General features: G+C 68.7%; 37 protein-coding genes. 18 read left to right on the top strand and 19 right to left on the bottom strand.

The features are described 5' to 3' along the window. Positions 1 to 90: 90 nt before the first annotated feature. The 4 genes from QHF85_RS42930 to QHF85_RS42915 form a co-directional block, all read right to left on the bottom strand. Entirely contained in the window at positions 91 to 882 is a 792-nt protein-coding gene (locus tag QHF85_RS42930) for a hypothetical protein (RefSeq protein ID WP_281333270.1), read from the bottom strand. 455 nt (positions 883 to 1,337) lie between these two features. Next, a complete protein-coding gene (locus QHF85_RS42925) occupies positions 1,338 to 2,510 on the bottom strand; it encodes an ArsA-related P-loop ATPase (protein WP_281333269.1) in 1,173 nt (390 codons plus the stop codon). 155 nt (positions 2,511 to 2,665) lie between these two features. Further along, entirely contained in the window at positions 2,666 to 3,589 is a 924-nt protein-coding gene (locus tag QHF85_RS42920) for a hypothetical protein (RefSeq protein WP_281333268.1), read from the bottom strand. Between the two features lie 197 nt (positions 3,590 to 3,786). Then, on the bottom strand, positions 3,787 to 4,194 hold the full coding sequence (locus tag QHF85_RS42915) for a hypothetical protein (RefSeq protein ID WP_281333267.1): 408 nt from the start codon (positions 4,192 to 4,194) through the stop codon (positions 3,787 to 3,789). 134 nt (positions 4,195 to 4,328) lie between these two features. Between QHF85_RS42915 and QHF85_RS42910 the strand changes: the two genes are divergently transcribed. From QHF85_RS42910 to QHF85_RS42900, 3 genes are all read left to right on the top strand, one after another. Beyond that, positions 4,329 to 4,718, top strand: a complete 390-nt coding sequence (locus QHF85_RS42910) for a hypothetical protein (protein ID WP_281333266.1) — start codon at positions 4,329 to 4,331, stop codon at positions 4,716 to 4,718. 96 nt (positions 4,719 to 4,814) lie between these two features. Further along, the gene (locus QHF85_RS42905; protein ID WP_281333265.1) at positions 4,815 to 5,543 is read left to right on the top strand and encodes a CpsB/CapC family capsule biosynthesis tyrosine phosphatase; all 729 of its coding nucleotides are present in this window, start codon (positions 4,815 to 4,817) and stop codon (positions 5,541 to 5,543) included. Between the two features lie 15 nt (positions 5,544 to 5,558). Next, positions 5,559 to 6,860, top strand: a complete 1,302-nt coding sequence (locus QHF85_RS42900; RefSeq protein WP_281333264.1) for a nucleotide sugar dehydrogenase — start codon at positions 5,559 to 5,561, stop codon at positions 6,858 to 6,860. 787 nt (positions 6,861 to 7,647) lie between these two features. Here the strand turns inward: QHF85_RS42900 and QHF85_RS42895 are convergent. Continuing rightward, positions 7,648 to 8,100, bottom strand: coding sequence for a hypothetical protein (locus QHF85_RS42895; RefSeq protein ID WP_281333263.1), 453 nt, complete (start codon positions 8,098 to 8,100; stop codon positions 7,648 to 7,650). 116 nt (positions 8,101 to 8,216) lie between these two features. On the opposite strand from QHF85_RS42895, the gene QHF85_RS42890 reads away from it, so the two are divergent. Further along, positions 8,217 to 9,377, top strand: coding sequence for a hypothetical protein (locus QHF85_RS42890; protein WP_281333262.1), 1,161 nt, complete (start codon positions 8,217 to 8,219; stop codon positions 9,375 to 9,377). 62 nt (positions 9,378 to 9,439) lie between these two features. After that, a complete protein-coding gene (locus QHF85_RS42885; RefSeq protein ID WP_281333261.1) occupies positions 9,440 to 9,808 on the top strand; it encodes a VOC family protein in 369 nt (122 codons plus the stop codon). Here QHF85_RS42885 and QHF85_RS42880 read toward each other — a convergent pair. From QHF85_RS42880 to QHF85_RS42855, 6 genes are all read right to left on the bottom strand, one after another. Then, positions 9,805 to 10,824, bottom strand: coding sequence for a metallophosphoesterase (locus tag QHF85_RS42880; protein ID WP_281333260.1), 1,020 nt, complete (start codon positions 10,822 to 10,824; stop codon positions 9,805 to 9,807). The genes QHF85_RS42885 and QHF85_RS42880 overlap by 4 nt on opposite strands. A 22-nt stretch (positions 10,825 to 10,846) precedes the next feature. After that, positions 10,847 to 12,289, bottom strand: coding sequence for a serine/threonine-protein kinase (locus tag QHF85_RS42875; protein WP_281333259.1), 1,443 nt, complete (start codon positions 12,287 to 12,289; stop codon positions 10,847 to 10,849). 10 nt (positions 12,290 to 12,299) lie between these two features. After that, positions 12,300 to 13,013 (bottom strand): cellulose binding domain-containing protein, encoded by a 714-nt coding sequence (locus QHF85_RS42870; RefSeq protein ID WP_281333258.1) that lies wholly within the window; start codon positions 13,011 to 13,013, stop codon positions 12,300 to 12,302. Positions 13,014 to 13,021: 8 nt separating this feature from the next. Beyond that, on the bottom strand, positions 13,022 to 14,083 hold the full coding sequence (locus tag QHF85_RS42865; protein ID WP_281333257.1) for a hypothetical protein: 1,062 nt from the start codon (positions 14,081 to 14,083) through the stop codon (positions 13,022 to 13,024). A 1,029-nt stretch (positions 14,084 to 15,112) separates the two neighbouring features. Further along, positions 15,113 to 16,570 carry a hypothetical protein gene (locus QHF85_RS42860; protein WP_281333256.1) on the bottom strand — a complete coding sequence of 486 codons (1,458 nt, stop codon included), beginning with the start codon at positions 16,568 to 16,570 and terminating at the stop codon, positions 15,113 to 15,115. 337 nt (positions 16,571 to 16,907) lie between these two features. Next, on the bottom strand, positions 16,908 to 17,624 hold the full coding sequence (locus tag QHF85_RS42855) for an SMI1/KNR4 family protein (protein WP_281333255.1): 717 nt from the start codon (positions 17,622 to 17,624) through the stop codon (positions 16,908 to 16,910). 134 nt (positions 17,625 to 17,758) lie between these two features. Here QHF85_RS42855 and QHF85_RS42850 point away from each other — a divergent pair, with 134 nt between their 5' ends. Genes QHF85_RS42850 through QHF85_RS42840 form a run of 3 tightly spaced genes read left to right on the top strand, consistent with a single transcriptional unit; the run spans position 17,759 to position 20,066 of the window. Then, a complete protein-coding gene (locus QHF85_RS42850) occupies positions 17,759 to 18,853 on the top strand; it encodes a lysylphosphatidylglycerol synthase transmembrane domain-containing protein (protein WP_281333254.1) in 1,095 nt (364 codons plus the stop codon). A gap of 9 nt (positions 18,854 to 18,862) precedes the next feature. Continuing rightward, on the top strand, positions 18,863 to 19,327 hold the full coding sequence (locus QHF85_RS42845) for a hypothetical protein (protein WP_281333253.1): 465 nt from the start codon (positions 18,863 to 18,865) through the stop codon (positions 19,325 to 19,327). Positions 19,328 to 19,334: 7 nt separating this feature from the next. Continuing rightward, positions 19,335 to 20,066, top strand: coding sequence for a glutathione S-transferase family protein (locus tag QHF85_RS42840; protein ID WP_281333252.1), 732 nt, complete (start codon positions 19,335 to 19,337; stop codon positions 20,064 to 20,066). A gap of 343 nt (positions 20,067 to 20,409) precedes the next feature. Here the strand turns inward: QHF85_RS42840 and QHF85_RS42835 are convergent, their stop codons facing one another. The 4 genes from QHF85_RS42835 to QHF85_RS42820 all read right to left on the bottom strand — a co-directional run bounded on the left by QHF85_RS42835 (position 20,410) and on the right by QHF85_RS42820 (position 27,734). Then, positions 20,410 to 21,840 (bottom strand): FAD-dependent oxidoreductase, encoded by a 1,431-nt coding sequence (locus QHF85_RS42835; protein ID WP_281333251.1) that lies wholly within the window; start codon positions 21,838 to 21,840, stop codon positions 20,410 to 20,412. Next, complete coding sequence (locus QHF85_RS42830; protein WP_281333250.1) at positions 21,837 to 25,679, bottom strand: serine/threonine-protein kinase; 3,843 nt, start codon at positions 25,677 to 25,679, stop codon at positions 21,837 to 21,839. The genes QHF85_RS42835 and QHF85_RS42830 overlap by 4 nt, the downstream gene beginning before the upstream one ends. A 70-nt stretch (positions 25,680 to 25,749) precedes the next feature. Then, a complete protein-coding gene (locus QHF85_RS42825; RefSeq protein ID WP_281333249.1) occupies positions 25,750 to 26,577 on the bottom strand; it encodes a hypothetical protein in 828 nt (275 codons plus the stop codon). Next, positions 26,574 to 27,734 carry an endonuclease/exonuclease/phosphatase family protein gene (locus tag QHF85_RS42820; RefSeq protein WP_281333248.1) on the bottom strand — a complete coding sequence of 387 codons (1,161 nt, stop codon included), beginning with the start codon at positions 27,732 to 27,734 and terminating at the stop codon, positions 26,574 to 26,576. The genes QHF85_RS42825 and QHF85_RS42820 overlap by 4 nt, the downstream gene beginning before the upstream one ends. A gap of 223 nt (positions 27,735 to 27,957) precedes the next feature. Here QHF85_RS42820 and QHF85_RS42815 point away from each other — a divergent pair, with 223 nt between their 5' ends. Then, entirely contained in the window at positions 27,958 to 28,848 is an 891-nt protein-coding gene (locus tag QHF85_RS42815; RefSeq protein WP_281333247.1) for a hypothetical protein, read from the top strand. A 9-nt stretch (positions 28,849 to 28,857) separates the two neighbouring features. Next, positions 28,858 to 30,102, top strand: a complete 1,245-nt coding sequence (locus QHF85_RS42810; RefSeq protein WP_281333246.1) for a hypothetical protein — start codon at positions 28,858 to 28,860, stop codon at positions 30,100 to 30,102. A gap of 9 nt (positions 30,103 to 30,111) precedes the next feature. Here the strand turns inward: QHF85_RS42810 and QHF85_RS42805 are convergent, their stop codons facing one another. Next, positions 30,112 to 31,869 carry a hypothetical protein gene (locus QHF85_RS42805; RefSeq protein WP_281333245.1) on the bottom strand — a complete coding sequence of 586 codons (1,758 nt, stop codon included), beginning with the start codon at positions 31,867 to 31,869 and terminating at the stop codon, positions 30,112 to 30,114. A gap of 113 nt (positions 31,870 to 31,982) precedes the next feature. Here QHF85_RS42805 and QHF85_RS42800 point away from each other — a divergent pair, with 113 nt between their 5' ends. Together QHF85_RS42800 and QHF85_RS42795 are read left to right on the top strand one after the other, a co-directional pair. Beyond that, positions 31,983 to 32,465 carry a hypothetical protein gene (locus QHF85_RS42800; protein WP_281333244.1) on the top strand — a complete coding sequence of 161 codons (483 nt, stop codon included), beginning with the start codon at positions 31,983 to 31,985 and terminating at the stop codon, positions 32,463 to 32,465. Positions 32,466 to 32,527: 62 nt separating this feature from the next. Continuing rightward, positions 32,528 to 33,784 carry a cyclic nucleotide-binding domain-containing protein gene (locus tag QHF85_RS42795; protein WP_281333243.1) on the top strand — a complete coding sequence of 419 codons (1,257 nt, stop codon included), beginning with the start codon at positions 32,528 to 32,530 and terminating at the stop codon, positions 33,782 to 33,784. 329 nt (positions 33,785 to 34,113) lie between these two features. On the opposite strand, the gene boxB is transcribed toward QHF85_RS42795, so the two are convergent. Both boxB and boxC read right to left on the bottom strand, forming a co-directional pair. Continuing rightward, positions 34,114 to 35,553, bottom strand: coding sequence for a benzoyl-CoA 2,3-epoxidase subunit BoxB (boxB, locus tag QHF85_RS42790; protein WP_281333242.1), 1,440 nt, complete (start codon positions 35,551 to 35,553; stop codon positions 34,114 to 34,116). After that, the gene (gene boxC / locus QHF85_RS42785; RefSeq protein WP_281333271.1) at positions 35,550 to 37,298 is read right to left on the bottom strand and encodes a 2,3-epoxybenzoyl-CoA dihydrolase; all 1,749 of its coding nucleotides are present in this window, start codon (positions 37,296 to 37,298) and stop codon (positions 35,550 to 35,552) included. Before boxC ends, boxB begins: the two co-directional genes overlap by 4 nt. A 70-nt stretch (positions 37,299 to 37,368) precedes the next feature. On the opposite strand from boxC, the gene QHF85_RS42780 reads away from it, so the two are divergent. Next, complete coding sequence (locus QHF85_RS42780; RefSeq protein ID WP_281333241.1) at positions 37,369 to 38,214, top strand: shikimate kinase; 846 nt, start codon at positions 37,369 to 37,371, stop codon at positions 38,212 to 38,214. Positions 38,215 to 38,218: 4 nt separating this feature from the next. Further along, positions 38,219 to 39,667, top strand: coding sequence for a glycogen synthase GlgA (gene glgA / locus QHF85_RS42775; RefSeq protein WP_281333240.1), 1,449 nt, complete (start codon positions 38,219 to 38,221; stop codon positions 39,665 to 39,667). Positions 39,668 to 39,720: 53 nt separating this feature from the next. On the opposite strand, the gene QHF85_RS42770 is transcribed toward glgA, so the two are convergent. After that, positions 39,721 to 40,941, bottom strand: coding sequence for a DUF3829 domain-containing protein (locus tag QHF85_RS42770; protein ID WP_281333239.1), 1,221 nt, complete (start codon positions 40,939 to 40,941; stop codon positions 39,721 to 39,723). Between the two features lie 158 nt (positions 40,942 to 41,099). Here QHF85_RS42770 and QHF85_RS42765 point away from each other — a divergent pair, with 158 nt between their 5' ends. Genes QHF85_RS42765 through recN form a run of 4 tightly spaced genes read left to right on the top strand, consistent with a single transcriptional unit; the run spans position 41,100 to position 45,560 of the window. Beyond that, positions 41,100 to 41,462, top strand: coding sequence for a DUF1232 domain-containing protein (locus tag QHF85_RS42765; protein WP_281333238.1), 363 nt, complete (start codon positions 41,100 to 41,102; stop codon positions 41,460 to 41,462). A 12-nt stretch (positions 41,463 to 41,474) separates the two neighbouring features. Next, the gene (locus QHF85_RS42760) at positions 41,475 to 42,308 is read left to right on the top strand and encodes a hypothetical protein (RefSeq protein WP_281333237.1); all 834 of its coding nucleotides are present in this window, start codon (positions 41,475 to 41,477) and stop codon (positions 42,306 to 42,308) included. After that, positions 42,305 to 43,753 carry a hypothetical protein gene (locus QHF85_RS42755; protein ID WP_281333236.1) on the top strand — a complete coding sequence of 483 codons (1,449 nt, stop codon included), beginning with the start codon at positions 42,305 to 42,307 and terminating at the stop codon, positions 43,751 to 43,753. Before QHF85_RS42760 ends, QHF85_RS42755 begins: the two co-directional genes overlap by 4 nt. A gap of 55 nt (positions 43,754 to 43,808) precedes the next feature. Next, complete coding sequence (gene recN / locus QHF85_RS42750) at positions 43,809 to 45,560, top strand: DNA repair protein RecN (RefSeq protein ID WP_281333235.1); 1,752 nt, start codon at positions 43,809 to 43,811, stop codon at positions 45,558 to 45,560. The last annotated feature ends 130 nt before the right edge of the window (positions 45,561 to 45,690 follow it).

Here is a 45,690-nt window from a genome sequence, read left to right as displayed (position 1 = left end):
CATCGACCACGAGTCCAGCGCTTGCGCTGGTCCGGGTCCAGGGGCGGATAGCCCCGGTGGGGCCTGGGGCAAAGCCCCAGCGAAACGCCATCAGGGGATCCACGACTCCGTCATGCATTCGCCTGCGACGCACTGTTCGTAGGCTTCGAGCAGCTTTCGGCCTTCGAGTGCGTCGGGCGTGTCGTCGCAGGCGGTGCAGGCTGCGATCGTCCCGCAGAACTTCACGCAATCGCGGTACGCTGAGCATCGCGTGTCGGCATCGCACGCCTTTTGGTAGCCCGTGCAGTCGCCGTTGTTCATGAAGGTGCGGCAGAGATCGTAGTCCTGCGGGTAGAACGTGCATGGCGGCGAGCACTTCACGTCCTGCGCGCAGTTCACGACGGCGATGTGCTGATCCTTCCCGGAGGGGAAGCGGTCCTGGCAGTACACGAAGCATGCGCCTTCGTCTGGTGATCCCGAGGCGCTGAGGTTTGCGCACAAGGTCTCGATGCATGCCTCGATGTTGCGACAATCGGGCCCGCATGCCTTCTCGACCTGGCCGCAGGTGCCCTCCAGACACTCGTCGCACTGGCTCCAGGGGCCTGCGTCGGCGCTCGGCCCTGGGCCCGGGCCGAAGCCATCTGGCTGGGTGCCGCCGTCGCCGCCTGATCCGCCGGGCTCCACGCAGACGTTGGCAATGCAGCGCAGCGGCACTGCGCAATCGTCGGTCTTGGTGCAGCTATCGCCGGGGAAGCCGGGACGCGGCTGGAGCGTCTCGTCCTCCTTGCATCCGGCCGCGCCGGAGAGCCACGCGACCACGAGCGGCGCGCCGAACAAGGAAAGAAACGCCCACCGTGTGCGCGCACGGGAAAACTCTCCGGCTGCCTTGCCGCCTCGCTTCATGCTTCGACCATGCCACGAGGACGCGCCGGGCGGAATGCCTCACGCCTACCCCTCTCAGGGAGGCGCCGCGCCGGGGCGCTGCCCCGGTCCCCGCGGGGGCTATTCGCCCCTCGACCCGAACCAGGGCCAGCCCTGGACCTCTGGGCATCGACTGCGCGAAGCGCAGTCGATGCGGGGAACGTTTTTCAAGCTGTCCGCCCCCTCTCTGCAGGGCCAGCCCTGGACCTTTTGGGGAAGAACTGCGCGATGCGCAGTTCTTCCCGCAGGCCGGTGGTACCGCTGAACCATCAGCGCTGCCGTCTCGGTTGGCAGGGTCGCCCGTGGTCTTGCCACGGGCTCGTTCGATGAACTGCGCATCGCGCAGTTCATCGACCCCGAGTCCAGCGCTTGCGCTGGTCCGGGTGCAGGGGTGGACAACCCCTGCTGGGGCCTGGGGCGAAGCCCCAGCGAAGCCTTCAGGGCGCGAGGACCTCGGCGATCCGCGAGAGCCGCTCCAGATCGTGGATGTCGTACGGGAACGCTGGCACGTGCGCGAGCAGGCTCCCGACCGAGGCCTCGTCCTCCAGCGCTGCTTCGAGCCCTACGAGGTGCAGCGCGTCGAGCTTGCCCATGCGGCTCTCGTCCTCTGCCGCGCGCCGGAGCCGCGTCGGTGCGTCTGGGCCGAGTGAGAGCCCGCTCCGCGAGAGCGCTGCCTCCACCTCTGCTGCGTCGGGCACGCGCCCGTAGGTCGGGTGCACGCGGTTCACCACGAATGCGTCGCGCCGCATGTCCTGCTCGCGCAGTCGCTCCGCGAAGAACATCACCTCGCGCACGGCCAGCGGGTCTGGCGTCGTCACGAGCACGTATGCCACGTCGGGCCCGCGCAGCGCCGTGCTCACGGCGTCTGCGCGCTTCTTCCAGCCGCCGAAGACCGAGTTGATCTCCGCGATGAACGCCGCCATCTGCTCCAGGAACCCGCTGCCCGACACCTTGCCGATGCCGCGCACGATGGCGGCTGCGCCCTTGGCGAGCACGTTCAGCGAGAACTTCCCCGAGCTCTGCACGGCTTGCACGAGCCACCGCGTCGCGGCGCTGTCGATCGCGCCCACGAGCCGCTCCGGCGCGTCGAGGAAATCGAGCGCGTTTGGCGTCGGCGGCGTGTCGAGCAGGATGAGGTCGTAGCTCGGATCGCCCTTCGTCGCGTAGAGCTTCTCCATCGCCATGTACTCCTGGGTCCCGGCGAGCGACGTGGAGATGTACTTGTAGAGAACGTTGTTCAGGATGCGATCGCGCTGCTCGACGGAGGGCGCGAGCTGCTGGACGAGCGAGTCGAAGGTGCTCTTCGTGTCCAGCATCATCACGGTCATCGAGCCTTTGACCGGCACGCCGGCCTGCGCGAAGAGCGCCGGATCGATGGTCTGCGCCTCGGTCTTCATCTCCTCGATGCCGAGGCTCTGCGACAGGCGCCGGGCCGGGTCGATCGTCAAGCAGAGGACGCGTTTGCCTCGGCGGGCTGCTGCGAGGCCGAGCGCCGCCGTGGTCGTCGTCTTGCCGACCCCGCCGCAGCCGACGACGAGGAGCACCCGCCGGGAATCGAGGAGCTTGCCGAGCCCGCCGGGCGTGGACGAACGAGGTTCCGAGGCTGCCACGGCGGGCCCTTTAGCACGATGGCGGCGCAAGCGGGAGCGGAAGCGGGTGCGGAGGCGGGTGCGGAGGCGCAGGCGCAGGCGCAGGCGCTTCCGCGTGCGCACCCGGGCGCCGGGCTCAGCATGTCAAGGGAGCTTTCGCCCGCGTTCGCTCCCGCTCATGCCCCGGCGCCAGGGGATAACGTGACCGCCAAAAGACGCTCTCCCGCGGCCCAAACGACCTCGTCGCCCCGGAGCACGAGCTTCGTCCACGGCCTTGAACGATGGTACCACCGGGCCAGCTTGCGCTGCCCTCCATCTGGGCCCAGGCGAATGAGCTCCCCCACGTCTTCTCTGCCGACGACAACCAAGAGATCGTCGCCCACCGGGAGGGCGCACACGCTCTCGGCCCCGACCTCCACCGCGCGCCGCGCGCCCGTCACCGGGTCGAGCACGCGGATTCGTTGCCCGGCGATCCACGCCATCACCTTGCCGTCGGTGACCAACCCAGAAGCGTCCGCCGCGTCCCCTTCCTCCAGCATGGCGATGACCTCGGCGCGCCCCATGGCGGGATCCCAGCGGTGGAGGTCCGTCCGGAAACTCTTCGGCCCTCGCCTTTCGCGCTGACTCCAGAACAGCGCCCCACGGCAGGCGATCAAATCCCCTACGCCATGGTGCTCGTGAATGGGTTCCTCCCTTCCTTCCAGCCGTACCCGGACGGGATGCCCGTCCTTCCATCGAGGTGGCGACGGGAAGTCGAGCCACGCAGCGCGCGCCTCCAGCACCACGGGCGATCTCGGTTCATCCTGCCCGCGCGCGACGACCTCGGCATCTCCGCCCTCGATGGGCACCCGCCAGACCTCTTCATCGCTCAACGCCACGATCACGGCATGCGCACCGTCTGCCGCGAGTTGGGCGTGCCGCACGTCCAGGGCTTGCAACATCACCCCGTGCGTCTTCCCGGGGTCGAGGCGCCGTAATCGTTCGCCGTCACAAGCCACGAGGAACTCCCCGCAGGCGACGACCGAGCCGAACCCCGGAGCGGACGCCGACTCTCCGATCCGACGTGCCTTGTTCACGAGCTCCCACGTTTGCTCGTCCAACGTGCGCCTCCTGACCGCGACGTCTGTCGCCACCGACATTCTTACCCGTTTCCGGGTGGGGTCGGACGCCTGGTGGGGTTGCCTGTGCTTGCTTGCATCGACCGCATCGCGGTCGATGCACCCGAGGTCCAGGGCTGGCCCTGGTCCGGGTCCAGGGGTGGACAACTCCTGGTCGGGCCCGGGGTGAAACCCCGGCGCTACGCTGCCCGTAAAATCCGCCGGCAACCTGCCGCTGCGCGGGCGACGAACGCCGATCGGTCGTCGCCACCGCCGCGAACGGCGAGCAGTGCTTCGGCTGCGCCGAGCGGGAGCGAGCTCACGAGGACCTCGCGCGACAGATCGGCGATGCGTGTGCCGACGGCTGCGGTCGTGGGCAGACCGGGCTCGGCGAGCAGGGGCGCGTAGGCGGCGAGCTCCTCGCATACGGGCCATGAGCCGGCGCCTGCGACGAGGCAGCCTCGATCGTCGACGAGCACGAGGGCCTCGAGCTTCCCCTCGCTGCGCGCGACCGAGAGCTGGTAGTGCAGCGCTGTGATCGGATCGTCGCTCCGTCGCCTGCGGCGCTCGGCCCCGAGCGACGACGGCGGGGCATCGATGGGATCCATCCTCAAGAGACAACCTCCTTGCCCGGAAATGGTCGCCCGTCTGCGCGGGTGGGGTCCACTTTCCGGCGAGATCCCGTTCCTGTATGCTCCGCTCCCGGCGTGATCGTCACGCGTTCGAACGGAGGCGGTTTTCCATGGGACTCATCGAGAAGCGGCTCATCAAGGAAGCGAAGGAGTCCTGGCTTCCGGAGGAGCAAAAAAACATCCAGGATGCCGCCGGCGCGCCCGTCGTCGTGGATGTCGACTGGCCGACCTTCGAGACCGACGAGGCCGCGCTGAAGACCGTCCAGCACCTCGGCGTCCGCCTGCTCGCCAACGCCTTCCGCGTCATCTGCGTCGACGACCTCGGCAAGGAGGCTGTCCGCGAGGGCGTGCAGCGCGTCGTCGTCACGAACCTGAAAGAGGGCGCTGCCACCGTCGGCCTGAAGGACGGCGTCGTCACCCTCGCGTGTGTGTTCGGCAAGGGCTCCGACGGGTGCCTCCGGGATCTCGAGATCGCGAAGATCATCACACGCGCCCTGTAAAAACCCGACCTCCCCGCCTGCTGTCCGCGGGCGGCGTGGCATCCGTCATCGTGGACGCGCACCTCGTTCAAAAACTGCTAGGTTCGCGCGGCGCGGATGACGGGGTACATCGACCTTCACTGCCACTGGGTGGCTGGCATCGACGACGGCGTGAAGACCGTCGCCGACAGCCGCGCGCTGCTCATGGGCCTCGCGGGGGCGGGGTTCGGCAAGGTCGTCGCCACGCCGCACATGCGCCCCGGCATGTTCGACAACACGAAGAGCGACCTCGCGCGCGCCTACGAGGCCACGCGCCGCGCCCTCGCGGACGCGCCTGGTTTGCCTGAGCTCGCGCTCTCCTCGGAGCACTTCTTCGACGACGTCGTCTACGAGCGCCTCATGCGCGGCGAGGCGCTCCCCTACCCCGGCGAGCGCGCCGTCCTCGTCGAGCTCTCTCCGCGTGGCTTCCCTGCGCGCCTCGCGTCCCGCTTCGCCGACCTCCGCCGCAAGAAGAAGCTCCGGCCTGTCCTCGCGCACCCCGAGCGATACGAGCCCGTCTGGGACGATCGGACCGTGCTCGAGCCGCTGCTCGACGGCGGCGTCGTCCTCCTGCTCGACGTCGCTGCGCTCGTCGGCAAGTACGGACGTGCGACGCGCAAGTGCGCGGAGGCGCTCCTTTCAGAGGGGTACTACTACGCGGCGTGTAGTGACGCCCATGGCCCGCGGGACGTCGAGGACGTGGCGGCGGGCATCGAACACCTCCACCGGGCGCTCGGCGCGGCGGAGGCACGCGACATGCTGATCGAAGGACCGCTTTCCATCCTGGAGGGCCGGGTCGACACGTGAAAGGGACAGGCAATCGTGCAGGAGCTTCTCAAGAAGATCGAGGATCGTAGCGCGCACATCGTCGTCGTGGGCATTGGCTACGTCGGGCTTCCGCTCGTCGTGGAGTTCGCCCGGGCCGGCTTCTCCGTCACCGGCTACGACAAGGATCGCGAGAAGGTTCGGCTGCTCGGGCTCGGCGAATCGTACATCGGCGACATCCCGTCCTCGGCACTCGCGCCGCACGTCGCGGCGGGCCGCTTGCGCGCCTCGACCGACCCTGACGTCCTCGGCTCGGCCGATGCGATCGTGGTCTGCGTTCCGACGCCGCTCAACAAGACCAAGGACCCCGACATGCGGTTCATCTTGTCGGCGAGCGACGAGATTGCGGAGCACCAGCACCCGAACATGCTCATCGTGCTGGAGTCGACGACGTACCCTGGCACGACGCGCGAGGTCCTGGTCCCGAAGCTCACGGCGGGCCGCTATGAGCTCGGCAAGGACGTGTTCATCGCGTTCAGCCCCGAGCGCGTGGACCCGGGCAACAAGACGTACGGCACGCGCAACACGCCGAAGGTCCTCGGCGGCGCGACGCCTGGTTGCCTCGAGGTCGCGATGGCGCTCTATGGCAAGATCATCGAGACCGTGGTGCCGGTGTCGAGCACGGACGCGGCCGAAATGGTCAAGCTGCTCGAAAACACGTTCCGCGCGGTGAACATTGGCCTCGTGAACGAGGTCGCGCTGATGAGCCGCAAGCTCGGCATCGACGTGTGGGAGGTCATCCGGGCGGCGGCGACGAAGCCGTTTGGCTTCATGCCGTTCTTCCCGGGCCCGGGCCTCGGCGGGCACTGCATTCCGATCGACCCTTTGTACCTCTCGTGGCGGATGCGGACGCTGAAGTACCAGGCGCGCTTCATCGAGCTCGCGGACACGATCAACAGCGGGATGCCCGAATACGTGGTGCACCTCGTGCAGCAGGCGCTCAATGGCGAGCGGAAGGCGGCGAATGGGTCGAAGATCCTGGTGAGCGGGGTGGCGTACAAGCGTGACGTCGCCGATTACCGCGAGTCGCCGGCGTTCGACATCATCCACCAGCTGCAAGGGCTCGGGGCCGAGGTGCGGTATCACGATCCCTACGTGCCCGAATGCGACGAGGGCGGCATCGTGATGCGGTCGGAGCCGAACAATGTGGCGTACGGCGATTACGATGCGGTGGTGATCGTGACGGATCACGCGTCGGTCGATTATGGGCGGCTCCTGCGCGAGGCGAAGCTCGTGGTCGATACGCGGGATGCGCTCCGGAAGGTCGAGGGCGACAAGACGAAGGTCGTGCGGCTCTAGAAAGTCACCGCCCTCCGGGCGCTCGCGGCGGACAGCCGTGCTCCGTGACGTGCCACTTCCCACCCGAGCAAAGCGCGCTCTGCCCGCAGCAGGTCGTCCCGCAGGACGCGCCTTCGGGCGCGCAGGGCTCTCCTTCGGCGAAACCAGCTCCGCATCCGCCGGACGTCAATGCTTGGCAGCGCCACACGAACTTGATCGGTGGCGCCGGTCGGGGCACGCCGCTGCACGGCTGCGGCGGCACGTCGAGGTGGTAGCTGCACGCCGTGGCGCCGGAATAGAGGCAAATCGGGCTTTTCTCGATCGGCGTCTTCGGAGCGTGGTCCCGCTCCGGCTCCGGGGCGCAAGCGCCGCCCCGATGCGCGTCCGTGCACGGGACGGGTAGGGCCACGCGCCAATTGCCGAGGTGGCAATCGTATACGGTTCCGCATCCCTGGGACGAGGCATACGTACAAAGCAGACCGGCGGAATCGCAGGCGCCGAGTCCCTTCGGCTCGGCGGCGGGGCAGCCCTCTTCGACCGGCACCGGCGTTACCTCGGCAACCGCATTCGCGGTTGCCGCATTTGCCTGCGGCTCGTTCCCTTCCGCGCCCGGTCGCGGAGCGCTCGAGGCACATCCGAAAGCTCCCGCCGAGACGGCGACGATCATGTGGAGAGGAACGCGTGCAAAGCGGCGCATGAGCGCACGCTACCCGAGGACCACCGCGTCCTCAAAGAACGGTGATGCCCGCCCCTCGGGGAGACGAGCCCGACGAGCGGCGGCGGAGGGAACCGCGGGGGCCTCGGGCCCTCATCGCGGGCGGGAGACGCGCTCGCAGGCCTGGCTTGCGGTCATCATCTTCCCCGAATGGCCGAAGTAAACACGCAGGCGCGAGCCTCGGTCGTCGAACGCGGCGCCACAACCGCCGAGGCTGCCGGAGGTCGCCGGATCTTCCTCGATGAGCTGCGTCAACTCCGCGCCCTCCTTGATCGCGTCTCGGTAGAGCTCGACATGCCACTGGCGCTTGTCTTTCCCCGTGAAGGGAGACTTGGTATCCTCGCTGTAGAGCAGCACGAAATAGGTCTTGCCTTCGTGCTCGAATTGCATCTCCCGCCGGCTGCCGTCGTACTTCGAGGATTTCTCGAAGACCTGCTTGCCGTCCTCCGTGGTCACCAGAACCTGCGTCTCGGGACCGGTACCACAGCCTGCGCAAAACACGATCGATGCAAGGACCGCGTCGAGGAGAAAGCTCCGTCGCTTCATGTGTCCCCCTTTGGCTCCTTGTAACACAACGGCCGCGGGCCTACGAGTCCGCGGGGCGCTCGGGGCTTGCAATTTTTGTCCCCGGCGCCACCGTAGGGAGCCGCTACACTGCCGCGGTGACACGAATCCCGATCGGCCTGCTCTCGCTCATCGCCGCCACGCTATCGGGCTGCCATGCAGAAAGGCCCGTCCCCGTCGCGGCGCCGACCGTGAGGAAGGCCCCTCCGCCCGACGCACCCGATTCGGCCGCCGCCGCCCCCGTCTCGACCGAGACGCCGCCGCCCGCGCCGTCGATGCCGCTGCGCTTGGCCTCCTACGACAGCGGGCGCTGCGACCTCGTGGTGACCCCGTCCCATGTCTACTGGCTCGAAATCCACGAGCGGCGCACCTCTCCTCCCCCCAATGCGGCCGGCAGCTCGGGCGTCGCCGCTGGCGCGGTCCTGCAATGCGCCGAGGCGGGCGGCACGCTCACGCGGACATCGAGACGCAATGGCGAGAAGGTCACGCTCGCCGAGCTCGATTACCGCCCCTTCGGGTTGATTGCGCGCGGTGACACCCTCTACTGGACCGGCGCGCCGTGCACCGGCGGGGCGCGCACGCAAAGCGATCCAGAGTGGCTCTGGTCCTACCGGATGGGCACATCGTCCGAACCGACCACGATTGGCGCCAAGGATCGCCATTATCTCGACATGGTCGCCTCGCCGACGAGCGTGTTCGTCTCCGATCGCTTCGGCAAGGGCGGCGCGCTCCGCGTCGACGAGGCGCACCCCGCGGGCGAGCCGATCCTGCCAGACAACGAGCAGCCCTGGCTCATCGCCGCGGACGCGCGGACGCTCGCGTGGACCGATCGTGGCTGGGCGCTCGCGCTCACCGATCTCGCCACGCGATCGACGACCCGAGGGGCACGCCTCGGCGCGATGCCCATGGACGGCAGCGCATTCGCAGGCGGCTGGCTCGTGCGCACGACGGAGGCCATCGTCGTGGTCGCCGCCGATGGCAAGAACGTGCGAAAGCACCTCGCGATCAAACCTTATGGCGATCGGGGGAGCGGCGCATTCGCTCGGGGTCGCTTCTATTACTGGGCGGACGGCGACGACACCCTCTCGCGCCTCGACGTCACCACCGGGACCGTCGTCCGCGTGCGCGCCCCGGAAGCGAAACAGGCCTGTGGCGTCGCGGTGGATGGGGACACGATCTTCTGGGCCGACCGTGGCAAAGAAGCCGTGTTCGCCTGGCGAACGAGCATCTTCGACGAGACCCCGCCCGAGGATCCCTGACATCGCTCGGACGAAGGACCGAGCTTGGTTTTCCTTCCCGCGCAAGGAACCGGAGGATTGGAATGTTGAAAATCGATCACATCGGCCTGGCCGCGCATGACGCGCGCACGTCCGCCAGAAACCTGGCCGCCATCCTGGGCGCGGCCGAGCCGACCGTCGACGGCGCCGACGATGACATGTATCGCATCGACCTCGAACACGGGGCCTTCCTGCTGTTCAACGCGTCGACGACGGTGAACCCGGAGCACATCGCCTTTCGGGTCGACGAAACAAGGTTTGCCGAGGTCGTGAAGCGGCTCGAAGCGCGCGGCTCGCCGTTCGGCAACGAGCCGGAAGATCCTCGCAATGGAAAGACCGAGGATCCGCTGGGCGGCGCAGGCCGGGTGTATTTCGTCGACGAGAACGGTCACCTGTTCGAGGTGACCTGCTAGCCACCCGCGCGCAGCGGCCGCACCTCGGTGCCCTTGATCTCCAGCACTTCCGGTTTGCCCCCGTAAAACTTCGACATCCCCACGTCGATGCGCCAAACCTGCTCGTCGCACGCGGACGTGATGCCGCCGCGCTGCGGCGTATGGCCCACGACCATGCGTTTGGCCGGGATCATGGCCAGCGTCTCCTTCAGCAAGCGGCAATCCTCCGGTCCCGGCGCAGCCGAATAAAGCCGCAGCCAGACAGGGCCATCCTCCGCGGTGATGAGCGCGGGCAACTCCTTCGCGGAGCCATCCATCCACGCGCTCGCCTCGCGGTTGATGCGATCGATGCCATAACGAACGTGCTTGGGCGAGATCCCCCCATGCACGAAGACCGTATCGCCGACGACCGCAATGAGGTCGCGCTTCGCGAGCGTCTTCGCATACGGGCCGCCCGGGAGGAACGCGGCGGCGCGCGCCTTGCCCGTCTCCGCCACGCGATCGAGGCGCGGATCCGTGGTCGAGACGCCGGAGATGCCCACGAAGTCCTTGAAGGAATCGTCGGTCACGTAGCGGAGATCGAGCTGGACGTTCATCACCTCGTGATTGCCATTGAGCGCGATCACGGCGCCGCCCGCGAGCTTGGCCTCGCTCGCGAGGCGATCGAAAAGGTCGACGACGTCGCGATCCTCGTCGCCGCGATCGATCTCGTCGCCCGTCTGCACGACCATGAGATCCTTGCCCGCCCAGTGATCTTTCTCATCGATCGCCCCGGCCATCCGGAGCGCCGCGCGGGTCGCCGCGAGGTCGCCGTGCACATCCCCGATCGCGACAATCCTCGCCGGCGCGGGAATGCGCTTCACCGCCTCGACAGGCGCAGCCGGAGCGGTCGCCGCGGGCGCGCTTCCACCGGACGCCGCCGCCTTCGGCCCCATGCTGATCGAGGGAGCCGGGCTCGGCTCCGGAATGCCCTTGTCACAGGCGGCGAGAACGAAAAGAGGGACGAAAAGGGAGAGCGTGCGGGTCCGCGCGTGCATCGCCTCCGGGTCTACCACATCGCTAAAGGTCCGGGGGTCGATACATCGAGCCGCCCGAAGGCCGCGCCGTCGCGGGCGCGCTCGGATCACGCTTCGTCGACGCCGCGGTCTTTCCCGTCTTCGACGAGGCGGGCAAACCCCGCGCGGACTCCATCGGCGGAGGCGCGGGCGCCTCGGCGGCGCTCGTCGGGGGCACCGGCGTGACGACGACGCTCGGGGTCGTCGCGGTCACGATGGGATCGAGGGGCCGCAGCACCGTTGACGACGCCGCGGGCGCGACGTCGTTTGCTCCCGGAGAACGGAGCCCAAAGAAGGCGCCCGCGCCGAGCGCGACCGCCGCGACCACGACCATGGCGACCCGCGCCGGCCGGAGGGTCCTGCCTCGGTTCTCCTCCGGAGGCACGATCACGGCCGACGCGCTCGCCGAGGATTTCACGTCGGAGACGCTCACGATCGACGCGCGCGGATTCTCGACGCGCGTCGGAACTTGCGCGGCCTGGCCTTCCTCGCCGCTGGTGCTCTTTGCGCGCAATTCGGAGAGCGGGGTGTGGATCCCGAGGGCCCGGACGAACGACGCCACGGCGCGCGGCGTCGCGATTTTCATTCCCATGCCGCGGACGGCGTCGTCGAGGGCTTCGGCGAAATCGGCCGCCGTGGCATGACGAGCATCCGGGTTCTTTTCGAGCCCGCGCATGCACACGGCTTCGAGTGGCTCCGGTACGTCGGGGTTCACCGAGCGCGGCGAGGGCGTCTCGCTCGCCACGACCTTCGCGAGCATCTCGGCCTCGCTGTCGCCACGGATGAGCCGCTTCAGCGCCAGGAGCTCCCAGAGCAAGACGGCGGCTGCGTAGACGTCCGTTCGCCGATCGATCGGCAATCGCCCGGCCTGCTCGGGCGACATGTACGCGATTTTCCCCTTGAGCTGCGAGCCGTGTGTCGTCGAGATCCGCGCCTCGGCCCGCGCCACGCCGAAATCGGTGATCCGCGCGACGCCGTCCACGCCGATGAGGACATTCTGCGGCGAGACGTCGCGGTGCACGAGGTGGAGGGGTTTGCCCTGCGCGTCCGTCAGCTCGTGCGCGGCGTGCAGCCCGGCGAGCATGTCCAGAAACACGCGGAGCGCGATCTCGAGCGGCAGCGTGGCCCCCTGTTTGTGGAGGGCGCGCAGGAGCTGCTGCAAGGAAGCGCCCTCGATGTACTCCATCACGATGAAGACGCCGCGCCCGTCCTGCTGGACGTCGATCGTGCCGACTACGTTCGGGTGACGGATCTGCGCGGCGAGGCGGGCCTCGTCGAGGAACATCCCGACGAACTCGGGCTCGTCGGCGAGGTGCGCGTGCATCGTCTTGACCGCCACGAGCCGCTCGAAGCCGCCCATGCCGAGGGCGCGCCCGAGGTGCACGGTCGCCATGCCGCCCGATGCGATCGACTGCAGGATCTCGTACCGCCCTCCGCGCAGCTCCATCGCCTGCCCCTCAAGGCTCCATGCCCCAGACGCGGGCGCCCTTCGAATAAAGCGTGATGTTCGCCCATTCGGTGAAGGAGACCTTCGTCGGATCGAACGAGTAATCGCCCGTCTGGTTCACGGTCGTGAAATTCTGCGTGTGGAAGCGCACCTGGATCTCGCCGCTGTCGGTGCCGGCGACGAGCACGCCGGCGGCGGCGGCGAACGTCAGCTTGGCATACATGTCGGTCTTCTGGCCGGTGGCCGGGACGAACGTGCCCGACGTATGAATGCAGTCGAACTCGGCGAAATCGCAACCGTAGACGAAGTTCATCCCGCCGTCGGTCGTGAACCAGTAGCGGATCTCGAGGTCGCTCAGCGCCACGTTCTCCTGGGTGTCGTTCACGATCTTGAAATGCGGCTGGATCTGGACGTCGTCGCCCTTCGTATTGGCGTTTCTGTACAGCAAGCGAAGGCTGCCCGTGGGCGCGCCGCCGCCCGCTCCACCCCCGCCCATGCCGCCGGCGCCCATTCCGCCGATCCCCTCGCCCCCCGCGCCGGCGTCGCCGCCCGCGCCGCCCGCGCCGCCGGAGCCAGTCGAGCCGGGCCCGCCGGTCGGCCCGAGCCGCGGATCGTAGCCCTCCCAATCGAAGCTACACGCGCTGACGCTGCTGGCCACCGCGGCGACCGCGGCGACGAAGAGCAGGGGCGGCGAGCCCGGACGACGGTGACGGTTCGAGGCCATTCCCCCTCCTAGAAAGCCAACGTGCAGTGAACGCCGGCGCCCCCCGGCGACATCGTGAAGCCCGCGCCCACGACGGGGCCTTTCGGCGTCGCGATGCCCGTGCCCGAAGGCGAAGGCGGCGCAGCTCCGCGCGCGAAGGGCGGCCCGCCGAGCAAGATCATGAGCCCCCCGCCGACGAGCCCCGCCGCGCCGATCGCGAGGCCGGTATTGGCGGCCGTCGACAGCGCCATGCCGCTGTCGACGACGCTGGCATATTTCAAGTCGGTACAGCGCGTCCCGCCGCACTCTTCTTCGAGCGTCGCGAACCGGCTCCGCGCCATGATCCCCGTGACGCCGAAGACCGCCAGCCCCGCGACGCCGATGCCCGCGACGGCGAACCCCGCCGTCCGCACCACGCCGCCCATTCGAAACTCGTCGCTCGGCGGCTTCGGGGCCACGGGCGGCGGCGCGGGCGGCTCGACCTTCTTCGGCGCGATCTCGGGAAACACGAGCGTGACCCGCTCGCTCGCGCCGGCCTCGACGGCCTTCTCCTGCCGCGCGACGCGCCCGTCCGCGTGCGTCGCCACGACGACGACCGTCCCGGGATCGACCGCGAGGGGAGCGCCGAGCTTGTCCGGCGGCACGCGCGATCCATTGACCGTCACGTCGACGCCCGCGGGCTCCGCGATCTCGAGGACGAGCTTGCCCACCTTCGACTCGAGGAGCGCGACATGCTTCGCGGCGGCGTCGCGTGTCGGCACATATTTCGGCTCGGTCTCCGCGCGCTTCGTGGCCTCGCGCAGCGTCGCCGACATCTCCTCGTAGGCCTCGGCCGTCTTCCCGAGCGCGACGAGACAATTGCCGATCATGATGCGCGCGTTCGGGCTGCCCGACACGTTATAGGCGTGGCGAAAGCCGACGAGCGCTTCGGCAAAGTTGCCTCGATCGAAGGCCTTCTGCGCCGACACGTAGAGGTCCTGCGCGGAGGGCGCGCCCGTCGCCGGCGGCTCGTCGGCGAGCGCGGGCGCCGCGACGCTCACGAGCAGGGCGACCACGAGACACGGGAACACGCGATTGCGGCTGCGGGTCATCGGCCTCTCACCCGTGCGAGCATCGGCGGATCGTGGGCAGGATCCTTCGACCCGCGACAGCGCTCGGTCCCCGGACGCCCCGCAGGGAGGGAGGACGCGGCGGCGCGGGTTGTCACGACGAGGCCGAGGACGCCGTCCACGACGAACGCTCGCCGAAGGTGGACGGTGTTGATCCCCCGGATGCTGCGCTCACGCGCAGCGCCGCGTATGTCTCCCCCGCAACGCCCCATCGTCGGATCGTACGGTACATGAAAGGTCCAGCCGTCGCGACGGCATTGATGGTAAATGATCTTTTTTAACCATGCGGCCAAACGTTGCGCGCAGCGTCAAAAACGACGCCGGGAGCGGGCGCCGCGGCCTTGGGTTCTCCTACGACGAACCAATCTGACGTTTCGGCACCACGTCCTCGCCCCGGATGCCGTCATAGCGGAGATTGCCGCCTTCCTCGGAATCGAAGCGAAGCCGCCCGCCCCCGCGTACGTGCCGCTTCCGCGTCCGCGCCTGCTCCCGTCTTCCGCTTCCGTTTTCGCTTCCGCGCGCGCGGATCTCGCGTTGCTCCCCTTCCAAGCCGACCTCCCCACGCGCCGACCCCTCTCCGCGCCCCTTCCAAGCAGACCCCCGCGCACGCCGACCCCTCTCCGCGCCCCTTCCAAGCAGACCCCCGCGCACGCCGACCTCGCGTTGCGCCCCTTCCAAGCCGACCTCCCCACGCGCCGACCCCTCTCCGCGCCCCTTCCAAGCCGACGTCCCCGCGTGGCGACCCCTCTCCGCGCCCCTTCCAAGCCGACGTCCCCGCACGCGGCTCTCCCTTCGCTCCCCTTCCCAGCCTCCCCCCGCGCGCGCCGACCCCTCTTCGCTCCCCCTCCGAGCCTCGATCCCCACGCGCCGACCCCTCGTCGCCCCCTTTTCGCGGGCACGCCGCCTCCGCTCCCGCTTCCGCTTCCGCTCCCGCTCCCGCTTCCGCTTCCGCTCCCGCCTCCGCTCCCGCCTCCGCTCCCGACGCATCGTCGCCGTTGGTCGTTCAAGCTTCTACGGATTGGGAGCTGCCGGATGGGAGGTGAGCTTCACGGCAGAATCCGCTGCTGGGCCCACGAGAACTGGGCTCGATTGACCTTTGAGGTACTGATCGAAAAACGCAAGCGAGTACTGATTGATCAGTCGATGCGCCTCGAGCGTGGGCAATGACCCCGAAAAAAAGGCGGGGACGCCCGAGGGAAGGTCGGAAAACCCCCCATGGGTTGTGCCTGCGATTTGCACCCGATAACGCGCTCCCTTGGTTGGTTCCGTCGAAGCAGCCCAATGGCTCTCGAGCTGTCCGAAAAATGCATCGAACTCTTTTCGAGTCATGCCGACACGCGCGACGTCTTCGTCCGTCAGGCTTGGGTAATCCGCATTCATGAGCATGAAAGGCTGTGTGGGTCGAGCCTGCTCGACGGAGCCAAAAAGCGCTCCGTCCATGTCCAATGCGGCTTTGAATCGAGGATCCACCGCGTGAACCGCATACGCCGTGGCACCTCCAAACGAATGCCCCGCATACCCCACGTGTTCCAGGTCGAGCCGTCCTTTGAAGCGCTCTTCCGAGGTATTCAGTTTCGTGACTTGGTCCAAGACGAACCGAGCATCCGCCATCCAAACCAGAAGACGCGGCTCGATGGCCTTCAACATGGTGTCCATTCGCTTCATGTCGCCTGCCGGTTCGAACGATGCATGGGTTCCATCACGAAAAACGACATACGCGCCGTCATACGTGTGCGCTATGGAAACCACGACATATCCATGGCTCGCGAGCTGCTCGACTGCAAACGCGTACACCTCGGGGGCCATGGCATAACCGTGAGAAAAGAGCACCACGGGAAACGTTTCGTTTCCAGATGCAAGGGCAACGTCCCGACGGGCATTCGTGCGCACGAGCGCGAGATGGCTCAAGACGAACCCTGGTAGTTTGAAGTCTCGAGCGATCCCTTCTGCATGCGATTTGTCGAGATACAGTTCCTGCGGCGCATCCGAAGGGGCTGCTGGGTACCAGATTTTGACGACCAGGCGACGATGACCCGACGGAGTCTTGGGATGTTCGTCGGTACGCTCGAGGTCGACCCATTCATACGACGTGACGCCGACGGGATACGGACCTGTGGGCGAAGGCGATGAAAACACCGGCAAAAGCGCCGCAAGAAGCCCCGACACGACGATCCCCAACGTACCCAGGACGACCGCGACGATTCGGGGCCAACGTCGACGTTTTGCCGAAGGGGTCTCTTCATGTCGCTTTCGCCACGTCAAAAACGTGGGAATGGCCAAGAGCCCAAGAATCACGTACACGAGGCCAAGCTGCCAACGACTTTTTTCCACGATGGCATGAAGTACGGCAAGAAGAACCGAGCCTGTCCAAAGGCCAAGCAACAGACGTGGACGTGGATTCTTGACGGGCAAAGTGGCCAAGAGCGCGATCAACGTGGCAACCGCGAGGAGCATCTCGAAAAGGCGCATGTCTCTTTGTAGAGCCTTGGGGGTTCGACACGCAAGGACGAGTCTCGACATTCAACGTGGGAAGCGCCGTTCCTCGTAACGTCCTCAGCACGTCAGCCCCGAGTCATGCTGCATGGTGCGGCGCAAGAAGCGCGCGAGAGGCGACCCATTTTCGCCACCTTCCCGCGGCACCTCTGGCCATGCCTGCAGCAGCGCCCGCGCAGCCCGCAAAGCCGGCAGGGCGAGCGGCGGGGCCGGCGTCGCGGACCGCGTTCACGAACCGTCTCCCCTTCCGCAACAGCGATACACAAACAGATCCCTCTTGCCGCTGCCGCTCCCGCTGCCGCTCCCGCTCCCGCTACTCGTTCGGTGCCCAGTGCCCGACGTCTTCGTGCGTGAGGACCTCGCCCACGCGATCGCTGTCCAGGAGGAATCCGAAGGCTCTCTTGGCGTCACCCCGGCTCACGAGGAGCAGCTCGAGATACTCGCGAAAAGGAATGAGCGCCGAGTCGTCGTACTCGTACCTGTCGTACGCCGCCGCCAGGACCGGATCGGGCTGGCCATGGAGCGCGAAGGCCACGTTCACGGTGGGGTAGAACATCTCGAACCCGCGATAGAGGACCGCTTCCGGGTCTGCGAGAGCCGCCTTGTAGGCCTCGAGCATCCCGACGACGCCGGACCCGGCGTTGTTGTTGTTGAAGCTCTCGTCCAGGAAGGCCCGCTTGATCGACGGGATGAGGATGACCCCATCGGGATGCATGGCGTCACCGCTATTGCCCCCATAGAACCAGCCTTCGTCGAAGCTGCCTCCGGACCGCTCGACCTCCTCGCGAACGAGCCGGGCTCGCTCCTCGTACGCCTCGTGGGTTTTACGGATCCACAGGAGCTGAATGCCCCCGCAGGCCTCGTAGAACTCCGTGATCGCCGCCCCCAGCGGGTACCCGAGGGCCCGCTCGACCTCCTCGATCTCCGAGGGGTTCGGCGGACGCACGAGGTAGTGAAGCACCTCGATCGCCGGGTCCCGGCGAAGCTCCTCCACCATGCCGTCGAACCTTGCGATCAGGTCGGATGCCATACCCTATCTTCCGTGTCGTCCAGAGCTTCGTTGAGGTCTCGTGGGAAAGCAATCGTCCCTGGCGCCGACCCGCTCCCACGTCCGCTCCCGCTCCCGCCTTGCCCCCGTCCGTTCGTCCTGCCACTCTGCGCGCCGTGTCCGCCGCGGACGAGCCTCTTCAGCCCGACACGAGCGTCGCCCCCCCTCCCCCGCGCTGGCGCGGCCGCCTCGCCATCTCCCTCCTCTGCGGCCTGGGCCTCGCCTGGGTCCTCTTTCGCGGCGGCCTCCCCCTGCTGCCGCCGGACGGCGCCTTCGACACCCTCCGCCCGTGGACCGTCGTCGCCTACGTCGCCTCCCTCGCCGTCGTCCACTGGTTTCGCGCGGCGCGGTGGCGTCACCTCCTTCGCCCGCTCGGCCGGATCTCCCTGCGTGACGTCATCTCCGTCTCCTGGGTCGGCTTCGGCGCCATCCTCCTCTCGCCCCTCCGCAGCGGCGAGATCGTCCGGCCCTACCTCGTCACCCAGCGCAGCCCGGTCCGCATGTGGGAGGCGACCGGCACCGTCGGCGCCGAGCGCGTCATCGATGGCCTCGCGCTCAGCACCATCCTCTTCATCGGCCTCCGCCGCGCGACGCCGCTCGATCCCCTCCCCGACAAGATCGGCGATCTCGAAGTCCCCGTCGCCGCCGTACCCGGCGCCGCCAACGTGGCGCTTTTCCTCTTCTTCTCGGCCTTCGTCGCGATGGCCGTCTTCTTCTTCGCCCGCGATTTCGCCCGCCGCACGACCCACAAGGTCCTCGGCCTCGTCTCCACGCGCCTCGGCGAGCGCGTCGCCGACATCGTCGACCGCGTCGCGCAGGGAATCCGCTTCTTGCCCTCGCCCCGCCACCTCGTGCCGTTCCTCCTGGAGACGGCCGCGTACTGGGGCGTGAACGCCGCGGGGATCTGGCTGCTCGCGTGGGGATCGGGGCTCTCGGGGATCACGCCGGCCGAGGCGTGCGTCGCGATGGGCTGCATCGGCATCGGGATCCTGGTCCCTTCCGGTCCCGGGTATTTCGGCGCATTCCAGCTCTCCGCGTACATGGCCCTCGCGATGTACTTCCCCGAGCAGGCGCTCAAGGGCACCGGGGCGGCGTTCGTCTTCGTGCTTTATGCGTGCCAGGTGGGATTTCACCTCCTCGGGCTCGGGCTCGGGCTGTGGCTGCTCCGGCGGGCGCCGGAAAGCTGGCCCAAGGCCGAGGCCTTGGGGTAAATGCTGGGGATGCGCCGCCGGCTCTGGGGCATGGCTCTTTGTGCGTCCCTCCTCGGGGGCGTGGTCCTCGTTCCCGCGTTCGAACGCGAGGCGCTCGCGGCCACGGCCTACGAGTCGCCCTACACCTTCGAGCAAACCTGGGGCACCGCGGTCCGCTTGGTCCGCGTGGATCTCGGGCTCGAGATCACGGAGAAGGATCCCGAGCACGGCTACCTGCTCTTCAAGTACACGAGCCCCGAGAGCGGAAAACGCGTGCACGCGGGCTCGATCGAGATCGTGAAGAGCGGCAAGGACGTCGTGCGCGTGTCAGTGCAGCTCGCCACGATGCCGAGCTACCACGAGCGGATGATCGTCGACGCGCTCGCGAAAAAGCTACACGTCGAATACGGCGATCCGCCTCGAAAGCCCGATCCCCCGCCCCCGCCGCCCGAGAACGACGGTACCAAGGACGGCAAGGACAGCCCCACGCCCTGAAGGAACGATGATGCTGACGGTCCACAAATTCGGCCCTGCGTTCGGTTTGCCCGACCTCGGCCCGTTCGTCGTGAAGCTCGAGACCTGGCTGCGCATCGCGGGCATTCCCTACCGCACGGCGCCCGGCGATTTCCGCAAGGCGCCGAAGGGAAAAATCCCCTACGCGTCGGACGGCGACCGGCTGATCCCCGATTCGAGCCAGATCATCGATTACCTCGTGGAAAAACACGGGGACAAACTGAACGACGGCCGCTTCGGCGCGCAGGACAAGGCCCTCGGGCGCGCCATCAAATCGATGTTCGAGTCGGAGCTGTATTTCGTGCTCGTGTACCTGCGCTGGTGGAGCGACGAGGATTTCGCCCGCCTGCGCCCCGCGATCGGGCAAAGCATGGCTTCCGCGGGCGTCCCGCGCTTCGCAGTCTCTCCGCTGCTCGCATTCGCGCAGCGTCAGACGCGCAGCATGCTCAAGGCGCAAGGGATCGGCCGTCACACGCGCGAGGAGGTCTACGCCACAGGCCGCGCGCTCGTGGACGCAGCCGCCGACCTGCTCGGCGACAAACCGTTCTTCCTGGACGACGCGCCCTCGACGCTCGACACGGCAGCATACGGCCAGCTCGCAGAGCTGCTCTTCACGCCGTTCGAAAACCCGGTGAAGGCCCGCGTGCAGGAGAAGGCGAACCTCGTCTCGTTCTGCGAGCGGATCCGGGACACGTACTGGGCAAACGAGCCTGGGGCCTAGTCGGGCTCACCTGGTGGCGTCTCGCTGGGGCGTTGCCCCAGGCCCCAGCAGGGGCTATCCGCCCCTGCACCCGGACCAGCGCCCGCGCTGGACTGAAAGTCGATGAACTGCGCAATGCGCAGTTCATCGAACAGCCGGGTCAAGACCGGCGACGATCTTGTCAATCAAGACAGCAGCGCTGACGTTTCGACGGGCGAGGCGGTCCCACCGGCCTGTGGGAAGAACTGCGCGGAGCGCAGTTCTTCCCCCTGAGGTCCAGGGCTGGCCCTGGTTCGGGTCGAGGGGCGAATAGCCCCCGCGGGGTTCGGGGCAGAGCCCCGGCGCGGCGGCTTGCGATGAGACGCTAGCTCTCCGGGCGCGGCGGCGGGTTCGGCGGAACTGGCCGCGGGTGAAAACGCGCTGCGGCCAACCCGGCTGCTCCGCCGAGCAGGACGCGCGCGGCGAGCTCTGGCTCGAAGAGTGAGCGCGTGGGTTTCAGCATGTAATAGACGGGGGAGACGCGCCGGAGCACTTCGGCGTCGTGGGTCATCGTGCGCAGGATGGAATCGCCGAAGAAGGATGCGAACTTCGACGGCCTTGGCAGGTCACTCTTCGCGCCTGGGAAACGCATGTCGGCGCTCGTCGCGAGGTTCCATGCGTCCTTGATCGCGCGGTGCAGGTTGCCGAAGAAGACACGCTCGAAGCCTGGATCCCCGAGTGAGACGCGCTCCAGTGTGGATTCGAGGACGCGGGCTGAGAGTGCGGCCACGGTCATGCCCTGGCCGTACATCGGGTTGAATGTGCAGACGCTGTCGCTCAGGGCGACGAAGCCCGGCAAGGGGTTTGCGAGTTTGTCGAAGCGGCGCAGGCGATTCTGGTTCGCGCGGCTCGAATAGATGGGCGAGATGGGCCGGCCGAGCTCCGCCATGCGCTGCAAGATGGGAGAGCGCAGCGCGCCGAGCGTCCGGAAGAACCCCTCCTCGTCGCTCGGCGGGTAATGCTTGGCGTACCCGATGAGCGTGATGATCCAGCGGCGCTCCTCGACCGGGAAAAGCACGCCGCCGATGAAATGGTCTTCCGCGGGCGAGGGATCGAGCCAGACCATCTTCCACCAGACATCCGGCGGCAATGCTTCGGGGGCCTCGTACCAGCGGGAGCTATACCCCGAGTGACAATCGACGACCTCCTCGCGCGGGACCTCCGCGCCGAGCGACGCGAGCCACGACGGCGCCTTCGATGAACGGCCGCTCGCGTCGATCACGAGATCCGCCGCGAGCGTGAGGTTCGCCCCGCCGCCCCGCTGCACCGCGTGCACTCCCGCGACCCGCCCGGGTGCGTCCGGATGAACGTACAGGCCCGCTGCCTCGGTCCGCGGGAGGATCTCCACGCGGCCGCCTTCTCGCAGCCGCCGGCGCACGATCGATTCGGTCAGATCCCGCGTCGCGAAATAGACCGTGCAGCCGCTCCGCATCGGCTGCTGCCAGCCGGAGGGCCGCAGGATCGCGCCGTCGTGGGGCACGTCGAGCCCGTGCCCGCCTTTCTCCACGAGCTCCGCGAGGAAGCCCGGGAACAGGCCGTCGAGCTCCTGGGCCCCGCGCGTGACGAGGGCATGCACGTGCCTCGCCTGCGGCACGCCGGCGCGCGCGGCGGGCCCCGCCGGGAGATCGTCGCGATCGAGGACCGTGATCTTCTCGAAGAATCGTTCGAGCACCCGCGCCGCCGAGAGGCCCGACATGCCCGCGCCGATGACGACCGCGTGTTTCTGCATGACCCGCGTCTCGTAGAGCGAGGTCATCGGGCGATCAAGGCCTGGGCGAGGAGATCGGGGCGAGGGACGCCCTGCGCGCCGAGCCACGTGTCGACCTCGGTGATCCGCGCCAGCCCCGCCTCGCCTCCTTCGAGCTCGCCCATGCGCCGCTCGGTCAGGCGCGCGAAGAGCTCCATGTCCGAGCGGCGGAACGAGGAGCGCGAGCGTGCATGGAGGGCGAGGGCGCGATCGACGTCGCCGCGCCGCGCGTGTACGGCCGCGCGAATGCCGAGCGCGCAGGCGTCGGACCAGTGGGACCGCTCCTGATCGAGGCGCTCGGCGCAGGAGAGCGCCTCGCGGACGAGGGGCTCGGGATGCGCGATCTCGCGCGCCCTCGCGAGCGCCGTTCTCGCCTCGAGATCGAGGAGCCGCAGCCGGACCGATTTGGCCGTGCGCGGCATCATGGCCGCGTGAAGGGCGCCCCTCTGCGCGTGCACGTTCGCGTACGCGCGGCTCCCTTCGCCGAGGTAGAGCAGGGCCACGGTGCTCGAATAAAACGCGCCCCAGTGCATCGTGTGGACGCCGCGCGTGCTCCAGCGCGACAGCGCGTGCTTGCTCGACGCGAGAGCCTCCTCAGGCCGGTCTTCGAGGAGCAGGCCCATCGGCGCCATGAGCACGCCGAGCGCGATCTCCATGTACCGATCGCCGAGCGCCTCGGCCTCGCTCCGGCAGCGCGGCAGGAGGTCGAGCAGCGCCCGGACGTCGCCGACGTAGAGGAGCGCCGGCAAGAGCCACCAGGCGTACATCGACGCGATCTCCCAGGCGATGTTGCTGCACGCCTCGCGGAAGAGCGCGATCGTGCGCTCGCAGAGCGCCACGGCCTCGCGGAACTCGTATCCGTTGTGCGCCGCGAGCGCCTTGCCCGCAGAGGACCACGCGAGCGCGTGCGGGTGGCCGATGCGGAGCGCGATCGCCTCGGCCCGCGCCGCGAGATCCCGCGCCTCGGCGATGTTCTGCTCGCCGCCGCCGAGGCCGCGGAGCACGGCCTCCCAGGAGAACGCCCGCGCGATGCGGTACGGCTCGCCGGCTTCTAGCGCGAGCACGAGGTGCCGCGCCTGGAAGTCGGCGCCGCGGATCGCGTCGACGCCGCCGAGCCCGTTGCCGAGCGACCAGCAAAGATCGATGCGATGGAGCACCGCGGGGTCGATCGCGTGCTCGGGTTTTTCGTGGAAATCGTAGCCGCGGAGCCGCTGTTTCACGCGGGCCACGGCGACGTTGACGAACGCACGCCGCGGCGTCGCGGGGTACGGAAGGCCCACGGCCGGCAGGAGCTCCCGCGCCGCGGCGAGGCCTTCGTCCATGTGACCCGCGCGCAAGAAGTGCTCGACGCCCCGCTGCCGCGCCACGAGCGCCGGCCGCGCGTCGAGCTTCGCCGCCGCGGCGAGAAACACGGTCGCCGCCTCGGCCCCGCGCCCGGCCTTCGCCAGCGCATCGGCGAGCCCGAGCTCGAGCGCCCCCACGTCCGCCGGCTCGGCGTGCTCGAGCGCGAGCCGATACAGCGTCGCGGCCCGATCGAACGCGAGCACCCGCTCGGCCCGCTGCGCCGCGCGCTCCATGTAGGCGCGCGCGCGCGCCGGCTCGCCCGCCGTGCGGAAGTGCATGGCGAGCGCCTCCGGATCGGCGTTGCTCATCGTCTCCATGGCCTGGCCGAGCGCGCGGTGACGCTCGCGCAAATCCCCCTCGGCGAGCCCCTGCACCACCGACTCGCGGATCTTGTCGTGGTACGTCTCGACCCGCGCCTCGTCGCGCCCGCCCTTCGCGCGGAGCAGGCCTTCCGCCCGCAGCACGGCGAGCGCGCGGCTGTTCTCCGCGTCCCCGAGCGCCGCGGCTTCCTTGATCAGCACGGGCTCGATCGGCCGTCCCGCTGTGCTCACGATCTCCAGCACGAGCCGCGCCGGCGCCGGCAAGAGCGCCACGCGCGCTGCCACGACCCCGCGCATGTCGAGCCCCTCGCTCGTGTGCCCGGCGAGCATGTACCTCGAGAGCTCCTGCACGAAAAACGGGCTGCCCGCGGCCTCCCGTGCGATGCGCGCCGCCGTCCTTCGCGCCTCCTCGCCGTCCTCGCCGAGGATCGACAGCGCGAGCGCCTCGGCGTCCTCGGTCGCGAGCGGCCCCACGACGACCTCGCGCGCCCCGAGGCCGGGGCTCGGCGCGCGCGCCGAGGGCAAACGCCCGACGAGCTCGCACCCGCGCGCCTCCTCGGTCCGGTAACTCGCGACGAGCAAGAGCTTCGGCGCCGGCGCCGCGAGCAGCGCATCGAGCAGCGCCACGCTGTCCGCGTCGGCCCACTGCAGATCGTCGAGCGAGAGCACCACGGGCCACTCGTCCGCGAGGTTCACGAAGAGCCTGCGCAGGGCCTCGAACGCGCGCCTGCGGAGCTCGTGCGGATCGGGCGCCTCCGGCTCGCTCCCCTCCTCCGCGAGCCTCCCGAGCACCGGGAAGAGGCGCGCGAGCGAGGAAAAACCCGGCGGCAAGAGCGCCCCACGATCGTCGGAGTCGATCTCTCCGAGCAGCCGCGCGAGCGCGTCGATCGCGCCGTCGAACGCCTTGTACGGCACCCACTCGCGCTCGTGGCAGCGGCCTTCGAGCACGAGCGGCGTGCCCTCTTCGGCGAGCACGTCCAGGAAATGCCGCACGAGATCCGATTTGCCCATCCCGGACGTGCCGTGCACGTGCAGCACCACGGGCTGGTTTTCCCGGACGCACGCCTCGAACGCCTCGCGCATCGCCGCGATCTCGCGCGCGCGACCCATGAAGCTCGGCCGCGCGCTGCGCGTCGCGGGCGCCGCGGGCGCCGCGCTCTCCCGCGTGGCCAGGGCGACGACGCGGAAAATGTCCTCGGCCCCTGCGCGCAGCTTCGGGTCGCGCGCGAGCAGGAGCCGCGCGAGCTCCGACAGATCGGCCGGCGCGGAGGGCACGATCTCCCGCGGATCGGGCGGATCGACGAGGTGCTTCGCGTAGAGCAGATCCTCGATGCTCGTCCCTTCGAAGAGGTGCGGCACGATGCCCGTGAGGGCCTCGTAGAGCATCACGCCGACCGAGTACCAGTCCGAGCTCCCGTCCCCCGACGCGCCCGTCGCTTGCTCCGGCGACATGTACGCGGGCGTGCCCACCACGAGCACGCGATCCCGCGCGAGCGACTCGAACGACCCGACGAGCCCGAAGTCGAGGATCTTCACGTGGCCCTCCGACGTCACGAGCACGTTCGAGGGCTTGAGGTCGCGGTGCACGCGGCCCGTGCGGTGGATGGCGGCGACGCCCCTCGCGAGCCCCGCGAGGCTCTGGCGCAGCCGATCCACGTCGAGCTCGCCTTGCGCGTCGGGCTGCTTCAGCGGCGGACGCGCGGGCGTCGAGAGGTCGAAGGGCAGCGTGGCCAGCGCCATCGTCCCGTTCGGCCCCGCGACGGCGGGCAGGTCCATGGTGACGGCGGTCGCGAGCTCGGCGGCCATCGCGCGCTTGGCCGTGGGCAAGGGCGGGAGCGTGATCGCCGACGCGTCGCTTCGCTCCTCGCGGCTCGGGCGAACGTGGCGAAGGAAGCTCACGCCAAGCACGAGCTCCATCGTCAGGTAGAAGCGGCCGTCGTCGAAGAAGAGCTCGTGCAGGCCGACGAGGTTCTCGTGCGCGACGTCGGCGAGCGCGCGGAACTCCTGCTTGAAGGCATAAAGCGCCGCTGGATCCATGGAGAGCAGCGCCTTCAGGGCGACGTCCGAGCCGAGGGATCGATCGAACGCCTCGTACACCACCCCGAAGCCGCCCTGCCCGAGGCAGCGGCGGATCAGGAAGCGCCGGCCGAGCTCCTCGGAGACGGAAGGCAGTTGATTGTCCACGGCCGGAAGCTCCCCTCACCCCGACCCCTCTCCCGACGGGAGAGGAAAGAAGAGGTGCTCTAGCCTCGCTTCAGCGGGGCCGGAGGATCAAGTCGAACGTCGGGAAAAAATCGTTCGATCGCACGGGCGTCCTGCGCCATCGCCCGTCGGCCCCTTTTTCGAGGACCTTTTCGCGCTGATCGTAATTGTACCAGATGCCGCCGAGCGCCACGCGCAGCGTCTTGCCGAGCCCGATCTCGAGTCCGACCTCGGCGCTCGCGTAGAACGGCGAGCGCGCCGGGTGGGGGCTCCGCCCGATCGCATACCCGTTCACCGCGGCGCGGGCCCGCAGCCAATCGAGGAGCGCGTAATCGTAGGCGAGGCCCGTGCGGACCCGGAAGCCGTTCAGCGCCGGCGCGAAGAGCAGCTCGATCGGCGCGTACGTCTCCAGCGGCTTCGCGGGGTTCTCGCCGAGCGAGAGGCCGACCGTCGTCTCGAGCCGCCCCGTCAGGACGCCGCGATCGCCGCCCGAGATCCAGAGCCCCGCCGTCGGCGCGACCACCCAGCCGGGCCGCTGCTCCGACGTCTCCCACGTCGGAAACAGATACCCTTGCGTCAGGCGCATCGCGCCGGTCGGCACGGAGAGCCCGTATTCGCCCGTCACCACGACGCCCTTGCCGAGATGGCCGAGCTCGCCGCGGAACGTGAAGTTCGGCGAGAGCAAGAGCCACGGCACGATCATCGTCGTGACCTCCCAGCCGCCGCCGAGCCCAAGCTCGAGCGGCGACATCAGCCCCCCGGAAAGCTTTCCTTTTTCGAGGACCCGCGCCGTCTCGCGCGCATCCATGGGCTCGGCCTCGGCGAGGGCCGGCGAGAGCAGGGCGAAGAGCCCGATCGCGGCGAAGATCGCTCGTTTCACGGCGTCCCTCCCCCGAGCACCCACGTCCCCACGACGGGCGCGTGATCGCTGAGGAGCAGCGGATCGCTCTTGATCCCTTGCCTCCCCGGCTCCTGGAGCACGTCCGTCGAGCTTGGGGCCCAGGCGTCGGCCTTCGTGACGAAGAGATAATCGAGCGTGCGGTTCCAGAACTGCGGTTGTCCCGTCTCGTCATTGCGCAGCGGCCCGGCCACGGTGTGCGTGAAGAACCGCCGCTGCTCGGCTTCGGTGGCGCCGTAGGCTTCGAGGCTCACCCAGGGGACGTAATCGTCGTAGAACTTCTGCATGATCTCCGGCGTGTACGGGGGCTGTTCGTATTCGGTGCCGATCGAGCTCGGGTGCTCGTCGGGGAAACCAACGAGCTTGAGCGCGGTCGGGGGCAGCTCGTTGAAATCGCCCCCGAGCACGAACGGCAACGTCTCCTTTTTGATCTCGTCGTAGATCTGCTGGATCTGACGGCCTTTCGTGCCGTCGACATCGTAGGCCTCGGTGTGCACCACGTACGCGGCGACGTCCCGGCCCGCGCCCACGTCGATCACGGCGCGCCCGATCATGCGGTGGATGTAGAACTTGGCCGTGATCCCGTCCTGATCGGTGCGATCCTCCTGCCGGATCCGCTCGGCGAACGTGATGGGGTATTTCGAGAAGATCGCGTTGCCGAGGTCCATGCGGCCGACGCCCTCGGAGGGGATGTAGCGGCTGTTCCAGGTCTGGATGTAGGCCGCGTAGTTGAGGCTCGTTCCCTCCAGCATGCCCTGCACCATGTCGTAATAGGCGCTGCGCTTGGAGTTCACCTCGATCTCCTCGGTCATGAGGATATCGGGGTCGTACTCGTTCACGAGGCGGTAGAGGTCGGCCATGTTCTCCACGACCTCCTGCCGCGTCATCTGCACGCGGTCGCCCCAGTAATCGAACCAGAAGTCGATGCGCGCGGCGCCGTATTTCACGTTCCAGGCCATCACCTTGAGCGTGGCAGGCGTGGGATCGGCGGGCGGCACGAGCGTGCTGCGCGTCGTGACCTGGACCTCTTGGCGGACGAAGTCGAGGTCGTCCGCCATCGGCTCGCAGGCCGGGAGCAAGGCGAGGAGCGCCGACGTCGAGAGCGCGAGGGACGCGCGGCGGCGGGTGAGGAGTGCCATGACCGCCCATGCTACCCGCCACGCCCCGAACGTTGAAAGATCCTTACGGGGTGTGCCCCGTCACGGACCTCTGCATGCAGGCCACCTGACCACCATTGAGACCACCCCTGCTCACGGACCCGTTCAGCATGCGCGGAAAAGCTCTGCGGGCCTGCAATTCATTCGAATGATGCGCGCCGGGTTTCGGCTTGACACATACGGCCCCCTCGCATCTCCTTGAAGAATGTCCCGCGCCTCCCTCCTCCTCGCAATCACACCTCTGGCCGCCGCCGCGCTCCTGGTCGCTCCGGACGCATCGGCGACGAACTACTCCCTCTGGATTCACGGCCGAAACACCGGCACGGCGACCCAGGCGGGCAATTACGCCGACTTCTCGTACTGGGGTTCGTCGGGGACCTCGGCCGGCATCAACAAGAAGGCCGTCAACTGGGACGGCAAGAGCCACATCTCCGAGCAGAACTACCGCATCCGCGACGCCCTCGATTGCTACTGTACGGGCGCGAACTGGTGTTACATCGCGGCCCACAGCGCCGGCGACGCCCAGATCGGGTATGCGCTCGACAAATTCGGCGGCTCGACGCGCAGCATCAAGAACGCGAGCCCCGCCTCGAACGGCACGTGCGGCAACGCGGGCGGCACCCAGACGGGCTGGAACATCAAGTGGGTCGACGTCGCGAGCGGCGCCGGCGGCGGCAGCGAGCTCGCGAACATCGGCGCCTGGGCGGTGAGCGACGCGCTCACGGACGACCTGAAGACGGCGACGATGCGCGGCCTCTACGACCACAACCAGACCCGCAGCAAATGGTTTTACATGTTCGCGGGCGCGAAAGGCACGCTCTACTCGGGCACACTGGCCGGTCAGGACGACGAGGCGGTCGGCTACCACTCGACCGGCGGCGTCTCCGTGACGGGCGGCTTCTGCAACGCGGGCGACCTCTTCTGCGACGGCACGCTCACGACGGGCACCGGCGCGACGAGCAACGGCAAGGCGAAATGGTCGTACCACAACGTCGAGCTCGTCGACACGTCCGAGCAGTACAACCATTACGCGAACGGCGCGTGGGCGGGGATCATCGCCCCGGTGCGCACCGACATGGTCAACTTCGCGAAGTAACCCCACCGCGTGACGAAACAGTTGGCAGGAAAAACGGCCTCCCCGCGGCCGAGGCAAAGGCGCCTCGCGCTCGGGGCGGCCGTCCTCGCCGCGGGCCTCCTGCTCTTCTGGCAACGCGACCGCCTCTCGCCGCGGCGCGCGCCCTCCGAAGACGAGCTCCTCGCCGGATCCCCCGCGCGATCAGCCGAAAACGCATCTGCACCGGGCCACGACGGCCCGAAGCCACGCTGGGTCGACCCGAAGAAGCCCGGCGCAGGCGAAGACGGAGCCGAGGCGAGCGCGCGCGACATCGCCGAGAAGCGCCTGGAACGCGCGCGCCACACGCTCGAAGGGTATGTGCAGTCGACGCGGTACCCGCCCGGCGCGCGCCCGCTCTCGGAAAAACCCGACCTGCAGAAGCCTCATTCCGTCGCGAAGAGCAAGCAGCCGCTCGCGCGCCCGGATCACAAGCTCACGGACGCCCACGTCACGCTGGAGCAGGATCGCCTGTACCTCGTGGGCGACGAGGCCGCGCGCCTCGTGGTCTCGTGCGCGACGAGCGAAGGCCCCGCGCGCTGCGAGGTCCTGCGCGCCGAGGCGCGCGTCCCGGAGACGATGCCGCAAGCGAGCACGATCCCCGCAGCCCCGGTCGCGTTCGCCGACGAAGGCGCAGGAGGATCCACGATCGCCGCGCTCTTCGCCCCCGCGAAGGAGGGATTCGGCGGCTATTACGGTCCGATCGCAGTGAACCTCGCCCTGCGCATCGAGGGCGAGGAAGGCGGCGCGGGGTTCGACGTCGTGTACACCCCCGCGCCGCCGGCCCGCTTCACGGGCGACGTGCGCGAGGTCCTCGAGGACGGTTCGCTCTGCTTGTACCTGCGCCTCGCCGTGGACAAACCGGGTCGGTACATCGTCGTGGGCCGCGTGGACGACGCCGAGGGGGACGGATTCGCGTACCTCGAGCACAACGATCCGCTCGGCGCCGGCGCGCAGGACGCAAAAATGTGCATTTTCGGCAAACTCGTCCTCGACGAGCGCGCAAAATCGCCGTTCGTGCTGCGCGACGTGGAGGCGTATCTGCTGAAAGAAGACACCTACCCCGACCGCGAGCTCGTCCCGGGGCGCGACGGGCCCTTCTACACGACGAAGGCCTATCCGGAGAGCGTCTTTTCCGACGCGGAATGGCAGAGCGAGGAGCGAGACCGCCACATCAAGGAGTTCACGAAGGACGTGAAGGAGGCGGAAGGCGAGCTCGAAGCGGCAGGCGGCCCGTGAGAGCGTCGGTCATTGCGGCGGTTCGATCTGGAACACGTCCCAGGCCGGCGTGTGGTTGTTCTCCTCCGGGACCTGCGACGTGACATAGATCGCCGGGTACGTTTTTTCGATGATCTCGGAGCCGTCGGCCTGCACGCTCGTGACGACGCCGCTCACGAAGAGCTGCGGGTTGTTCAGATCGCGCCGCTTCGAGCTGAACGTCAGCCAGTAATACTTTTTCCCATTGAAGACCTCGGCGCTCGGCGCCCAGCGCGGCCACGAATTCGTCAGGCCTGGGCTCTTTCCATTCACGCATGCCGGCGGATCGTTGCCCGCCACGCGCACCGCATCGCCGCCCTTCGCCGGGACCACGAACACCTCGGCCATCGGCTCGTCGTACGAGTCCGCCCATGCCCCGTTCGGCAGCTTGTACGGCGTGAACCGATTGAACGCGAGCAGCGTGTCCCCCGGCGAGATGACAGGGTAATACTCGAGGAGCGCCGGATCACTCGCGCCGGGCAGCGGCGTCGCATTGCCGCCTTGCCGGTTGTTGAAGGGCACCGTGTAGATGTCCATCGTCATGTCGGCGTCCGAGATCCCCGTGACGACGCCTTCGCCGGAGGTCGTCGCCGTCGTGTAAGCAATCGTCGTCCCGTCGTGCCAGAACGTCGGCGACGCAGGGGCATGCGTATCCCCGACGCGCGGGAGGATGCCCGAGCCCGTCGCGGGATCTTGCGTGTGAAGGTCGGTCCAGACGAGCTCGTTCTGGTTCGCCGTGAACGCGGGATCGATCATCACCGTGATGGCGACGGCGTCCTGCGCCGTGTAATGCGCCCCGGAGAGCGTCGGCGCCGATTGCTTCTGCCGCCCGAGGAGGCCTAGCGCCACGGCCGACACCTGCGCCTCCGTGGGTGAACCCGCCGTCCCATCGACCTTCCGCGCCGTGACGGTCCGCGTCCCGATCGAGGCGTCGCGCGTGAAAAACGTGAGCGCGCCGTCCGGCGACGAGGCGTGGCAAGCCACGCACGTCGTATCCCCGCCCATGATCTCGGGCGAGAGCACCGTCGTCACCTCGGTATCCCCGATGGCAAATCCCTTCAATGCGGTCTTGCCCGAACCCGGCGCGCCCGTCGTCCAGTAAACGATCGAACCCGGCGCCGCGACGGGCGCCACGTGGACCACGCCCTCCGTGCCAACGAACGGCCCCGAGACGAGCTGGCCCCCGTCGATCTGGGCGCTCCGCACGGACACCTTGATGTCCCGACCGGCGCTGTGTCCCGCGAGCCCGGACCAGATCTCCGCGGGGATCGTGTACGAGGTGGCCGACGTATACACCACGAGCTCGTTCACCTGGTTGTCGACCGCGAGCCGGAGCTCGAAGACGTTCTGCCCCGCCGGCGCGATCCATTCGAAGCGCAGCGGCGTCCAGTTCGTCGGGACGAGCGCGTCCATCGGCGGCTCCGAGACGCAAGGGCCGCCCTGCGGCTGCGCAGGCGTGCCCTGGAAGAGCTCGGGCGCCTGGGCGGGCGCGGTCATGTCGATCTGCGGGCCGGCAGGGAAATCGACAAACGGTCCGTCCGGATTGGGGCCACTGCTGATGAACCCCCCGCCATCCCCGCCCGCGCCAGCCGAGCCGCCCGATCCGGAGGCCCCCGCCCCGCCGGTTCCCTGGTTCGCGGACGAGCCGCCGTTGCTGGTGGACGAGCACGAAACCCCAGCCGCGCCGAGCACAGCGGCCGAGGCCAAGGCCAAGAGGAGCGCGATATCGCGCCGAAGAGTTTTCTTCATGGGCGGATTGATCGGAAGCCGCCGGCCGGCGTCAAGGCATCGACGTCGCGCTCGCCCGATTGCGACAGGATTCCCGCGGTTGACATGCAAGCGCCCGGCGCCACGGGACCTCCATGGCGGCGAGGGGGAGACAAGGATCGGTCGTCGCGCTCTCAGGCGGCGTGATCGCGGGCATTTTCGGCGGGATCGTCGTGAGCCTGTACGGGCTCCTTTCGACGGTCGCGCACGGCGGCGATCCATGGGTGACGTTCAAGGGGGCCTCGGCGCCGTTCCTCCACGATCGCGCATTCGCGCCCGGCTTCGACGCAGGCGCCGTCGTGCTCGGCATCCTCCTGCATTTCGCCGTGTCGATCACGTGGGGCGCGCTGTTCGGCCTGCTCGTCTTCGGCGCGAACGTGTTCCGCACGCTCGTGTTCGGCGCGGCCTACGGCGTGATCGTGTGGTTCGTCATGTACCGGGCCGTCCTACCCGCCGTGGGCCTCGGCGACGTCGCGCTGAGCGCGCCCGTGGGTCCAGCAATCCTGGAACACGTGGTTTTCGGCCTCGCACTCGCGATCGGGTTTCTCCCGTTCCAGAAGCGCGCCCCCCTGGTTTGACCGCGGAGCGCCCCGTTTCCGCCCCCTTCCGAAGCGGCCTTCGGCTCGACTAGCATGCGGGCATGCCCCTCTCGGTTTCGTCGCAGGCCGCGACGCACGTCGGTCGCAAGCGCAAGCGCAACGAGGACAGCCACCTCGTCGACCCCGACCTCGGCCTGTACATCGTCGCCGACGGCATGGGCGGGCAAGCAGCCGGCGATGTCGCGTCGCGTCGCGCCGTCGACGTGGCCCGGGCCTTCGTCGCCGATCGAGTCGACGTGCTGACGCGCTTTGCGGAAAACCCCTCGCAAGAGAACCGCATCGCCGCGCAAGAGCTCGTCGCCGCAGCGATCCAGGCCGCATGCGCGGATCTCTGGGCCATGGCCGAGAACGACCCGAAGCTCCGCGGCATGGGCACGACGATGGTGCTCTTCGCCGTCGCGGGCGATCGCGCCGTCGTCGGGCACGTAGGCGACAGCCGCGCCTACCTGCTGCGGCAGGACGTGGCAAACCGGCTGACCGAAGACCACACGATCGTCGCCGCCTCGATCAAAAACGGCACGATGACGAAGGAGCAGGCGAAAGTGAGCGCCCTCCGCAGCGTGCTGACGAGAGCCGTGGGGACGCAGGAGTCGGTGCAAGTCGACACACTGCTCGTGGAGATCATGCCGGGCGATCTCTTCCTGATCTGCAGCGACGGTCTCTACGGATACATCGAGGACGAGGAAGTCCCCGCACTCTGCGCCGGCGTCCCGGACAAGCTCGCGGAGGCACTCGTCGACCTCGCAAACGAGCGCGGCGGGCGCGACAACATCACAGCCATCGTGCTCTCGTTCCACGGCGCGACCGCCGAGGAGCCCGAGGCGCTGACGAAACACGAGGCGCTGCGCGGCATCCCGCTCTTCATGCACCTCACCTACCGCGAGCAAGCCGAAATCCTGGCCATCTCGCAGGTGCGCAGCCACCCGATAGGCGCCGCCATCGTGACCGAAGGCGAGCCCGGCGAGGATCTCTACGTGATCCTGCGTGGCCGCGTGGCCGTCGAGAAGGACAACGTCGCCATCAACTCGATCATGACAGGCGGCTATTTCGGCGAGATGGGCCTCGTCGACGACTCACGCCGCTCGGCCACCGTGCGAGCCCTGGAGCCAGTCCGCACGATGGTCATCACGCGAACGGACATGATGAACGTCATGCGACGCGAACCCGTGCTCGCCGTGAAGCTGCTCTGGAGCTTCGTGCAGGGTCTCTCGCAGCGCCTGCGCACCGTGAACACCGAGCTCTCCGAAGCACGCGCCGAGCTCTTCGAGGCGCAAGGCGTCACGCCCTACACGTCCTAGGCGGGCGCCTCGCTGGGGCTTTGCCCCAGGCCCCACCGGGGCTGTCCGCCCCTGGACCCGGACCAGCGCAAGCGCTGGACTCGGGGTCGATGAACTGCGCGATGCGCAGTTCATCGAACAGCCGGGGTCAAGACCACAGGCGACCCTGCCAACCAAGACAGCAGCGCTGACGGTTCAACCGGCAAGGCGGTATCAACGGCCTGTTGGAAGAACTGCGCGCAGCGCAGTTCTTCCACCTAAGGTCCAGGGCTGGCCCTGGTTCGGGTCGAGGGGCGAACAGCCCCCGCGGGGCCCGGGGCAGCGCCCCGGCGAGGCGCCCCCCGAAAGACTCACGCCGTGCGCTTCACGTACTCGAAATCGACGGGGCGGCCTTTGATGCCGTGCTTTGGCGGGGCGATCCAGTTTGCCATCTGCTTCGGATCGTAGATGGGTGCGGTCATGAGGCTCTTTACGTAGGCCTCGTCGGCTTCGCTCGGCAGCCACTCGTCGCGGCGACGCTCCCACTCTTCCTTCGTGAGGACGTTGCCCTCCACGTCGAAGTAGAGCCCGCCGTAGATGCCCGTGCGCCGGTGGAAACGGCGGCTCGGCAGCTTGAGCTTGTACGAGATCCCTGCTTCGGCGAGTGCTCGGTTCCACTTGTCGACGCCGCGCTGCGCGTCCTCGATGTACTCGTCGCGCAGCACCTCGTTCATCGCGTTGCGCAGCGGCACTTCCTCGCGCCGGAAGCCGGTTACCACGCCGGGGCCTGCCGTCACTGGCACGTCCATCGGATAGGCGCTGTCGACGGCGCGATGATCCTCGTAGCTCTCCTCCTTCGCGCGGCCCTTCAGGCTCGATGCGAAGAAGTTTGCTGCGTTCGACGAGATCTCGCCGCCGAACAGGTCGAGGGACACCGAGTACCAGAAGTTCAGGTACTTCTGCATCGTGGGCAGATCGATCCCGCCCTCGGCGCGTGCGTCCTCGTTCTTGTTCTTCTTCATCAGCTCGGCGGTGCGCTGCACGATGCGCAGGATGCCCGTCTCGCCGACGAACATGTGGTGCGCCTCCTCGGTCAGCATGAATCGCGTCGTGCGCGCGAGCGGGTCGAAGCCGCTCTCGGCGAGCGCGAGGAGCTGGTACTTCCCGTCGCGGTCCGTGAAGTACGTGAACATGAAGAACGAGAGCCAGTTCTGGCAGGGCTCGTTGAATGCGCCGAGGATGCGCGGTTTGTCGGGGTTGCCGCTCCTGCGCTCGAGGAGTGCTTCCGCCTCCTCGCGGCCGTCGCGGCCGAAGTAGCTGTGGAGCAGGTACACCATCGCCCAGAGATGCCGGCCTTCCTCCACGTTCACCTGGAACAGGTTGCGCAGGTCGTAGAGGCTCGGGCAGGACTGGCCGAGGAGGCGCTGCTGCTCGACGCTCGCGGGCTCGGTGTCTCCTTGCGTCACGACGAGCCGGCGCAGCACGTTGCGGAACTCGCCGGGCACGCTCTGCCAGACGGGCTCGCCCATGTGATCGCCGAACCCGATCTTTCGATCGGCCACGGGGTCCGTGAGGAAGATGCCCCAGCGGTAGTCGGGCATCTTCACGTAGTCGAAGTGGGCCCAGCCCTCGTGGTCCACGCTCACGGCGGTGCGGAGATAGATCTGGTCCTCCTGGAAGCCTTCGGGACCCATCTCCTTCCACCAGTCGATGAACCTCGGCTGCCAGGCTTCGAGCGCGCGCTGAAGCTTCTTGTCGGACGCGAGATCGACGTTGTTCGGGATACGCTCGGAGTTGACGACAGAGCTCACGTTCGCCTCCAGTCGAATTCGGGACGCTCGGGCCGGCCGTACATCGTGAGCGCGCCCCGCTCGCCGACCGCATTCGGGCGCTGGAAGATCCAGTTTTGCCAGGCCGACAGACGCCCGAAGATCTTCGTCTCCAGGGTCTCGGGCCCCGCGAATCGCAGCGAGGCCTCCATGCCCGTCAGCGCGTCGGGCGACAGGCTCGCGCGCTCCTCGACCGCGATTCGCACCTCGTCGTCCCAGTCCATCTCGTCGGGCGTGAACGTCACGAGCCCCAGCTTCTTCGCGGCGTCCGCGTCGAGCAGCTCGGTTTGTCCTTCCAGACGCTTCACGGCCGAAGGATCGTGCAGGAAGCGCGTCTCCAGACGCGTGAGGCCGTTCGGCATCGGGAACGGGCCGAAGTTCAGCGGCGAGAGGCCGATCACCGGCGGCTCGTCGCCGCCGTCGAGCATGTAGGTTCGGTCGCCGGCGAGGGCCAGCTCGAACAGGCTGCCCGCGAAGCACGAGCCGGGCTCGACCAGCGAGAACACGCTGCGCGCCGTGAGATCCAGGCGCTTCAGGGTGCGACGCATCTTGAGCAGGATCTCGCGGGCGAACCAGTCGTCTTGCAGCGCGTGGAGCGCCTTGTCCGCGGCGCGCACGGCTTCGGGATCGCCTTTCGTCCGGAGCAGCACGAGGCCGGCCTCCGGATGGTTGAAGCGCAGATCGAGCAGCGCGTCGTCGATCTCGCGGAACACGCGGAGGGACCAGACGTCGGAGCCGCTCTTGTGCAGCGCCTCGACCGTGGTCTCCGGCGCGCCCTCGGGCGCGCGCACCTCGAGCTCCGCGACGCGCGTCGCGCGGTCCACGACGAGCGTGACGAACTTGTACTCGGCCTTGTACTTGCTGCCGTCCTCGGAGCGCTTCACGTCGAGCGGGACGAGCGTGATGCCCGGGCCCTGCTTGTCCTTCGTGCGCGCGGCGATCGCGTTCGCCTCCTCGATCACGACCTGATCGAAGCGGCTCTTCGGGATCGAACGATCGACGAGGCGCCACTCCTCGGCGCGCTTGCCGCGGACGCCCTCGGCGAGCGTGCTGAACACGTCCGCGAGATCGCGGCGGACCTTGCGTTTGTCCACGAGGCGCGTGAGCCCGCCCGTGCCCGGGAGCACCGCGAGCAGCGGCGTCTCCGGGAACGAGACCGCGCTCGATCCATCGTCGCAGAGAAGGATCTTCTCACACGCGAGTGCGAGCTCGTAACCACCGCCCGAGGCCACGCCGTTCAACGCGGCCACGTAGTGCTGGTCGCTCTCGGTGCAGGCGGCTTCGAGCGAGAGGCGCGTCTCGTTCGTGAACTTGCAGAAGTTGACCTTGAAGGCGTGCGTCGACGAGCCGAGCATGTAGATGTTCGCGCCGGCGCAGAAGATGCGCGGCTGACCGCTCGTGACGATCACGACCTTCACCTCGGGGTGCTCGAAGCGCAGACGCTCCACCGCGTCCGCGAGCTCGATGTCCACGCCGAGGTCGTAGCTGTTCAGCTTGAGCGTGTAGCCGGGGCGCATCGGCGCCTCCTCGACCACATCCATCACGAGCCGCGCGATCGGGGGTTTGGGGGCAGAGCCCGGCTCGCCGGGCGTAGCCCCCAACGTCGAAGGAGAGCCCTCGAACGAGAGCTTCCAGTGCTTGTAGCGGCTCGGATGTGTCTCGAAACGGATGGCGGGCGCCTTGGCCCCGCTGCTTTCACTCTCGATGCCCATCGCCGAAAACTCCATCACCGGGACGGAAGGGTGTCAAGCAATATACTGCTTGTTGGACCCTCGCTCATGAAATATAGTGCATGACGTGGCGGCCCGAAAGAAGCCCGAAGCGGGGGCGAACGAAGCCGAGCACGCCGAGGGCGCCGGCTCGCCGCTCCTGAAGGCGCTCGGCGAGCGGGTGCGCGAACGCCGGCGCGCGGCGGGTTTGACGCTCCGGGATCTCGGGGCCGCGTCGGGCGTGAGCGAGCGGTTCCTCGTGCTCGTCGAAGGCGGCAAGGCGAACGTGTCCGTGGTTCGCCTCGACGCGATCGCGCGCGCGCTCGAGACGACCGCGTCGGCGCTGCTCGCGGCCACGCCCACGGAAGCGCCGCGCGCGTCGGAAAAGGGCCCGCTCGTGGCGCTGCTCGGCCTGCGTGGGGCGGGAAAAACCACGCTGGGCAGCCGCGCGGCGGCCCGGCTCGGTTTGCCGTTCGTGGAACTCGACAGTCTCGTCGTAGCGCGCGCCGGCATGAGCCTGACCGAGATCTTCGAGATGCACGGGACCGCGTACTTCCGCAGGCTCGAGCGCGAGGAGCTCGAGCGGCTCGTCGCGCGCGGCGATCGCGGGATCGTCGCGACGAGCGGCAGCCTCGTGACCGATCACGAGACGTTCGAGCTGCTCTGCCGCGAGGCCGTGACCGTGTGGCTGCGCGCGCGCCCGGAGGACCATTTTCAGCGCGTGATCGACCAAGGCGACGCGAGGCCGATGGCGAGCCGGCCGGCGGCGATGGAGGAGCTGCGCGGGATCCTGCGCGCGCGACGGGCCCTCTACGAGCGCGCGGCCCACATCATCGACACCTCGGCGCTCGGCCTCGAACGCTCGATCGACCGGCTCGTGAAGATCATCCACGCGGCGAGCCGTGGTAGGCTGCCCGCACCGTCGGTCGGTTGAAAACATGCCCCGCCTCCGCATCCTCAACGTCGTCTCCGAGTGCGTCCCTTTCGCCAAGACGGGAGGCCTGGCGGACGTGGCCGGCGCGCTCCCCATCGCGCTCGCGGCGCGCGGACACGACGTACGCACGGTCATGCCGCGCTACCGCGTGGCGAAGAAACACCCGGCCAAACGGCTGCCCCTCTCGCTCGGCGTGCCCGTGGGCGGCGGCGAGGCGTGGGGCGCGGTCTGGGAGGCGCGGCTCGGCGAGAGCACGTCGCGCGTCTACCTGCTCGAGCACGACGAGTTCTACGATCGCAGCGGCATCTACAACGATTCGAACGGCGATTACCGCGACAACCTCGCGCGCTTCACGTTCCTCTCGCGCGGCGCGCTCCGGCTCGCGGGCGCGCTCGGGTTCGTCCCCGACGTCGTGCACGTGCACGACTGGCCGACGTGCCTCGTGCCGATCTTCATGAAGACGCTCGACGCCCGATCGCCCATCGGCGGGGCCGCGTCGGTCCTGACGATCCACAACATGGGGTATCAGGGCTGGTTCGAGAAAAACGAGCTCTACCAGACCGGCCTCGGCTGGGACGTCTTCCACCACCGCGGGCTCGAGTCCTACGACCGGCTGAACCTGCTGAAGGGCGGCCTCTACTTCTCGACGATGCTCTCGACGGTGTCGCCCCGGTACGCGCAGGAGATCCAGACGGCCGAGGGCGGGCACGGGCTCGAAGGCGTGCTGCACGAGCGCGGCAGCGACGTGATCGGCATCCTGAACGGGATCGACGACGACGTCTGGAACCCCGAGACGGATCGGCACCTCGCGGCGCATTTCGACGCCGACGATCTACAAGGCAAGGCCTTCTGCAAGGCGGAGCTGCAGCGCGAGATGGGGCTACCGGTTCGTCCCGACGTACCGATCGTCGGCCTCATCAGCCGGCTCGTGCACCAGAAGGGGATCGACATCTTCGCGGGCGCGCTCGGGACGCTGCTCACGCGGGACGTGCAGGTCGTCGTGCTCGGATCGGGCGAGAGCTGGGCGGAGGATCTCTTCACGCGCCTCCACCACTCGACGGACCGATTCCGCGCGTACATCGGGATGAACGACGCGCTCGCGCACCGCATCGAGGCGGGCGTGGACCTCTTCGTGATGCCCTCGCGCTACGAGCCTTGCGGGCTGAACCAGCTCTACAGCCAGCGGTACGGCACGCTGCCGATCGTGCGCGCGGTGGGCGGGCTCGACGACACGGTCGAGCACATGGCGACGGGCTTCAAGTTCCACGACCTCTCGCCCGCGGCGCTCGCCGACACGGTGCTCGAAGCGATGTGGATCTACCGCGAGCACCCCGAGCATTTCCGCTCGATGCAGCGGCGGGCGATGAAGAAGCCATTCGGCTGGGATTATGCGAGCCGTCAGTACGAGGCGATGTACCGGTTGGCCATCGCGAGGCATCGCGGCGAGCGCTGATCTCGCGAGGAGCGCTGAGGCGGGCCCGAGCGCCCGCCCCAGCGGCGACGATCTCAGTGCGCGTGGCCGGCGTGATCGTCGGGGTGCTCGACTTGCTGCCCCGGCGTCGGGATCTGCCGCATCGGCAGCCCCGCCTTCGGCTCCACGACCTGGCCCTTCGCCGTGAGCGAGCGCGAGAGGGCGCGGTGCTTCGCCTCGATGACCGAGGTAAACCCGTTGACCAGCGAGAGGAACGCGTCGGGCTCGATCCCCTTGTCGCTGATCTTGCCCTGGGCCTCTTCCGCCGCCTTCTGGAATGCGCTGAACGGCGGGACCGTGATCTTCGCCCACGGGTCGTTCGGGTTGTTCGTGCCGAACGTCTTGATGGCCTCGATGTCCTTCGCGAGCGCCGCGACGCTCTCCTTGTAGGCCGCCGCGTCGATCTTCTTCGCGAGCACCGACAGCACGAGCCCGCGCGCCCTGTCGTAGGCCGTGAGCACGAGCCGCTCGCCCTCGTCGAGCTTCGCCATGTCGACAGCGTGATCCTTGCGCCACGCGGCGATCGCGCTGCCGAGCTTGTCGGCGTTCTCGTCGAGCTTGCCGAAGTCGGCGACGAGCTTCTTGTGGAGCTCCTTGCCGCGCTCGAACTTGTCCTTCGCGTACTCCTCGCGCTGGTAGTACACGCTGGCCGCGGCGATGTTGCGGCTGAGCTCCAGGGAGAACGGAGCGAAGGTCGTGAGGGCCGCGTCGACGTCGGGCATCGCCGGCTCCTTGAGGCCGGCGGCGACGGTGCACGCCCGCGCGTTGCGCTCGTGCGGAGCGCGCATGCCCATGTCGGCCATTCTGCGGCCCGCGAGCGCGCTGCCCCCGGGCGCGGCGGAGCCGCCCGGACCGGCGGAGGGGCCCGCCGCGGGGCCGGCGGAGCCACCGGGCTTCGGCTGCGCGATCGTCGGCGGGGCCGGCGGCAGCGACGCGCCGGGGATGCCGAAGCTCGGGATCTTCTTCTCGCTCGGCTCGTCCTTGCCGAGGCTCGTGAAGTAGGCGTCACGCGCCTGACGCAGCGTGAGCGTTCCGAAGTAACAAACCTCGAGGCGGTAGTCCTTCATCGCCTGCGGGTCGAACTTCGGGACGGGCGCGATCGGGGTGCGGAGCGGGAGCTTGCCCTTGCCGCTCGGCAGCGCCGCCACCGACGGCTTCGCCTCCGGCGCGGGCGCGGGCGGCTCCTCCTTCTTGCAGCCAACGGCGAGGGGTGCGAGCGCGAGCACGAACGGAAGGAAAGACCGCAGCCGGATCATGAAGACATGCCTCCTCGAAGACGACCTCCGCCCAGGCGTTGGCCAGGCGAAGGCGGGACCGGCATCATGCCCGACCATCAGGGACTTTCAAGCGTCGCACCGCGGCGATCCTGCCCCCACCCCTTGCAGCCGGACGCAGCGGAACCATGTTGGCCTTCGTGAAAAAGACCACCGACGCGCGCCCGCAGAAGCTCGAAGGCAAGAAGGTCTCCGGAACGGCTCGCGGGCTCGCGCTCGTGCCGCTCCTGCGCGATGCGCCAGCGGCTTGGCGGCTGCTCTGCGACCGGGACGGCGCGCTCTGGGCGAAGGCGCTCGTCGTCCTTTCCGTCGTTTACTGCATCTGGCCGCTCGATCTCGTGCCCGACGCCGTGCCTTTCATCACCTGGATCGACGACGCGGGTGTGGTGCTCCTCTTCCGGCTGATCCTCCACCGTCAGCTCGGCCGGTACCACGAGCCCCGACCGGAAATCGCCGCGGACGCGCGTGGGTCTCGATCCGAGGCCGATGTCCGCGTAGCCTGAACGCGAGTTCCCGTGCGACTCCAACATTTGACGCTCGACAAACTTCGCATCGAGGACGAGCGATCGTATCGCCACGTCGGTCTCTACGCCGAGCTCAAGCGTGCGCTCGTGCGTGACCAGATCGCCTTCCTCGTACCGAAACCTGGGACACCGGAGGCGCGCTGGGATCGCGCGCTCTTCTTGAACCTCACGTTCTGGTCGCCCGATCAACCCGGCGACGTGCTCGACAGCGACGCGATCCCCGCGGACGTGGTGATGCACGCGGGCTGGCACCACGTCACACGCCGCGCGCTCGAGCCACTCGGCGCGACGTCGTACCAGAGCCCCGAAGCGCTGCTGCTCGGCGAGTCGATCGCGAGCGCGTTCGATCTCTACCTCGTCGGTCGCTTGCTCGGCCACGCGCCGGACGCGGACTTCCTCGAGACGCAGGTGCCCGCGATGGCGGAGGTCGCGCAGCAAGCCGGCATGTCGGAAGACGCGTTCGAGGCGATGCTCGACGAGGTGTCGCGTGATCCGGAGAGGGCGTTCGAAGATCTGCGCGAGCTGCTCTTCGACGCGAGCACCGCGCTCGTGCGCGCGCCCTCGGTCCAGGAAGCGGCCGAGAGGATCGCGCGTTTCGACACGCATCGTTTCGGGCCGCTCCTGCACCACTACGAGCTGTCGACGTGGATCCTCTACGCGCGCGCCTACGCCAAGGACGCCGGCGCGCCGGATCCGCAGGTGATGGCCATCGACGCGACGCTCCGCCGCGCGGACGTCGCGCTCGACTGGCTCGAAAAGCACTGGCTCTCCGGGCTCTCGGGGGACCCGACCGGACCCGACGACCGCGAGGTTCTGCCACGATGAGCGAGAAAAAAGACGACGCGAAGACGGCGGCGGGCGGCATGGAACCCCCGCCGGAGACGATGAAGTCGATCCCCGAGCGGACGAGCGTCTTCGACCTCGACGTGTCGGCCGAGGTCGTGACGGTGCGTCCTGCCGCGCTCGAAGGCGCCGCCGACAACCTGAAGATCCCGCCTCCGCCGCCGGCGCCGCGCGCGAAGTCGGCCTCGCAGCCCGCGCTGCCGCCCGCCGCGACGAAGCGCACGCCGACGTTGAAGGACGACGACGACAGGCCCTCGTTCTTCGATGTCTTCGACGTCGAGCGGCACGAGGCGGCGGTGCTCAAAGCGGAGGCCCCCCCGGACAAACCCGCGGAGAAGGCGGCCCAGCGCGGCTCGCGGCCCGATCCGCGCGAGATCAGCCGCAGCCGGAAGATCGTCGACGAGGACCTGTTCAACCTGAGCAGCAGCCTCTTCAACAACCAGTCGCTCACGCCGCTCGTGGCGCCCGACGTGTCGGCGCTCGGGATCTCGGGGCTCGGCAAGGATCTCACGACCGCGGCGAAGCCGGCCGATCCAGCCGCAGGAAAAACCGAAGCGGCGAGCAGCGGAGGCTCGCTGTTCCTGGCTCCGCCGCCCGTCACGACAGCACCCGCGCCGGCCCCGACGCAAAAGTCGTCGATGGACGCGATCGACCTCGACGTCGACGTCGCGGCCACGGGCGCGAAGCTCGATCGCAAGCGCCTCGGGATCGGGGTCGTGCTCGTCGCGGCCCTCGCAGGCCTCGTGTTTTTCCTGGTGCAACGCTCGTCGACGACGTCCGAAGAGCCGACGGCCGCCGTGGGCAGCGAGTCGACGACCACGCAGCCCGGCACGGGGAACGACAACCCGCTCGCGCTGCAACCGGCAAACACGAACCAGGCGCCCACGCCGACCACGAACACGCCGGCGCCGAGTGATCCGGTCGCGGCGAAGGCAGGAACCGAGGCCGCCGCGGACAAACGCGCGGGCTCGTCAGACGCAGCGCCGAAGAGCGATGGTCGAGACAAACCCGCGGCCGGCGGCGACAAACCGTCCGAGAAGACCCCGGAGGCCAAACCCGCCGAGACGGCGTCGGGGAACAAGGCCCAGGATCTCGCGGCAGCGATGGCCGCGGCGAACAACAAGGCCGCCGCACCCGAGGCGCCCTCGGGCGGCGGCAACGAGTTCAACCGGGGCGCCGCGTCCTCCGCGCTCGGCGCCGCCGCCGGCAGGGCCGCAGGCTGCAGGGCGCCCACGGATCCGAGCGGCACGGCCCGCGTGAGCGTCACGTTCGCCCCGTCCGGCCGCGCCACGAAAGCGCAAGTCAACGGCCCGCCGTTCGCCGGCACGTCGACCGGAGGCTGCATCGCCGCGGCCTTCCGCAGCGCCTCGGTCCCGCCGTTCTCCGGGGATCCCGTGACGGTGAGCAAGTCCGTCACGATCCGCTGATCTTCGCGCAGAACGCGTCGACGTTTCTCGCGGCGTTCTCTATCCTCCCGGCCCCGTGCTGGTCGCCCTCCGCGTCAAGAACTTCGTTCTCATGGATTCGCTCGAGCTCCGCCTCGAGCCCGGCTTCAACGTGCTCACCGGCGAGACCGGCGCAGGCAAGTCGATCGTCGTCGGCGCGCTCTCGCTCGTGCTCGGCGGACGCGGCAACGCCGAACAGGTGCGGCCCGGCACCGACGAGGCCGAGGTCGAAGCGCTCTTCGACGTGACGGGCAGCGAGCGACTCGCGACGGCCCTCGACGCGGCCGGCGTGTCCTCGGGCGGCGAGCTCGTCATCCGTCGCGTGGTGCAGCAAAACGGCCGATCGCGCGCGTACCTGAACGGACGTCTCTGCACCGCGGGCGAGCTGCAAGCGCTCGCGTCGGAGCTCTGCGACGTCGCCTCGCAACACGAGAGCGTCGCGCTGACCGATCCCTCGACGCACCTCGGCTACCTCGATCGTTTCGGCCGCCTCTCGACCGCGCGCGAGGCGCTCGCCGCGGAGGTCGAGAAGCTCGAGAAGGTCGTCGTCGAGATCCGCGAGGTGCGCGAGGCGGAGCGCGGACGCGTCGAGCGCGAAGCATTCCTCGGCTTCCAGCTCCAGGGCATCGACGCGCTGTCCCCGCAACCGGGCGAGCTCGAAGAGCTCGCAGCCGAGCGCCAGCGTCTCCGCCACGCCGGCAGGCTCCGCGAGCTGACCGAGCACGCCGCCGCGCGGCTCGATCAGGGCGAGCACGCGATCTGCGACGAGCTCGCGAAGCTCTCGAAGGATCTGCGCGCCGCCGCGGATCTCGATCCGTCCCTCGAAGCGACGGCGAACACGCTCGATGGTTTGTTCTCCGAGCTTCGAGAGATCGCCCGCGAGGTCGATCGGTACGCCGAGCGCGCCGAGGCGAACCCGTCGCGGCTCTCGGAGATCGAGGAGCGCATGTACCGGCTCGAAGGCCTCCTCCGGCAGCACGGTCCCACGCTCGACGACGTGATCGCGGCGCGGGCGCGGATCGCGGCAGAGCTCGAAGGGCTCGGCAACGTGGAGACGAAGCTCGAAGCACTGGAGCACGAGCGCGACCGGCTCCTGCGCGTGGCAGGGGAGCGCGCACGGCAGCTCTCGCAGAAGCGCCGCGAGGCCGGCGAGAAGCTCGGCGCGTCGATCGGCGGAGAGCTCGCCGATCTCGGCATGGGCGGCGCGCGCGTGATCGTCGACGTGGCGCCACTCTCGGGCGAGAGGTCCGAGCTCGTCGTCGACGGCGCGCGGCTCGGCCGCGACGGCATCGACCGCGTCGAGTTCCTCATCGCACCAAACAAGGGCATCGAGCCACGCCCGCTGCGCAAGATCGCCTCGGGCGGCGAGCTCTCCCGCGCGCTACTCGCGCTCAAGCGCACGCTGGCAGAGTCGGGGCCCGCGGGGCTCTACGTGTTCGACGAGGTCGACGCCGGCGTCGGCGGCGCGGTGGCCGACAAGATCGGCCGCGCGATCGCAGACGTGGCGCGGCACCACCAGGTCCTCTGCATCACGCACCTCGCGACGATCGCAGCCTTCGCCGACGCACATTTCGTGGTCTCGAAGCAGGTCGACGGGCCAATCACGAAGAGCACGGTCAAGCGCGTCGAAGGCAAGGAGCGGGTCGCCGAGGTCGCGCGCATGCTGGCAGGCGCAAAGGTCGGCCCGAGCGCGCTCAAGGCAGCCTCCGAGATGCTGGACGAGGCGAAGGCTCGTTCAGCTGCCGCCGCGGCGAATCCGAAGCGCGGTGCGAAGGGTCGCGCTTCCTGAGCAGCGGGGCGTTGCCCCGCACCCCAGAAGGGGGCTGTCCGCCCCCTTCACCCCGGACCAAGCGCGGCCTGGACCGGGGGCCGAGAAACCGCGCGATGCGCGGTTTCTCGGACGGGCCCGTGGCAAGACC

Source organism: Polyangium sp. 6x1 (assembly GCF_029946515.1).
Classification (GTDB): Bacteria; Myxococcota_A; Polyangia; order Polyangiales; family Polyangiaceae; genus Polyangium.
This window is presented reverse-complemented; position numbering and strand designations above follow the sequence as displayed.

Excerpts from the sequence above, each read along its gene's own strand:
- QHF85_RS42800 (WP_281333244.1), top strand. The coding sequence starts at position 31,983 with ATGGCGGCGAGGGGGAGACAAGGATCGGTCGTCGCGCTCTCAGGCGGC.
- QHF85_RS42880 (WP_281333260.1), bottom strand. The coding sequence starts at position 10,824 with ATGCACGCGCGGACCCGCACGCTCTCCCTTTTCGTCCCTCTTTTCGTT.
- QHF85_RS42835 (WP_281333251.1), bottom strand. The coding sequence starts at position 21,840 with ATGACCTCGCTCTACGAGACGCGGGTCATGCAGAAACACGCGGTCGTC.
- QHF85_RS42805 (WP_281333245.1), bottom strand. The coding sequence starts at position 31,869 with ATGAAGAAAACTCTTCGGCGCGATATCGCGCTCCTCTTGGCCTTGGCC.
- QHF85_RS42815 (WP_281333247.1), top strand. The coding sequence starts at position 27,958 with ATGTCCCGCGCCTCCCTCCTCCTCGCAATCACACCTCTGGCCGCCGCC.
- QHF85_RS42770 (WP_281333239.1), bottom strand. The coding sequence starts at position 40,941 with ATGATCCGGCTGCGGTCTTTCCTTCCGTTCGTGCTCGCGCTCGCACCC.
- QHF85_RS42915 (WP_281333267.1), bottom strand. The coding sequence starts at position 4,194 with ATGGATCCCATCGATGCCCCGCCGTCGTCGCTCGGGGCCGAGCGCCGC.
- glgA (WP_281333240.1), top strand. The coding sequence starts at position 38,219 with ATGCCCCGCCTCCGCATCCTCAACGTCGTCTCCGAGTGCGTCCCTTTC.
- QHF85_RS42895 (WP_281333263.1), bottom strand. The coding sequence starts at position 8,100 with ATGAAGCGACGGAGCTTTCTCCTCGACGCGGTCCTTGCATCGATCGTG.
- boxC (WP_281333271.1), bottom strand. The coding sequence starts at position 37,298 with ATGGAGTTTTCGGCGATGGGCATCGAGAGTGAAAGCAGCGGGGCCAAG.
- QHF85_RS42795 (WP_281333243.1), top strand. The coding sequence starts at position 32,528 with ATGCCCCTCTCGGTTTCGTCGCAGGCCGCGACGCACGTCGGTCGCAAG.
- QHF85_RS42755 (WP_281333236.1), top strand. The coding sequence starts at position 42,305 with ATGAGCGAGAAAAAAGACGACGCGAAGACGGCGGCGGGCGGCATGGAA.
- QHF85_RS42865 (WP_281333257.1), bottom strand. The coding sequence starts at position 14,083 with ATGACCCGCAGCCGCAATCGCGTGTTCCCGTGTCTCGTGGTCGCCCTG.
- QHF85_RS42860 (WP_281333256.1), bottom strand. The coding sequence starts at position 16,570 with ATGCGCCTTTTCGAGATGCTCCTCGCGGTTGCCACGTTGATCGCGCTC.
- QHF85_RS42855 (WP_281333255.1), bottom strand. The coding sequence starts at position 17,624 with ATGGCATCCGACCTGATCGCAAGGTTCGACGGCATGGTGGAGGAGCTT.
- QHF85_RS42870 (WP_281333258.1), bottom strand. The coding sequence starts at position 13,013 with ATGGCCTCGAACCGTCACCGTCGTCCGGGCTCGCCGCCCCTGCTCTTC.
- QHF85_RS42930 (WP_281333270.1), bottom strand. The coding sequence starts at position 882 with ATGAAGCGAGGCGGCAAGGCAGCCGGAGAGTTTTCCCGTGCGCGCACA.
- QHF85_RS42820 (WP_281333248.1), bottom strand. The coding sequence starts at position 27,734 with ATGGCACTCCTCACCCGCCGCCGCGCGTCCCTCGCGCTCTCGACGTCG.
- QHF85_RS42875 (WP_281333259.1), bottom strand. The coding sequence starts at position 12,289 with ATGGAGCTGCGCGGAGGGCGGTACGAGATCCTGCAGTCGATCGCATCG.
- QHF85_RS42840 (WP_281333252.1), top strand. The coding sequence starts at position 19,335 with ATGATGCTGACGGTCCACAAATTCGGCCCTGCGTTCGGTTTGCCCGAC.
- QHF85_RS42910 (WP_281333266.1), top strand. The coding sequence starts at position 4,329 with ATGGGACTCATCGAGAAGCGGCTCATCAAGGAAGCGAAGGAGTCCTGG.
- QHF85_RS42845 (WP_281333253.1), top strand. The coding sequence starts at position 18,863 with ATGCGCCGCCGGCTCTGGGGCATGGCTCTTTGTGCGTCCCTCCTCGGG.
- QHF85_RS42905 (WP_281333265.1), top strand. The coding sequence starts at position 4,815 with ATGACGGGGTACATCGACCTTCACTGCCACTGGGTGGCTGGCATCGAC.
- QHF85_RS42885 (WP_281333261.1), top strand. The coding sequence starts at position 9,440 with ATGTTGAAAATCGATCACATCGGCCTGGCCGCGCATGACGCGCGCACG.